Annotated in this window: 50 protein-coding genes (1 of these 50 only partly in view); 23 read left to right on the top strand and 27 right to left on the bottom strand. The window is 68.1% G+C overall.

From position 1 onward, the window contains the following. Nucleotides 1-632: 632 nt before the first annotated feature. A complete protein-coding gene (locus tag D577_RS0108295; protein ID WP_018869131.1) occupies nt 633-929 on the bottom strand; it encodes a hypothetical protein in 297 nt (98 codons plus the stop codon). Nucleotides 930-1,003: 74 nt separating this feature from the next. Beyond that, nucleotides 1,004-2,959, bottom strand: coding sequence for an ABC-F family ATP-binding cassette domain-containing protein (locus D577_RS0108300; protein ID WP_018947039.1), 1,956 nt, complete (start codon nt 2,957-2,959; stop codon nt 1,004-1,006). A 280-nt stretch (nt 2,960-3,239) separates the two neighbouring features. Between D577_RS0108300 and D577_RS0108305 the strand changes: the two genes are divergently transcribed. After that, a complete protein-coding gene (locus tag D577_RS0108305; RefSeq protein ID WP_018947040.1) occupies nt 3,240-4,157 on the top strand; it encodes a GGDEF domain-containing protein in 918 nt (305 codons plus the stop codon). A gap of 15 nt (nt 4,158-4,172) precedes the next feature. On the opposite strand, the gene D577_RS0108310 is transcribed toward D577_RS0108305, so the two are convergent. Next, a complete protein-coding gene (locus tag D577_RS0108310; RefSeq protein ID WP_018947041.1) occupies nt 4,173-5,117 on the bottom strand; it encodes a hydrogen peroxide-inducible genes activator in 945 nt (314 codons plus the stop codon). Further along, nucleotides 5,104-5,451 carry a DUF3301 domain-containing protein gene (locus D577_RS0108315; protein ID WP_018947042.1) on the bottom strand — a complete coding sequence of 116 codons (348 nt, stop codon included), beginning with the start codon at nt 5,449-5,451 and terminating at the stop codon, nt 5,104-5,106. The genes D577_RS0108310 and D577_RS0108315 overlap by 14 nt, the downstream gene beginning before the upstream one ends. A 115-nt stretch (nt 5,452-5,566) precedes the next feature. Between D577_RS0108315 and D577_RS0108320 the strand changes: the two genes are divergently transcribed. The 4 genes from D577_RS0108320 (at nt 5,567) to D577_RS0108335 (ending at nt 10,164) form a co-directional block, all read left to right on the top strand. Then, the gene (locus D577_RS0108320; protein WP_018947043.1) at nt 5,567-6,400 is read left to right on the top strand and encodes an inositol monophosphatase family protein; all 834 of its coding nucleotides are present in this window, start codon (nt 5,567-5,569) and stop codon (nt 6,398-6,400) included. Next, nucleotides 6,397-7,812 carry an adenylate/guanylate cyclase domain-containing protein gene (locus D577_RS0108325; protein WP_018947044.1) on the top strand — a complete coding sequence of 472 codons (1,416 nt, stop codon included), beginning with the start codon at nt 6,397-6,399 and terminating at the stop codon, nt 7,810-7,812. Before D577_RS0108320 ends, D577_RS0108325 begins: the two co-directional genes overlap by 4 nt. Then, nucleotides 7,809-8,885 carry a tetratricopeptide repeat protein gene (locus tag D577_RS0108330; protein WP_018947045.1) on the top strand — a complete coding sequence of 359 codons (1,077 nt, stop codon included), beginning with the start codon at nt 7,809-7,811 and terminating at the stop codon, nt 8,883-8,885. Before D577_RS0108325 ends, D577_RS0108330 begins: the two co-directional genes overlap by 4 nt. Nucleotides 8,886-8,949: 64 nt before the next feature. Continuing rightward, entirely contained in the window at nt 8,950-10,164 is a 1,215-nt protein-coding gene (locus D577_RS0108335) for a TraB/GumN family protein (protein ID WP_018947046.1), read from the top strand. A 42-nt stretch (nt 10,165-10,206) separates the two neighbouring features. Here the strand turns inward: D577_RS0108335 and D577_RS0108340 are convergent, their stop codons facing one another. From D577_RS0108340 to D577_RS0108355, 4 genes are all read right to left on the bottom strand, one after another. Next, on the bottom strand, nt 10,207-11,205 hold the full coding sequence (locus tag D577_RS0108340) for a zinc-binding dehydrogenase (RefSeq protein ID WP_018947047.1): 999 nt from the start codon (nt 11,203-11,205) through the stop codon (nt 10,207-10,209). Between the two features lie 30 nt (nt 11,206-11,235). Further along, the gene (locus tag D577_RS0108345) at nt 11,236-11,721 is read right to left on the bottom strand and encodes a Slp family lipoprotein (RefSeq protein WP_018947048.1); all 486 of its coding nucleotides are present in this window, start codon (nt 11,719-11,721) and stop codon (nt 11,236-11,238) included. A gap of 47 nt (nt 11,722-11,768) precedes the next feature. Next, a complete protein-coding gene (locus D577_RS0108350; protein ID WP_018947049.1) occupies nt 11,769-12,341 on the bottom strand; it encodes a Slp family lipoprotein in 573 nt (190 codons plus the stop codon). Between the two features lie 117 nt (nt 12,342-12,458). Further along, entirely contained in the window at nt 12,459-13,352 is an 894-nt protein-coding gene (locus tag D577_RS0108355; RefSeq protein ID WP_018947050.1) for an HDOD domain-containing protein, read from the bottom strand. A 156-nt stretch (nt 13,353-13,508) separates the two neighbouring features. Here D577_RS0108355 and D577_RS0108360 point away from each other — a divergent pair, with 156 nt between their 5' ends. Next, complete coding sequence (locus D577_RS0108360; protein ID WP_018947051.1) at nt 13,509-14,306, top strand: dienelactone hydrolase family protein; 798 nt, start codon at nt 13,509-13,511, stop codon at nt 14,304-14,306. Nucleotides 14,307-14,341: 35 nt separating this feature from the next. Here D577_RS0108360 and D577_RS0108365 read toward each other — a convergent pair whose 3' ends face one another. The 3 genes from D577_RS0108365 to metH all read right to left on the bottom strand — a co-directional run bounded on the left by D577_RS0108365 (nt 14,342) and on the right by metH (nt 21,308). Continuing rightward, nucleotides 14,342-15,634: a response regulator gene (locus D577_RS0108365; protein WP_018947052.1), complete on the bottom strand. Its 1,293-nt coding sequence runs from the start codon at nt 15,632-15,634 to the stop codon at nt 14,342-14,344. A 157-nt stretch (nt 15,635-15,791) separates the two neighbouring features. Continuing rightward, complete coding sequence (locus D577_RS0108370) at nt 15,792-17,342, bottom strand: bifunctional GNAT family N-acetyltransferase/carbon-nitrogen hydrolase family protein (RefSeq protein WP_018947053.1); 1,551 nt, start codon at nt 17,340-17,342, stop codon at nt 15,792-15,794. Nucleotides 17,343-17,516: 174 nt separating this feature from the next. Then, a complete protein-coding gene (gene metH, locus D577_RS0108375; RefSeq protein ID WP_026288984.1) occupies nt 17,517-21,308 on the bottom strand; it encodes a methionine synthase in 3,792 nt (1,263 codons plus the stop codon). Nucleotides 21,309-21,442: 134 nt separating this feature from the next. Between metH and D577_RS0108380 the strand changes: the two genes are divergently transcribed. Then, complete coding sequence (locus D577_RS0108380) at nt 21,443-22,201, top strand: arginyltransferase (RefSeq protein WP_018947055.1); 759 nt, start codon at nt 21,443-21,445, stop codon at nt 22,199-22,201. 9 nt (nt 22,202-22,210) lie between these two features. Here D577_RS0108380 and D577_RS0108385 read toward each other — a convergent pair whose 3' ends face one another. Continuing rightward, nucleotides 22,211-23,056, bottom strand: a complete 846-nt coding sequence (locus D577_RS0108385; protein WP_018947056.1) for a methyltransferase domain-containing protein — start codon at nt 23,054-23,056, stop codon at nt 22,211-22,213. Beyond that, entirely contained in the window at nt 23,053-23,871 is an 819-nt protein-coding gene (locus tag D577_RS0108390; RefSeq protein ID WP_018947057.1) for a class I SAM-dependent methyltransferase, read from the bottom strand. The genes D577_RS0108385 and D577_RS0108390 overlap by 4 nt, the downstream gene beginning before the upstream one ends. A 489-nt stretch (nt 23,872-24,360) precedes the next feature. Between D577_RS0108390 and purH the strand changes: the two genes are divergently transcribed. Genes purH through D577_RS0108405 form a run of 3 tightly spaced genes read left to right on the top strand, consistent with a single transcriptional unit; the run spans nt 24,361 to nt 29,798 of the window. Next, nucleotides 24,361-25,926: a bifunctional phosphoribosylaminoimidazolecarboxamide formyltransferase/IMP cyclohydrolase gene (purH, locus tag D577_RS0108395; protein WP_026288985.1), complete on the top strand. Its 1,566-nt coding sequence runs from the start codon at nt 24,361-24,363 to the stop codon at nt 25,924-25,926. A 37-nt stretch (nt 25,927-25,963) separates the two neighbouring features. Next, a complete protein-coding gene (gene purD / locus D577_RS0108400; RefSeq protein WP_026279423.1) occupies nt 25,964-27,253 on the top strand; it encodes a phosphoribosylamine--glycine ligase in 1,290 nt (429 codons plus the stop codon). 55 nt (nt 27,254-27,308) lie between these two features. After that, on the top strand, nt 27,309-29,798 hold the full coding sequence (locus tag D577_RS0108405) for a glycogen/starch/alpha-glucan phosphorylase (RefSeq protein WP_018947060.1): 2,490 nt from the start codon (nt 27,309-27,311) through the stop codon (nt 29,796-29,798). Between the two features lie 28 nt (nt 29,799-29,826). Here the strand turns inward: D577_RS0108405 and rimO are convergent, their stop codons facing one another. Then, entirely contained in the window at nt 29,827-31,182 is a 1,356-nt protein-coding gene (gene rimO, locus D577_RS0108410; protein WP_038036194.1) for a 30S ribosomal protein S12 methylthiotransferase RimO, read from the bottom strand. A 359-nt stretch (nt 31,183-31,541) separates the two neighbouring features. On the opposite strand from rimO, the gene rpmE reads away from it, so the two are divergent. The 8 genes from rpmE to D577_RS0108450 all read left to right on the top strand — a co-directional run bounded on the left by rpmE (nt 31,542) and on the right by D577_RS0108450 (nt 39,355). After that, nucleotides 31,542-31,745 carry a 50S ribosomal protein L31 gene (rpmE, locus tag D577_RS0108415; RefSeq protein ID WP_018869107.1) on the top strand — a complete coding sequence of 68 codons (204 nt, stop codon included), beginning with the start codon at nt 31,542-31,544 and terminating at the stop codon, nt 31,743-31,745. A gap of 211 nt (nt 31,746-31,956) precedes the next feature. Next, nucleotides 31,957-32,814, top strand: a complete 858-nt coding sequence (locus D577_RS0108420; protein WP_018947062.1) for a M48 family metallopeptidase — start codon at nt 31,957-31,959, stop codon at nt 32,812-32,814. Between the two features lie 32 nt (nt 32,815-32,846). Further along, on the top strand, nt 32,847-34,067 hold the full coding sequence (locus D577_RS0108425; RefSeq protein ID WP_018947063.1) for a malic enzyme-like NAD(P)-binding protein: 1,221 nt from the start codon (nt 32,847-32,849) through the stop codon (nt 34,065-34,067). A 25-nt stretch (nt 34,068-34,092) separates the two neighbouring features. After that, complete coding sequence (gene mdh, locus D577_RS0108430; RefSeq protein ID WP_018869104.1) at nt 34,093-35,016, top strand: malate dehydrogenase; 924 nt, start codon at nt 34,093-34,095, stop codon at nt 35,014-35,016. Further along, nucleotides 35,000-35,944, top strand: a complete 945-nt coding sequence (locus D577_RS0108435) for a 5'-3' exonuclease H3TH domain-containing protein (protein ID WP_018947064.1) — start codon at nt 35,000-35,002, stop codon at nt 35,942-35,944. The genes mdh and D577_RS0108435 overlap by 17 nt, the downstream gene beginning before the upstream one ends. After that, entirely contained in the window at nt 35,941-36,606 is a 666-nt protein-coding gene (locus tag D577_RS0108440; RefSeq protein ID WP_018947065.1) for a DUF1007 family protein, read from the top strand. Before D577_RS0108435 ends, D577_RS0108440 begins: the two co-directional genes overlap by 4 nt. 4 nt (nt 36,607-36,610) lie before the next feature. Next, complete coding sequence (locus D577_RS0108445) at nt 36,611-37,153, top strand: pseudouridine synthase (RefSeq protein WP_018947066.1); 543 nt, start codon at nt 36,611-36,613, stop codon at nt 37,151-37,153. 108 nt (nt 37,154-37,261) lie between these two features. Next, nucleotides 37,262-39,355 carry a transglycosylase SLT domain-containing protein gene (locus D577_RS0108450; protein WP_018947067.1) on the top strand — a complete coding sequence of 698 codons (2,094 nt, stop codon included), beginning with the start codon at nt 37,262-37,264 and terminating at the stop codon, nt 39,353-39,355. Between the two features lie 7 nt (nt 39,356-39,362). On the opposite strand, the gene D577_RS0108455 is transcribed toward D577_RS0108450, so the two are convergent. Beyond that, nucleotides 39,363-39,746: a group III truncated hemoglobin gene (locus D577_RS0108455; RefSeq protein ID WP_018869099.1), complete on the bottom strand. Its 384-nt coding sequence runs from the start codon at nt 39,744-39,746 to the stop codon at nt 39,363-39,365. 71 nt (nt 39,747-39,817) lie between these two features. Between D577_RS0108455 and D577_RS0108460 the strand changes: the two genes are divergently transcribed. After that, nucleotides 39,818-40,723: a fructosamine kinase family protein gene (locus D577_RS0108460; protein WP_018947068.1), complete on the top strand. Its 906-nt coding sequence runs from the start codon at nt 39,818-39,820 to the stop codon at nt 40,721-40,723. 6 nt (nt 40,724-40,729) lie between these two features. On the opposite strand, the gene D577_RS0108465 is transcribed toward D577_RS0108460, so the two are convergent. The 5 genes from D577_RS0108465 to D577_RS0108485 form a co-directional block, all read right to left on the bottom strand. After that, nucleotides 40,730-41,608 carry an NAD(P)-dependent oxidoreductase gene (locus D577_RS0108465; RefSeq protein WP_018947069.1) on the bottom strand — a complete coding sequence of 293 codons (879 nt, stop codon included), beginning with the start codon at nt 41,606-41,608 and terminating at the stop codon, nt 40,730-40,732. Nucleotides 41,609-41,617: 9 nt separating this feature from the next. Next, nucleotides 41,618-43,240, bottom strand: coding sequence for a BCCT family transporter (locus D577_RS0108470; protein ID WP_018947070.1), 1,623 nt, complete (start codon nt 43,238-43,240; stop codon nt 41,618-41,620). Nucleotides 43,241-43,336: 96 nt separating this feature from the next. Further along, nucleotides 43,337-43,987, bottom strand: a complete 651-nt coding sequence (gene rsmD, locus D577_RS0108475; protein ID WP_018947071.1) for a 16S rRNA (guanine(966)-N(2))-methyltransferase RsmD — start codon at nt 43,985-43,987, stop codon at nt 43,337-43,339. After that, a complete protein-coding gene (locus D577_RS0108480; RefSeq protein ID WP_051073634.1) occupies nt 43,971-45,266 on the bottom strand; it encodes a pitrilysin family protein in 1,296 nt (431 codons plus the stop codon). The genes rsmD and D577_RS0108480 overlap by 17 nt, the downstream gene beginning before the upstream one ends. Beyond that, complete coding sequence (locus D577_RS0108485; protein ID WP_051073632.1) at nt 45,266-46,663, bottom strand: pitrilysin family protein; 1,398 nt, start codon at nt 46,661-46,663, stop codon at nt 45,266-45,268. Before D577_RS0108485 ends, D577_RS0108480 begins: the two co-directional genes overlap by 1 nt. 325 nt (nt 46,664-46,988) lie before the next feature. Here D577_RS0108485 and ftsY point away from each other — a divergent pair, with 325 nt between their 5' ends. The 4 genes from ftsY (at nt 46,989) to rpoH (ending at nt 50,617) form a co-directional block, all read left to right on the top strand. After that, the gene (gene ftsY / locus D577_RS0108490; RefSeq protein WP_018947074.1) at nt 46,989-47,993 is read left to right on the top strand and encodes a signal recognition particle-docking protein FtsY; all 1,005 of its coding nucleotides are present in this window, start codon (nt 46,989-46,991) and stop codon (nt 47,991-47,993) included. A 7-nt stretch (nt 47,994-48,000) separates the two neighbouring features. Then, nucleotides 48,001-48,678 carry a cell division ATP-binding protein FtsE gene (gene ftsE, locus D577_RS0108495; protein WP_018947075.1) on the top strand — a complete coding sequence of 226 codons (678 nt, stop codon included), beginning with the start codon at nt 48,001-48,003 and terminating at the stop codon, nt 48,676-48,678. Further along, the gene (locus D577_RS0108500; RefSeq protein ID WP_018947076.1) at nt 48,675-49,604 is read left to right on the top strand and encodes an ABC transporter permease; all 930 of its coding nucleotides are present in this window, start codon (nt 48,675-48,677) and stop codon (nt 49,602-49,604) included. Before ftsE ends, D577_RS0108500 begins: the two co-directional genes overlap by 4 nt. 143 nt (nt 49,605-49,747) lie before the next feature. After that, complete coding sequence (gene rpoH / locus D577_RS0108505; RefSeq protein ID WP_018947077.1) at nt 49,748-50,617, top strand: RNA polymerase sigma factor RpoH; 870 nt, start codon at nt 49,748-49,750, stop codon at nt 50,615-50,617. 271 nt (nt 50,618-50,888) lie between these two features. On the opposite strand, the gene ccoS is transcribed toward rpoH, so the two are convergent. From ccoS to ccoO, 7 genes are all read right to left on the bottom strand, one after another. After that, on the bottom strand, nt 50,889-51,164 hold the full coding sequence (ccoS, locus tag D577_RS0108515) for a cbb3-type cytochrome oxidase assembly protein CcoS (RefSeq protein WP_018947078.1): 276 nt from the start codon (nt 51,162-51,164) through the stop codon (nt 50,889-50,891). Between the two features lie 53 nt (nt 51,165-51,217). Then, the gene (locus D577_RS0108520; RefSeq protein WP_018947079.1) at nt 51,218-53,707 is read right to left on the bottom strand and encodes a heavy metal translocating P-type ATPase; all 2,490 of its coding nucleotides are present in this window, start codon (nt 53,705-53,707) and stop codon (nt 51,218-51,220) included. A 39-nt stretch (nt 53,708-53,746) separates the two neighbouring features. Further along, a complete protein-coding gene (locus D577_RS0108525) occupies nt 53,747-54,574 on the bottom strand; it encodes a FixH family protein (protein ID WP_024329219.1) in 828 nt (275 codons plus the stop codon). Between the two features lie 90 nt (nt 54,575-54,664). Then, nucleotides 54,665-56,071 (bottom strand): cytochrome c oxidase accessory protein CcoG, encoded by a 1,407-nt coding sequence (gene ccoG / locus D577_RS0108530; RefSeq protein ID WP_018947081.1) that lies wholly within the window; start codon nt 56,069-56,071, stop codon nt 54,665-54,667. A 146-nt stretch (nt 56,072-56,217) separates the two neighbouring features. After that, the gene (ccoP, locus tag D577_RS0108535; protein WP_018947082.1) at nt 56,218-57,150 is read right to left on the bottom strand and encodes a cytochrome-c oxidase, cbb3-type subunit III; all 933 of its coding nucleotides are present in this window, start codon (nt 57,148-57,150) and stop codon (nt 56,218-56,220) included. Further along, entirely contained in the window at nt 57,147-57,368 is a 222-nt protein-coding gene (locus tag D577_RS0108540; RefSeq protein WP_018947083.1) for a cbb3-type cytochrome c oxidase subunit 3, read from the bottom strand. The genes ccoP and D577_RS0108540 overlap by 4 nt, the downstream gene beginning before the upstream one ends. A gap of 24 nt (nt 57,369-57,392) precedes the next feature. Next, nucleotides 57,393-57,423, bottom strand: the end of a protein-coding gene (ccoO, locus tag D577_RS0108545; protein WP_018947084.1) for a cytochrome-c oxidase, cbb3-type subunit II. The gene runs 704 nt beyond the window's last position; the window shows 31 of its 735 coding nt (coding positions 705-735); the start codon falls outside the window, past its right edge; the stop codon is at nt 57,393-57,395.

Raw genomic sequence — 57,423 nt, forward strand, 5'->3', positions numbered from 1 at the left:
GGAAACACCTTGGGCTTGACCTTGCCCGCCTCCAGATCCCGAACCCACATGCAGTCGAGCTTGTTCTTGCTGACATCAATGCCGATATGAGCCATCTCGTCCTCTCGCCTTGTCCGTACAGCCTCACCCGTCCTTCACGGGGGGCTTGGATACCGTTCAAACTTCGAGATGAGAAGGGCGCGGGGACCGATCTACGGAGCAGGTTCAAGACCTCAGGAGGCCAACGGGTTACCCCGAGCCCGGTGCCACAGATGGTAGCGCTCCCTCTGCGACGACACACAAGGAGGCCAGCCTCTGGCCGATCACGGCGCCAGCTCCCATCGGCCGGAGGGCCGGCCTCCTACGGCCATGATCCGGCCCACCGCGCAGGAGGCCAGCCCCCTGGCCGATCCGGCGCCAGCCCCCAAGACCCATCGGCCGGAGGGCCGGCCTCCTACCGAACGGGCACCCATCCACACCCCCCCGCAGGAGGCCAGCCCCCTGGCCGATCCGGCCCAACCGCTGCACCAACGGCCGGGGACCGGCCCACCGCCGCCATCGGCCGGAGGGCCGGCCTCCTGCGGCCATGACCCACCCCACCATGCAGGAGGCCAGCCCCTGGCCGATCCGGCACCGGACAACCCCGGCGTTGTTCAATGCGGGCGATGCAGAAACGGCATGTCGCCGCGATCGGTCATGTGCCGGATCAGCGACACGCGACCCGGCTCTTCCTTTTCCAGCTCGTCCGCGCATTCCGAGGGCTGGTGCGTGACCTCGGACAGCAGGACCTCGAGTTCGCGCAGATCCACCTTCGGCCGCTGCAGGTCCTCGGGCTTCGGGTTCTCGACCTGATTCGTCTCCCAGAACATCCGCGGATGCCACATGTGGTTCTGCGCGTCCGGGTGATGGAAGAGTTCGACACAACGACGATTCAGCTCCTGTGCGTTCATCGCATGACTCCTCGTTTCGTTGCACTCACCCGTTTATATAGACCCGAAAATTTCCGAGTTCAAGGGTCGGCCTTTCACTTCCCCGCCGGGGAGCCTCCGGCATCGGGGCGTGCCGCTTCCAGGGCCTCCATGGCCTCCATCCATTCCCCTTCGTGGTCCTCCAGCCGGCGACGCAGCTCGCCCTGCTCGCGCGTCAGCGCCGCCAGGCGGTCCGCGGCCTCGGCATCACCGGTGTACAGCTCGCCGTCAGCCAGTTCGGCCTCGATCGCGTCCAGCCGCTCCTGCAGGCGCGCGCACTCCGCCTCGGCGCGGTCGGCCCGCTGCTGCAGGGGCTTGAGGGCCTCGCGGGCCCGCGCCGCCTCGCGCCGGCGATCCTTCTGCGACAACGCCGGGCCACCCCCGGCATCATCCCCGGAAGCCGCCGCCGCACCACCCGGCCCGGCCGGTTCCGGTCCCGCTTCGTCCCGGCTCCGACGCTCCTGGAGTTCACGGGCATAGTCATCGAGATCACCGTCGAATTCGCTCAGATGACCGTCCTCCACCCGCCAGAAGCGGTCGCAGACCCGCGCCAGGAGCTCGCGGTCGTGGGCCACCACCACCAGTCCCCCGGCGTAGGCCTCCAGCGCCTCGCCCAGCGCCTCGCGCATGTCCAGGTCCAGGTGGTTGGTGGGTTCGTCGAGCAGCAGCAGCGATGGCGCCTGCCACATCAGCTGTGCCAGCACCAGGCGCACGCGCTCGCCCCCGGAGCACTCGCCCACCGGACGGTCGGCCCGCTCGCCGCCGAACCCCAGCCCACCGAGGAAATTGCGCAGGTCCTGTTCCGCAGCGCGCGGATCCTGTCGCTGCAGATGCGCCAGCGGCGAGACCGCCAGGTCCAGCTGCTCGCGCTGATGCTGGGCGAAATAACCGATGCGCAGGTCCGGGGCCGGCTGCCGTTCGCCGGTATCCGGCTCCAGCTCGCCGGCCAGCAGGGCCAGCAGCGTCGATTTTCCGGCACCGTTGGGACCAAGGATCCCGACCCGGTCCTCCGGGCGCAGCCGCAGGCTGGCCGGATGCAGACGCCGCGACTCGCCATGGCCCACGGTCGCGTGGTCCAGGGCCAGCAGGGGGTCGGGCAGCCGCTGGGGCGACGGGATGTGCAGGTGCACCGGGCGCGCCGCCCGGATCACCGCGACGTCCTCCAGCGCCTCCAGCCGCTTGAGCCGGCTCTGGGCCTGGCGCGCCTTGCTGGCCTTGGCACGGAAACGCCGCACGAACTGCTCCAGATGGGCGCGTTCCGCGGCCACCTTCGCCGCGGCCGCCTCGCTCTGCGCCATGGCCTCGGCGCGCCGGGCCTCGGCCTGGGTGTAGCCGCCGCTGTACAGGGTCAGGGCGCCGCGTTCGATATGGGCGATATGCGTGACCACGGCGTCGAGGAAACGCCGGTCGTGGGCGATCACGATCACGGTGCCGGGATAGCGGGCCAGCCAGCCTTCCAGCCAGACGATGGTCTCCACGTCCAGGTGGTTGGTGGGTTCGTCCAGCAGCAGCAGGTCGGAGCGAGTCATCAGGGTGCGCGCCAGCCCCAGGCGCATGCGCCAGCCGCCGGAGAAATCCGACATCGGCCGGTCGCCGTCCGCGTCGGAAAACCCGAGCCCGGCCAGCAGGCGCCGGGCTCGGGCCTCGGCGGTCCAGCCGTCGATCGCATCCAGGCGCGCGTACAGCCGCGCCTGCTCCGCCCCGTCGTGTTCTTCCTCGAGGCGCCGCTGCAGCCCGCGCAGTTCGGCGTCCCCGTCCAGCACGTACTCCACCGCCGGGCGCGCGCTGCCCGGAACCTCCTGCGGCAGATGCGCGACCACCCAGTCGTCCGGCTGCTCGATGGACCCGGCATCCAGTGACAGCTCCCCCTGCAGCGCGGCCAGCAGACTGGACTTGCCGGAACCGTTCGCGCCGGTCAGTCCGACCCGCCAGCCGGGGTGCACGGTGAGTTCCGCCCCCTGCAGCAGGATCTGGCGTCCGCGTCGCAGTTCGACGTTGTGCATGCGGATCATGGCGGCGCTTCTCCCACAGTGGCCTGTACGGTGCGGCAGCATAGGGAAACGCCGTTCGATGTGCACGTGGCGTGCCGCCACCCTGAATGGCGTCGAAATCCTGCCGCTTTTTGCCGGTCGACCCGGCGGATTTTTTCCGGCCCGCCCGAAAAAAGTGCCGGCAACCCGACACCCCGCCCGCCTCGACTGGCAAAAAGCCACTCGGAAACAGCATTTTGTGAACCTGGCACGGTTCTCGCTTCTGCTTCGGACAGGAATCATCGATCACCGTGAGGCAGCCATGAACAGCGACAACAACGCCACCAATCTGCGCCTGGTCTCCAGCAACGGCGGGGGACCGCAGCGCAACGCGCCGCTGGACGCCCTGGGATTCGTCCAGACGGTAACCGCCACGCTGGAGCTGGGCGCGGTGATCGACCGTATCAATGAGCATCTGGTCGGCCACCTGGAGCACAGCGGCTGGATCTATTCCACCGACGACGGCGAGATCCGTGAAGGCGGAGAAGCGGACCGCCATCGGATCGAATACGCCCTCAGCTACAACGGCACCGATCTCGGCTCCCTGGTGCTGATGCGCGGCCGGCGCTTCGACGACCAGGAACAGGCCCTGGTGGAATCCATCCTCGGCCTGGCGGCCCCGGCCCTGCACAACGCCTGGCGCTTTCGCCGCCTCCGGGCCAACCTGGAACGCGACGAGCTGACCGGTCTGGGCAACCGTCGGGCCTTCGAGATCCAGGGCGAGCAGTGGCTGGCCGACTGTCTGCGCCAGGAGCGCCCGATGTCGCTGCTGGCGGTGGATCTGGACCACTTCAAGCAGCTCAACGATCGCTTCGGCCATACCGTGGGCGACGAGATCCTGCGCGAGGTGGCGCGCACGCTGCGCGAATCCACCCGTCAGTCGGACCTGTGCGTGCGCATGGGTGGCGAGGAGTTCCTCGTGGTCCTGCCCGGAGCGGACCTGCGCGCCGGCATGGACTGCGCCGAACGGATCCGGCAGGCGATCGGCGGCGTGCGGGTTTGCGCGCGTGGCGAGGAGGGCGCCGCCGTCGAGAGCGACGGGGTGGCCGCCGTCACCGCCTCCATCGGCGTGGCCGCACTGGGCCGCCACACGACCCTGCAGAGCCTGTATCAGACCGCCGACGAGGCCCTGTATGCGGCCAAGACCTCGGGACGCGACCGGGTGCTGGCCCGACACTGACGGACCGGCAGCGGGTCAGCCGTCGCCGTCTCCCGGCCGGATGAAGTCCACGCAGGTCAGCGGGGTCTGCAGGATCGCCTGACGCAGGGCCTCCACCGCCTCCGGTCGCGGGAACCGGCTGCGCCAGGCCAGCGCCACACGGCGCGACGGCACGGGCTCTTCGAAACGCCGGACCGCCAGCAGCCGCTGGGCGTAGCGGTCGGCCCCGGCGGCGGTGCACGGCAGGATGGTCACGCCCATCCCGGAGGCGACCATGTGGCGGATGGTCTCCAGCGAGGAACCCTCCAGGTTGCTCGGGGTGCTGCCGTCCGCGGTGACGGTTTTTTGACACTCCGGGCAGCGTTCCAGCACCTGATCGCGGAAACAGTGCCCCGCACCCAGCAGCAGCAGGGTCTCCTGCGCCATCTCCTGCAGTTCGACCGTATCCCGCTCCGCCAGCGGATGACTCCCCGGCAGAACGCCGACGAACGGCTCGTCATACAGCGGCAGGGTCACGATCCCCGGTTCCTCGAACGGCAGCGACACGATGATGACGTCCAGATCGCCCTGCTTGAGGCGTTCACGCAGCCGGCTGGTGTAGTTTTCCTCGATCACCAGCGGCATCTGCGGCGCGCGTTCGTGCAGCACCGGGATCAGCTCCGGCAGCAGGTACGGCGCGATAGTGTAGATCGCCCCGAGCCGCAGCGGCCCCACCATCGGGTCCTGGCTCTGCGCCGCCACGTTGCGCAGCTGCTCCGCCTCGGAAAGCACCTGCCGTGCCTGGGCGATCACGCGCTCCCCGGCCGGCGTCACGCTGATCTCGCCGTGGCCGCGTTCGAACAGCATAACGCCCAGCTCGTCCTCCAGCTTGCGCACCGCCACCGACAGCGACGGCTGCGACACGTGACAGGCCTCCGCCGCCCGGCCGAAATGCCGCGCATCGGCCACGGCCACCGCGTAGCGCAACTCACTCAGAGTCATGACTGCCGCCTCCGACTTCATCCACCGTTCGCCCGCCTTCGGGCCAGTCCAGGGTGATGCGCTCCAGCGCCGCCCCGCGCAGGATCAGCCAGCCCCGCCGTCGTTCCACGCCGTCGCCGGCAAACTCGAACACGTATTCGCGCCGCAGCACCGGGTTGCCCCGATGACGCACCGGCCGCAGCCGTCGCCGCACCACGCTGCTGTCGAGAAACTGTACGCCGGCGCGGTCGCATGCCTGCCGCGCGATATGCCGCGCGCGCTCGTGCGCCCGCCAGTTGGCGTTCAGGTAGGCCACCAGCGCGGCCAGGGCTAACAGGATCAACACACCGGTCATGGATCGGTATGATACGCATACTGACACCGCAAACGCCCGCCGATCCGCCGGATGTGCCGCCATCCCCGGGTCCCGGCGCCGCACAGACGAGGCCCGGCCCCGTCCAGGAAACCGCATGAACGGCAACAGCATCCCATTCTCCGCCCTTCTGGAAGGCCTGCGGACCATCGGTCGGGAAGAGCTCCTGCCGCGTTTCGCCAGCGGCACACGGGTGGACTACAAGGCGGACGGATCGGTGATCACCCCGGCCGACCATGCCGCGGATGCCGCGGTGCGCCACCTGTTGCGGGACTGCGGCATCGACGAACCGGTCCTCAGCGAGGAACAGGACGAACCGGAACAGCAGCGCGTCCTCGACGAGGCCCCGGCATTCTGGCTGCTGGACCCCCTGGACGGCACCAGCAATTTCGCCACCGGGCTGCCGTTTTTCGCCATCTCCCTGGCACGCATCGAGGGCCAGCGGGTAACCCACGGGGCCACCCTGGACCCGGTGCGCGGCGAACTGTTTTCCGTCACGGAGGACGGCCCGCTGCTGCTGGACGGCAGCGAGCCGGACACCGCCGCCACCGCTCCACCCGAAATCCGGCGCTGCATCGCCCTGGTCGACTACAAGCGCGTTCCCCGCACCCTGGGACGGGCGCTGCTGGACGCGGCCCCGTTCGCTTCGCAGCGCAACCTGGGCGCCTGCGCCCTGGAATGGGCATGGCTGGCGGCCGGGCGTGCGGATCTGTACCTGCACGGCGGCCAGGCGCTGTGGGACAGCACCGCCGGCACCCTGATGCTGGAACGTGCGGGCGGCGCGATGGCGGACCTGTCCGGCGCACCGGTATTCCGCCGCGATCTGGCCCGCCGCCCGGCGATCGCGGCCCGCACCCCGCAGCTGCAGGCCGTCTGGCATGCCTGGATCACCGAACATCTCGACCCGCCGGGATCCGGAGCGTCGGCATGATGCGGCTGTTCCGTCGCGGGGGCCGACCGGAACAGTGGCGCGCCGCGGATTTCACGCCCCGCTATCTGCCGATCGCCTGGAAGATCGTCGCGGTCATCGCCGGGCTCACCCTGACCGGGATCGGCGTGCTGGCATGGGTAATCCTCAGCCAGGTCAGCACGGTGCTGAACAACCAGATCCAGGCCCAGGCGGAACTGACCGTGGCTCCGGTGGCCCGCACCTCGGGTGAACTGATCCTCGCCGAAGACCACCTCACGCTGGAAACCCTCCTCAACTCGCTGGTCGAGGACGGTCGGGTCGAGTACATTGCCGCCTATGCCATCGACCGCGGCCGGGTCGCCGCGGCCGGGTCGCCGCCAGCCGACGACGCCGCCGACGGGGTGTGGCCGCTGACTGCCGGGGCCGAACCCTACCGGCGAGAAGTGAGGTTCCAGGACGTCCAGGTGGGTTACATCGAGGCCCGGATCGACTCGGCACCGATGCAGGAACTGATGCGCAACACCGTCAATGCGGGCGTCATCACCGCCGCGATCGTGTTCCTGCTGAGCTTGATCCTCGCCATCGACATCTCCAAGCGCCTGGTGCGCCCGCTGGAACGCCTGGCGGAATCCATGCGCGAACGCATGCAGCCCGGCCCGGACGACCAGGACGACCCGCGGGTGGTGCTGCGGCGCGACGAGATCACCCAGCTGACCGAGGCGTTCAACACCATGGCCCACGATCTGCTGCGCAAGGATCAGGTCGAGGCCGCTCTGCGACGCTATGTCTCCACCGGCGTGGCCGAGGACATCCTCGACAACCTGGACCGCGTGGAGCTGGGCGGCCGCGCGGTCGAGGGCTCGGTGCTGTTCGCCGACATCACCGGCTACACCGCCCTGTCCCAGCAGTGCACCCCGGAGGCACTCGGACGCATGCTCAACGAGTTCTTCGGCCCCATGACCGAGTGCATCGCGGAGCACGGCGGCACGGTGGACAAGTACATGGGAGACTGCACAATGGCGGTCTTCGGCGCGGCCCGGCCCGACCCCGACCACCGCATCACCGCCCTGCGTACCGGCCTGGCGCTGCTGGACACCATCGCCGGCATCAATGCGGAGCGCGAAGCACGCGGCGAACGGCGGGTGGAATTCCGCATCGGCCTGTATGCCGGCGAGATGCTGGCAGGCAACATGGGGGCCCGGGAACGCATGCAGTTCACGGTGGTGGGCGAGACGGTCAATCTGGCCGCCCGCCTGGTGACCATCGCGCCCCCCGGGGGCCTCGTCACCACTCGCGATTTCATGGAGCATCCTCACATGAGCCAGCACAACACCGGGAAGCTGGTGCAGGAAGACCTCGGCCAGCATGCCCTCCACGGCCTGAGCGAGCCGGTCGACGTGGTGCGGGTGCACCCCTCGCGGACCACGGCATGATTCGACGCCGGATCCGTTACACCCTGCTCGCGGTGCTGCTGGCGCTCGCCACGCTGCACGGCTGTGCCCTGCTGGAGCCGCTTCAGGACCCTGACACGCGCGTCGACCGGCTGGTGGCCGAAGGCGAATATCGGGCGGCACTGGAAACCCTCGACGCGCTGCCCGACGAGGAGCGGGCAGCGCGCAAAGACCGTCGCGAGACCATCGAGGCCCGCGCGGCCGAGGCCGCCGAGAACGCCCTGCGCGAGGCCGGGAACCAGGCGGCCGAAGGTGCCGTGGGGCGGGCCCTGGACATCCTTGAGGAGGCCGATGCCCGACTGCCGGCCAGCGAGGAACGCCAGCGCCGCATCGCCGAGCTGGAACGTGACCGCCGAACCGGTCTCAGCGCCCTGGAGCGCCGCCACCGAGTGATGGAGGCGCAGGCCCTGGCCGAACGCCTGCGACTGCTGGACATCATGCAGCCGCTGGCGCGTGACGACGACACCCTGCCCGAAAACATCGACGATCTGCGCCGCCGTGGCGCCCGCATCGCCGCCGAGCTCGACCGCGACGCCCGCGACGCCGCCCCCGAGACCGCACTGGAGCGTCTGCGACTGGCGCGCGAACTCGAACCCGACCCGGAACGCGACCGGCGCATCGCCGAGCTGGAAGCCGAGATCCGGCCGGACCCCGAACCAGTGAATCAGGAAGACAGCACGGCGCTGCTGGATGCACTGGAACGCGCGCTGCACGAGGAAGACCTGATCGCGGCCCGGCAGCATTGCCGCAATATCGCCACCGACCGCCTGGGTGACAGCGCTCGTGACCGCCACGATGCCCTGTGCGAGCGCTGGGAAGAACAACGCGACGCACACACGGCCGAGCTGCTGGAACAGGGTAGCGCGCATTACGCCGCCGGCCGCATTCACGACGCCCTGGACACCTGGGAACGCGCCCTGGAACTCGATCCCGAACACGCCGGGCTGCGCAGCGCCCGTGAACGCGGCCGGCGCGTGCTGGAGCGTCTGGAGTCCCTGCGCGGCCCGGCGGACGGGCCGGAGACCCCGGGTGAGCCGTTGCGGCCCGCCCCGTGAACCGGCAGGCGGCGAACGAGCCTGATAGGATTCGATCACCCGAAAACAGCCCACCGGCCCGAACATGACTCCGAACGTCGAGGACCTGATCGCCAGCGAACCCCATCGCGTACTGCAGCTGGGGGACACCGAGGTCGTGCTGCTGGGCACCGCCCATGTCTCGCGGGCCAGCGCGGACCGGGTACGCAGCCTGATCGACACCGAAAGCTTCGACGCGGTCGCCATCGAGCTGTGCGAGAGCCGCCAGCGGGCCATGCTGGACCCGGATGCGCTGGGCCGGATGGACCTGTTCAGCGTGATCCGTCAGGGCCAGGCGCCGATGATCGCCGCCAGTCTCGCCCTGGGGGCCTATCAGCAGCGTCTGGCCGAGCAGTACGGGATTGAGCCGGGGGCGGAAATGCGCGCGGCCATGGACGGCGCCCTGGATCAGGGCGTGCCGCTGGCGCTGATCGACCGCGACCTGGGACTGACCCTCCGACGCACCTACCGGGCCGTGCCGTGGTGGCAGCGCATGGGCCTGGTCGGCGGCCTGCTGGGCAGCGTGCTCAGCCGCGAAAAGATCGACGAGAGCGAGATCGAGCGTCTGAAGGAAGGCGACATGCTGGAAAACACCTTCAGCGAGTTCGCCGAACAGTCGGAGGCCCTGTACGGCACGCTGATCCACGAACGCGACCTGTACATGGCCGCGCATCTGCGCCGCATGGCCGCCAGCGGCGAGCACCGGCGCATCCTCGCAGTGGTCGGCGCCGGGCATCTGGCCGGCATCGCCGAACAGATCGGTCAGCAGCAACGGCCGCCCGACGAGATCCTGGACGAACTCGACCAGGCCCCGCCGAAGGCCCGCTGGCCGAAGGTCATCCCGTGGGTCGTGGTCGGGGTGATCCTCACCGGCTTCGTGATCGGATTCCTGCGCAACCCCGACATCGGCATCCGGATGATCATCGACTGGGTGGTCATCAATGGCGGCCTGGCCGCGGTGGGAGCGGCGATCGCCCTGGCCCATCCGCTGACCCTCCTGACCGCCGCGCTGGCCGCCCCGCTGACCTCCCTGAACCCCACCATCGGTGTCGGTTTTGTCGCCGCCGCCGCGGAGATCTTCCTGCGCAAGCCCCGCGTGTCCGATTTTGCCCGCCTGCGCCAGGACACCACCCACGCCCGCGGGTGGTGGCAAAACCGCGTCTCCCGCGTGCTGCTCGTGTTTCTGCTGACCACCCTGGGCTCCGCCGCCGGCACCTACATCGGCGGTGCGCGGGTATTCAGCCACCTTTTCGGCGGCTGAACAACCGGCTTCTCAGTCAGGCCCGCCTCAATCGGGCCCGCCTCAATCGGGGATACGCAGCACCAGCTTGCCCCGGCGCCCGCCGGCCTCGATCCGCCGGTGCGCCTCCGCGGTCTGCGCCAGCGGCAGGACATCCTCGACATTGACCTCCAGAGTACCGGCGGCCAGTCGCGCGAGGCCATCGGCCACGACCTTCGCCTGGCGCGCCAGCCCCGTCCGGCTGCGCTGCAGCATCGGGGTGAGCATCAGCTCCAGATGGATGGCCGCGTTCTGCAGCCGCGCCGGGTTCCAGTCCATGCCGTCGGGGGGTGCCAGCAGGGTCACCAGGCGGCCGCCGAAGCGGATCTGCCCCAGTCCCTCGACGAAGGTGTCACCGCCGACGGTATCCAGCACCAGGTCGAAATAACGCCCGTCAGTGAAGGCGGCGATATCCGTCGCGGCTCGGTCACTGCGGATGTCCACGTGATCCGCCCCCAGGGCATGCATCACCTCCACACCGGCATCGCTGCGCACCAGCCCGAGCACTCGGGCACCGGCGGCCCGCGCCAGCTGGACCGCCATCTGTCCGACTCCTCCACTGGCCGCATGGACCAGGACATAGTCGCCCTTCTGCAGCCCGCCACGGTCGAACAGCGCTTCCCGGGCGGTAATCCAGGCCAGCGGCAGGGCCGCCGCTTCGGCGTCGGAGACTCCGTCGGGGACGGGCACCAGGGCAGCCTCGGGCACCAGCGCCTGTTCGGCACAGGTCCCCGGATCGGCGCCGGTGCCACCGAAACAGAACGCCACGCGCTGCCCCGGGCGAACGTGCTTCACCGCGTCGCCGCAGGCCTCGACAACACCCACCCCGTCGCAGCCGGGGGTGTTGTGCGGCGCGCCCTCGACCAGCATGCCACCGGCACGGACCTTGGTGTCGACCGGGTTCACGCCGGCCGCCAGCAGGCGCACGCGCACCTCGTCGGGTTCGCGGATCACCGGATCGGGGCATTCGCCCAGGTATAAAACGTCGGCGGAGCCGGGCTCGTTGAACAGAATGGCTTGCATGTCACTCCCTGAATAGAACGATTGGAAACGTCACAGTCCGATCCCGATACCGATGCCGAAGTTCACGCGGCCGGGTGCGGACGGCGCGCCCACCGGCCACAGGTGCAGCTGCCGGGCTTCCAGCACCGGGAAGCGATATTCCGCCTCGCCGATCCGGCCAGTCTCCACCGCGGTGACCGGCCCGGTGGCCGTCACGCGGCGCCCGGGGCGATAATCCACCGGATCGAGGAAGCCGTCCACCACGACCCGGAAACGCCCCTGACTGGCCGCCCCGGTGCGTGGCTCCTGCCCCCGTAACGGATAGGCCAGAACCTCGAGCACGGTGGTTTCGGGGCCGTGGTCGACCTCGGCGATGACGCCGCCCCACATCTGGTCGGTCTGCGGCAGCCGCTCGGCGGTAACCGCGCGCGGCTCCACCGGTTCGGCGGGGCGCGGCGCCTCCAGCGGCGTGGCCGCGCAACCCGCGAGCACCAGCGCCAGCAGGACCGCCAGGAGAGCCCGCGCAACGCCCGACACGCGACGGGACAAACAACGGTTACCGGATCTGTATTCGTACATCGGATTCACCGGAAGTGCCCGTCGTGATACGGATGGTGATGCAGCGGACGGGGGTGACGCCAGCCGGGCCCGTAATAACCGCGGGGCATGCCCGAGTGGTACCACGGGTCGTACCAGGGATCGTACCGCCGGTCCTGCGGAAACGGACGTCGGTCCCAGAGATGCACGACCTCGGCCTCCAGCCGCACGAACTCGTAGGCATGCTCGCCAATGCGGCCTTCTTCGCTGCCCGCAATCCGTCCGCGCACGGTCACCTCGCGCCCCGGGGCATGGTCTCGCGGTTCGAGGAAGTCGTCCGCGCACACGCGAAACCGCCCGGGGGAGACATCGGTTTCCCGCGGCCGCGCATCGCGTCCCAGAGGGCGCGCGACGATCTCCAGGCGGGTCCCGTCGTCAGTATTCTCGACCTCTGCGACCACCCCGCCCCAGACCACGAGCGCACCTTCGGCGGCAGCCACATCGGCACGCACCGCGGCCAGATCCAGGCGCTGGTCGGGAAGCGGCCCCAGCCGTTCGGGCACCGAGGCGCAGCCGGCCACGCCGAGGCCGACGATCAGCAGCAGTGCCAACCGGACCATGCGGCTGGAACACGGTATTCCGGGAACAGAGCGAGCGCGGGAGCAACGGGGCATGGCAAGTTCCTCACAGTCATTCCGGTAGACCGCCGACGCCCCGCCCGGGTTCTCGCATGGCCATCAGCCGGCCGGCGTACCCACCTCCGGATCGGACAGGGCCTGCACCGCCAGGACCTCGTGCTGGGCGTCTTCCACCGCCTGCAGCAGCATCTCCGGCGAGACCCCGGCGATCGCCCAGGCCTGTTCTTCCAGCGGCGGCGCATCGGCCCAGTCGCGCGAATCGATCTCGGCGAGGTGAGCGCCGGTGTTGGCCAGATGCACCAGCGCCACCGAGGGTCGATGGCGATCGCTGGCGGACAGCGGATCATGGTGCCAGGCAATACCCTCCACCAGGGCCTCGGGCAGCCCCCAGCGCTCGGCCAGCGCCCCGCCCAGACGGGCATGGTCGAAGCCCATCTGTTCGCGCTCGGCGGCCTGCGGCGACGGGCCCTGCGCGGTATCCAGGCTCGCCAGGAAGGCGCGGTGTGCCGCTTCGGGCGACTGCGAGAACAGCAGCAGCTTGCCCAGGTCGTGCAGCAATCCCGCCAGAAAGACCACGCCGGCCGCACGCGGGGCCACCTCCTGCGCCAGCTGCCGGGCGATGACGGCGCAGTAGGCCGAATGACGCCAGAAGGTCTCCAGCGGCAGACGCTCCTGCTCGGGGAGGGTGTTCATGGAGCGCGTCACGGCACTCGCCACCACCAGACGCTGCAGGACGTCGCGCCCCAGCATCGCCACCGCCCGCTCGATCGAATCCACACCACGGGCCGGCGCATAGGCGGGGCTGTTGGCCAGCCGCAGCACATGGGCCACCAGACCGGGATCCCGCCCGAGCGCCGCAGCGATCTGCGGCTGGGTGCTTTCGTCGTCGTCCAGCAGCCGCGAGACCTCGAAAACCACCTGCGGCATGGCCAGCAGCCGGTCCGCCGCCTCCACCCGGGCCTCAAGGCTTGCAAAGCCCGTCTCGTCGCTCATCGGATCTCCTCCCGTGCGGCATTGCCCTTCCGCGCCGCTTCTCAAGCTTAGCCCCTGCGCTGCCTCGACGCATCCCGGAACGGGCGCTCTTGTTCGCATTCCGGAGCGGGACCATACTCGAAAAGCCGATTCGGCGATTCGACAAGGAGACACCCCATGCAACCACTGCGAACCCTGAGTGCCGCCGTGGCGCTGGCCGCACTGTTCCCCGGCCTGGCGCTGGCCGACCTGCACACCGAATCCGTGACCTACGAGCACGACGGCCAGACCTTCGAGGGCTTTATCGCCTGGGATCCGTCGGTCGACGGTCCGCGCCCGGGCGTGCTGGTGGTCCACGAATGGTGGGGACACAACGACTACGCCCGCAGCCGCGCCGAGCAGCTGGCCGCGGAAGGCTACACCGCCTTCTCGCTGGACATGTACGGCGACGGCCGCACCGCGGACCATCCGTCCGAGGCCGGCGAATTCGCCGGGCAGGTGCGCGAAAACCGGGACATGATGCTGGAGCGCTTCGGCGCAGCGCATGACTACCTGCGCGGCCACGATCAGACCGCGGACCAGCCGGTGGCGGCCGTGGGCTACTGCTTTGGCGGCACGGTGGCGCTGGAAGCAGCACGCGCCGGAGCCGATCTGGCCGTGGTGGCAAGCTTCCATGGCGCACTGGCCACCGAGCACCCGGCGTCGGCCGACACCCTGAAGCCCGAAGTCCTGGTCTTCAATGGCGCGGCCGACCCGATGGTGCCGAAGGAACAGGTGGATGCCTTCCGCGAGGAGATGGACAACGCCGACGCGGACTGGACCCTGGTGGATTTCGGTGGCGTGCTGCACAGCTTTACCAACCCCGACGCCGACAGCATCGCCGAGCGCTTCGACATGCCGGTGGGCTATGACGAACGCGCCGACCGGGATTCCTGGCAGCACCTGCTGGGGGCCCTGGAGCGTCGCCTGAAGTAGACCCGACGCGGGCGCTGCACGAACCTCCGGGGGGCTCAGAACCCCCGGAGGTAGATCAGTACGCCCAGGAAGATCACGGCCAGCACCGCGGCCACCAGCACCCCGCGGAACCATGGCCGCGACCACAGGCGATCACTGGGCGGATCGAAGCTGGCTTTCCCGGAGCCGGTCGGGGTCGGGGGCTCCCCCCCCTGGTCAGTGGAAGACTCCTCGGCCACCGGCGCGGCCTTCGGCCCCCCGTTGAGCTCCAGCTCCAGATCACGGATGCGCGCGCGCAGGGACTTGTTCTTGTGCACCGCCTCGGACAGCTCGCGTTCCCGCTGTTCAAGGCTGGCGCGGAGCTGACCCAGCGTACTCCCCTGATCGGAGCACTGCGTCTTCAGCTCGTGCTGTGCAGTCTCGGCAGCCGATGCGCGCTCGGTCTGCTGATTGCGCTCCCTGCGCAGGCGCTCGGCGGTCTTGTTTGCCGCATCCCGCTCTTCCCGGGCCTTGTCCCGTTCGCGCTCCAGCTCGACCAGCTCGTGCTCCAGCCGGATCACCTCGCCTTCCAGCTCGGTCACCCGCTGCTGGCGGTCGTCGTCGGACGCGGCCCCGGCCTCCTCCGCCGATTGTTCCTGTGCCTGCTCCAGGGTCTCGCTGGCCTCGCTCAGGCGCTGGCGCGCCTCTTCCAGCTCCTGCTCGAGCGAACGGCTCTTTTCCTCATATTCGTCGGCGCGCTGATAGGCCGCGGTGGCATCATCGCGGGATTCCGCCAGGGCCTGGCGCAGCCGCTCCAGTTCGTTGTGCAGCTCGCGGTCGCCGGAGGAGCTCTGACGCAGCATGAGTTCCCGGCGCAGCCGCTCGACCTCGTCACGCAGGTGGCGCAGCTCGGCCTCGGTCTCTTCATCGGGTGCGGCGTGTTCGGGCAGGAGCTCGGCCACGACCTCGCGGACCCGTCCGGGGACAAACGGCTTCTTGAGCACGGCGTTCGCACCCATGGAACGCCAGTCTTCCTCGGACTGTTCGTCATTCTCCTGCCCCGTAACGATCCCCACGGGCAGATCCGCCGGCACGCCGTCGGCGCCGTCCCGGATGCGCATCAGGAGGTCCTGCCCGTCGAGCTTCGGCATGGAGAGGTCAGTCAGCACCAGACCGATGTCGTTCTGCTCCTGCATCCGGGCCCAGGCCTCTTCCCCGTCCGCGGCCTCGTACACGGTATGGGTATCCCGGAGGATGCGCTGCAGGGCCACGCGGATGACCTTGGAGTCATCCACGACCAGAACGGCCGTACGTGGCCCGCCTTTGCCGGCGCCGGCCCCGGGCGTTTCGCTCGTCACTGCTTCCGCCATGGTTACCCCCTGAATGCCTCGATGCCTTTCCGTGGCCTCCCGCGCGCACGCACCGATCGACCTGTCCATGCTTCAGATTACGGACGATCGCCGAACAAAGCCACCCCGTCGGGGCGGACACCCCCGGACGCCCTTCACGTTTTGGATCCAGGCCGTACTATACGGGGCTGGATTTCCAGTCGATTGCGTAGAGGTCCCGCCGGCGGTCGCGCAGGTTGCGCACCGAACCGTGGTTGCGCAGTTCCTTGAGATTGTCCAGGTCGAGATCCACGATCAGGGTCATCTCCGTGTTGGGAGTCGCCTCGGCCGCCACCGCGTCATGCGGGAAGGCAAAGTCCGACGGAGTGAACACCGCAGCCTGCGAATACTGCATGTCCATGTTCTCCACCCGCGGCAGGTTGCCCACCGAACCGGACATGACCACGTAGCACTCGTTCTCGATGGCCCGGGCCTGGGCGCAGCGACGCACGCGCAGGTAGGCGTTCTTGGTATCGGTCCAGTAGGGGACGAACAGGATCTGCAGGCCATGATCGGCCATCACGCGGGGAAGTTCGGGAAACTCCACGTCGTAGCAGATGAGGATGCCGATCTTGCCGAAGTCGGTGTCGAAGACATGCACCTCCTCACCGCCCTGCAGGCCCCAGTAGCCGATCTCGTCGGGGGTCACGTGCAGCTTGTACTGGCGGTCCCAGGTCCCGTCGCGGCGGCACAGGTAGGACACGTTGCGCAGCACGTCGTCGTGGTACTCGGGCATCGACCCGGCGACGATGTTGATGTTGTAGGACAGCGCCAGGCGCACCATCTCCTCGCGGATGTCCTCGGTGTACTCCGCCAGCCGGCGCACGGCCTCGGCCGGATAGTCCTGGTTGAACGCCCCCATCAGCGGTCCGTTGAAGAACTCCGGGAACAGCACGCAGTCGGCGCGGTAACCCGACACCGCGTCCACGAAGTACTCCACCTGCTGGAACAGGGCATCGAGGTCGGCGGTAGGCCGCATCTGCCACTGGACCACGCCGATGCGCACGTCCGAGCGGCTTCCGCCGATCAGCTTTTCCTTTTCCTCGTAGTAGATGTTGAGCCATTCGATCAGCGTGGCATACGCCCCGGACTTTTCGTCGTCCGGGAGGTAGTCCGTGATGATCTTGCGCACGTGGAAGTCGTTCGCCAGCTGGAAGGTCAGGATCGGATCGGTGACCTCGTGGTTCTTGACCTTCTCCACGTACTGCTGCGGCGTCATCTCTTCACGATGGGCCTCGTATCCGGGGATGCGTCCGCCGGCCACGATCGCGCGCAGGTTCAGCTTTTCGCACAGCTCCTTGCGCGCGTCGTACAGGCGCCGCCCCAGCCGCAGGCCGCGGTAATCGGGGTGCACGAAGATGTCCACGCCGTAGAGCGTGTCCCCGTCCGGGTCGTGAGTGGTGAGAAAGCCGTTGCCGGTGATCTGCCAGTAGTTGTGGTGATCGCCGAAGCGCTTGTACTCGACGATCAGGCTGATCGCCGCCGCCACCACCTTCCCGTTGTCCTCGATGCAGATCTGCCCTTCGGGAAAGCGCGTCACCTGGGAGCGGAACTGCGCCTCGCTCCAGGCCCCGTCCAGGTCCTGGTATACCCGCTCCATGATTTCGCGGATGTCGTCGTAGTCCTCCAGTCGGGTCTGGCGCAGAGTGAGGACGTGCTGGGTGGAATCGCTTTCCTGACCTGAGGTCATGCGGGGCTCCGTTGGTATGGGGCGACGGGCGCGGGCGCCCGCCGGGTCATGCCTGCAGGATACAAACATCCGGCGACGCGCGGAAACCGGGACAGGTCTTCCACGGTATTCCACCCACGAAAAAGGCCCCGCACGGGGCGGGGCCTGATTCGGGTCGCAGGGCGGACCCTGCGGTTACGCGCTGCGCGCCTCGCGCTCGGCCGCGGCTTCCGCCTTGGCCTCGTCGCTGTCGTCGTAGCCGATATTCGGCGCGAGCCAGCGCTCGGCCTCCTCGAACGACATGCCCTTGCGCTTCGCATAGTCCTCGACCTGGTCGCGGTTGACCTTGCCGAGGCCGAAGTAACGCGACTCCGGGTGCGCGAAGTACCAGCCGGAGACGGCCGACACCGGCAGCATGGCATAGCTCTCGGTGAGCGTCATGTCGGCGTTTTCCTCCGCCTGCAGCAGCTCCCAGAGCGTGGCCTTCTCGGTGTGCTCGGGGCAGGCCGGGTAACCGGGTGCCGGACGGATGCCCTGATACTTCTCTTCGATCAGGTCCTCGTTCTCGAGCTGCTCGTCCGCGACGTAACCCCAGTAGTACTTGCGCACGTATTCGTGCATGCACTCGGCAAAGGCCTCGGCCAGGCGGTCCGCCAGGCTCTTCACAAGGATGGCGTGGTAGTCGTCGTTGGCCTTTTCATATTCTTCGGCCTTCGCATCCACGTCACCGCCGGCACTGACGGCAAACGCACCGATGTAGTCCGGGCCACCGGCCTCCTTCGGCATGACGAAGTCCGCCAGCGAGTGGCTGGGCTGACCGCGACGCTTCTCGGTCTGCTGGCGCAGGTGGTGCAGTTTCTTCAGCACCTGGCTGCGGTTCTCGTCGGTGTAGACCTCGATGTCGTCGTGATCGACGCTGTTCGCCGGGAAGAAGCCGACCACGCCGCGGCAGGTGACCCACTTCTCGTCGATCATCCGCTGCAGCATCTCCTGGCCGTCCTTGAACAGCTTGCGTGCCTCCTCGCCGACCTTTTCGTCTTCGAGGATGCGCGGATAGGCCGCATGCAGCTGCCAGGAATGGAAGAACGGCGTCCAGTCGATATACTCCTTGACCTTGTTCAGGTCGAAGTCATCGAAGCGCAGCAGCACCGAGCCATCGCCGTGCGGATGCAGCACGGTCGGCTCGCCCGGCAGGTCCTCGGTCTCCAGCGCCTTCGGCTTCGCCGGGGCGTAGGCGGACCAGTCGATCTCCGGCTTGTTGGCGCGCGCCTTCTCTAGCGACAGCCACTGGACCTTCTTCTTGCGCCCGGCGTTCTGCACGCGCAGCTTCTCGTATTCCTCGCGGATCTCGGCGGCGTAGTTCTCGCGCAGTTCGGGGCTGATCAGGCTCTGGGCCACACCCACGGCACGCGAGGCGTCCTTCACCCAAACCACCGGGCCGGAGTAGTTCGGCTCGATCTTGACCGCGGTGTGGGCGCGCGAGGTGGTCGCGCCGCCAATCATCAGCGGCGTGGTCATGCCCTCGCGCTCGAGATCGGCGGCGAAGTTGGCCATCTCCTCCAGCGAGGGCGTGATCAGGCCGGACAGGCCGATGACGTCGACATCATGCTCCTTGGCGGCCTTCAGGATCTCGGCACCCGGCTGCATCACGCCGATGTCGATGACCTCGAAGTTGTTGCACTGCAGGACCACGCCGACGATGTTCTTGCCGATGTCGTGGACGTCGCCCTTCACGGTGGCCATCAGGATCTTGCCGTTGTTCTCGGTACCGGTCTTCTCGGCCTCGATGTACGGGATCAGGTGGGCCACGGCCTTCTTCATCACGCGCGCGGACTTGACCACCTGCGGCAGGAACATCTTGCCCTCGCCGAACAGGTCGCCGACCACGTTCATGCCGTCCATCAGCGGGCCTTCGATCACCTGGATCGGGCGGTCGTAGGCCTGACGGGCCTCTTCAGTGTCGTCCACCACGTAGGTGTCGATACCCTTGACCAGGGAGTGCTCGAGGCGCTTGCTGACTTCCCACTCGCGCCACTCGAGGTTCTCTTCCTTCTTGCCGCCGCCCTGGCCCTTGTATTCCTCGGACAGCTCGAGCAGCCGGTCGGTCGCGTCGTCGCGACGGTTCAGGACCACGTCCTCGACCGCTTCCTTCAGCTTCTCGTCGATGTCGTCGTACACCGCCAGCTGACCGGCGTTAACGATCCCCATGTCCATACCCGCCTTGATGGCGTGGTACAGGAACACGGCGTGGATCGCCTCGCGGACCGGCTCGTTGCCGCGGAAGGAGAACGACACGTTCGACACGCCGCCGGAGATCAGCGCGTGCGGCAGATCATTCTTGATGCGACGGGTGGCCTCGATGAAGTCCACGCCATAGTTGTTGTGCTCCTCGATACCGGTCGCGACCGCGAAGATGTTCGGGTCGAAGATGATGTCTTCGGCCGGGAAACCGACCTTCTCGGTCAGCAGCTTGTAGGCCCGGGTGCAGATCTCGACGCGGCGCTGCTCGTTGTCGGCCTGGCCGTCCTCGTCAAAGGCCATGACCACGATCGCGGCCCCGTAGCGGCGGCACAGCTCGGCCTGCTTGATGAAGTTCTCCTCGCCCTCCTTCATGGAGATCGAGTTGACCACCGGCTTGCCCTGCACGCACTTCAGGCCCGCCTCGATGATCTCGAACTTGGAGGAGTCGATCATCACCGGCACACGAGCGATGTCGGGCTCGCCGGCCAGCAGGTTGAGGAAGCGGACCATCGCATCCTGCGACTCCAGCATGCCCTCGTCCATGTTGACGTCGATGATCTGGGCACCGCCCTCGACCTGGTTCAGCGCGACTTCCAGCGCGACGTCGTATTCCTCGTTCTGGATCAGGCGCAGGAACTTGCGCGAGCCGGTCACGTTGGTGCGCTCGCCGACGTTCACGAACAGCGAGTCGTCGGTGATGTTGCACGGCTCCAGACCGGACAGACGGCAGGCCGGAGAAACCTCCGGCACCTTGCGCGGCGGGAATTTCTCGACCGCCTCGCGCATGGCGCGGATGTGCTCGGGCAGGGTGCCACAGCAGCCGCCGATGATGTTCAGCATGCCCTGTTCGGCCCACGGGCCGACATCCGCAGCCATCTGCTCCGGGCTCTCGTCGTAGTCGCCGAATTCGTTCGGCAGACCGGCGTTCGGGTGCGCGGAGACGTGGGTATCGGCGATGCGCGACAGCTCTTCCACGTACTGGCGCATTTCCTTCGCACCCAGGGCGCAGTTCAGGCCGATGGACACGGGGTTCGCGTGGCGTACCGAATTCCAGAAGGCCTCGGTGGTCTGGCCCGACAGGGTGCGCCCGGAGGCATCGGTGATGGTCCCGGAGATCATGATCGGGAGGTCCTTCCCGAGCTCGTCTTCCAGGGTCTTGACCGCGAAGATCGCGGCCTTGGCGTTCAGGGTGTCGAACACCGTCTCGATCAGCAGCAAGTCGACGCCGCCCTCGATCAGGGCCTCGGCGGCCTCCTTGTACGCAGCGACCAGGGTGTCGAAATCGACGTTGCGCGCACCCGGGTCGTTCACGTCCGGGGAGATCGAGGCCGTACGGTTGGTCGGGCCAAGGATGCCAGCAACGAAACGCGGCTTGTCCGGGGTCTTCTCGGTCCAGGCGTCGGCGGCCTTGCGCGCGAGCTTGGCGGATTCGCGGTTCAGCTCGGGGACCAGGTCCTCCATGTGGTAGTCCGCCATCGCGATGCGGGTACCGTTGAAGGTATTCGCCTCGATGATGTCGGCGCCGGCCTCGAGGTAATCATTGTGGATCTGCTCGATGATGTCCGGGCGGGTCAGGGAGAGCAGGTCGTTGTTGCCCTTCAGGTCGGATTCCCAGTCCTTGAAGCGCTCGCCGCGATAATCGGCTTCCCCCAGCTCGTACAGCTGGATGGTCGTGCCCATACCGCCATCCAGGATCAGGATGCGTTCTTTCAGGGCGTTCTCGATATCTTGTCGCGTTGCCGTCATGTGCGGTACACCATTGGTTTCAAATGTCATTACTTTAGCATGCCGGGCATCGAACTCCGGTCATGTCCCGCCGGTGGCGGGGTCACGGCCCGGGACGCATTGGCGCCCCGGGCCGGAGCTGTCACGATAGCGGAATGCAGGAATCCCCGATCCGCTGGTATCTGACCGCCCCGCAGCCCTGTCCGTACATCACGGACGGGCGCGAGATGCAGTCCCTGCTGGTCGACCCCGAGGCCCGGCTGGATGCCGCCGGCTTCGGGGCCCTGCTGGCCGAGGGCTTTCGCCGCAGCGGCCGTTTTGTCTATCGCCACCACTGCCCGGCCTGCGATGCCTGCGTGCCGGTGCGCATCCCGGTGCCCACCTTCCGGCCGAACCGCAGCCAGCGCCGCTGCCTGCGCGCCAACGCCGACCTCGATATCGAACATCGCGCCCCGCCGGGGGCGGGGGACGGTCGCACCGAGGCCGACCTGGACGAACACATGCCGCTGTTCCTGCGCTATCTGCGCAACCGCCACGCGGGTGGCGGCATGGAGCAGATGAATCGCGAGGAATACGCCGGCATGCTGACGGAACGCAGCGCCCCGGTGGAGCTGCTGGAGTTCCGCCGCGCCGGACAACTGCTCGGCGTCGCCATCACCGATCGTACGCCGCAGGGGCTGTCGGCCATGTATACCTTCTACGAGCCGGATCTTCCGGCCCGTGCGCTGGGCACGTTCGGCATCCTGTGCCAGATCGAGCATGCGCGGAACCTGAGCCTGCCGCATGTCTATCTCGGGTACTGGATCCCGAACGCACCCCGCATGGACTACAAGATACACTTCCGCCCCGCCGAGGGTCGACGGGGCGGAATCTGGCGGGCCCCGGACGACGCACGCCCGCGGGACCCGCGATAACGGGCCTTCTTAGTCCGGCTTGCGGAAGCGGAAGATGCCCCAGGTCAGGTACCCGGAGTTGCCCCCGTCGACCCAGTGCTGCAGGCCCTGCTTCATGCGGTCCATGTAGTCCTGCGAGATGAAGCGCTTGAGCTCGTCCTCGCGGGATTCCAGCTCCTGCTTCACGCGACCGTAGTGCGTCGAGATCTGCCCGGAATGCTCCTCGAAACCGATCTCGCGCAGCCCGGCCTTCTGCGCCGCATCGCGGTACAGGGACGGGGAAGCCAGCGAATCGAGGTGGATCCGCGCAAGGATCGGGTCCAGCACGCCCCCGGGGCAGTCATCGGTCTGCATCGGATCGGTGAAGATCAGCCAGCCACCCGGCTTGAGCAGCCGCGCCGCCTCCTGGATGACCTTGTACTTGTCCTCGTTCGGGCTGTGCAGGAACGAATCCTCGGACCACACCACGTCGTAGGTCGCGTCCGGCTCGTCCACCTTCTCGAAGGAACCGTCGACCACGGTGATCTTGTGGTCCAGCTTGCGCGCCTTGTTGATCTCGCGATCGCGCTCGTTCTCCTTCTCGGAGAGGTTCAGCGCGGTCACGTCACAACCGTAGTTCTCGACCAGGTAGCGGGCCACGCCACCATAGCCCGCGCCCATGTCGATCACGCGCCATTCCGGCTGCGGCTCGCCCAGCAGGTCGGCCATGTGGGCGACGGTACGGCGGCTGGCATCACCGATCGGCTCGTCCTGGTACTCGTACAGGCCGATATGCAGGTCTTCACCGCCCCACACCATCTTGTAGAAGGTGTCGGCGTCCGCACTGTTGTAATAGTCGCGCGCCGTTTCAACGACGTCAGAATACTCCTGGCTCATCGATCCTCGCCCTCGATATAGGTCTTGTCGGCGACGTGAATGAAGAAGTCCGGGTCGGCCTCGCGATAGGTCTCCTGGAAGTCCCCGTAGGTGTCGATCTTCTGGAAACCGACCTCGCGCATCAGGCGGCGGACGTAGGCCTTGCGCAGCGGGAACATGTTCAGGAAGTACTCGGAACCGTCAGGGAAGCGGTACTGGAAACGGGCCAGGCCTTCGTCGACGTGGGCCGGTTCCACCTGCACGTTGTCACCGCAGTAGTAGTACGTGTGCTTGGACGAGTAGCCGTGATCCAGGATGGTGTCGTAGTTGCGCTGGTCGAGGATCAGCACGCCGTCGTGGCGCAGCGCGGCATAGAACTCGGCCAGGGCCTTGCGGCGGTCGTGCTCGTTGAACAGGTGGGTGAACGAGTTGCCGAGGCAGACCACGGCGTCGTAGTGGCCGTGGATGTCGCGGTTGAGCATGCGCCAGTCAGCCTGCACCGTGCGCAGGATGTGGCCGCGCGAACGGCCGTTCTCGAAGGCCTTGACGAGCATCTCGGGGCTGCCGTCGGCGGTGACCACGTCAAAGCCCGCCTCGATCAGCTGGACCGAGTGGAAGCCGGTACCGGCCGCGACGTCCAGCACGCGCTTGGCGCCGCGCTTCTTCAGTTCCTCGATGAAGAACGTGCCTTCGCTCTTGGCGCGGCTGTCCCAGTCGATCAGATCGTCCCACTTGTCGACAAAACCCGTGGTGTATTCCTCAAGGTAATGGTCGGTATCGCGGGTTTCCGTCGGCTTCTCGCCGAAGTCCTGATCGTTCTTCACGTTCGCTGACATGGTGATTCCTCTTGGCTTTGCTGCAATGAAGTGCACCCGCAGCCCTCGTGGCCGCGGACGCACCGGGTTACAACACCTGCATGACCGAAAACGACCTCGCATCCCGGGTCGCTGGCATGAAACTTCTCCTGCGAGGACCGGGTACGGGCGGCCCGTCATCGCGGGCTCCCGAGACGGATGCGTTGTTTCCAGCATCCGGCGCCGGCCTGGCCGGCGGTTCCTGACACCCGGAAGGATTCGGTGGTTGCCCGGGTGCCGAGCCGTGGTCTGGCGGCTTTCGCTCGCCTGGCTCGGGGATCGCAAACGGTGCCATGCGTTGCGTCGGAACGCAGGCGTTGTGTCCGAAAGTGTTTTTATACGCTAAAGGTTTTGCGCCCAAATTACAAACCCGCCACCGGCCGCACCGTCCGGCACCCCACCCGCCCGAACGGCCGCGACAAGGCCGGCACCTTCGCTATAATGGCCGTTTTGACGCGATTTCGAGGTCCCATGACTACTCAGGCTCCCGTGCGCCGCGCGCTGCTGTCCGTTTCCGAAAAAACCGGCGTGGTGGAACTCGCCCGCCACCTCCATGAACGCAGCGTCGAACTGCTCTCCACCGGTGGTACCGCGCGGCTGCTGAGCGAACACGGGATCCCGGTCACCGAGGTCTCGGAACACACCGGCTTCCCCGAGATCATGGACGGACGAGTCAAGACCCTGCATCCGCGGGTGCACGGCGGCCTGCTGGGCCGGCGGGACACGGACGCCGGGGCGATGGAGACCCATGACATCCCTCCGATCGATCTTCTGGTGGTGAATCTGTACCCCTTCGAGAACACCGTGGCCCGGCCCGACACCACCCTGGACGATGCGATCGAGAACATCGACATCGGCGGCCCGGCCATGCTGCGCGCGGCCGCCAAGAACTACCGTGACGTGACCGTGGCGACCGACCCGGGCCAGTACCGCACGATCATTGACGCCCTGGACGAACACGGCGGCATCCCGGCCCCGCTGCGCTTTCGCTTCGCGGTGGCGGCGTTCGATCACGTCGCCCGCTACGATGCGGCGATCAGCAATTATCTGTCGGCACTGGATGACGACAGTCACCAGGAAGACTTCCCGGGCCAGCTCAACGCGACTTTCGAGCGCGTCGAATCCCTGCGCTACGGCGAAAACCCGCATCAGCGGGCGGCGTTCTATCGCGACCCGCAGCCGGCTCCGGGGGCCCTCGCCAGCTACCGCCAGCACCAGGGCAAGTCGCTGTCCTACAACAACCTGGCGGATGCCGATGCCGCCTGGGAGTGCGTGCGCCAATTCGACGAAGCGGCCTGCGTGATCGTCAAGCATGCCAATCCCTGCGGGGTCGCGGTCGCCCCGTCCCAGCTGATGAGCTACGAGCGCGCGTTCCAGACCGACCCGACCTCGGCCTTCGGCGGCATCATCGCGTTCAACCGCCCGCTGGAGGGTGACGCCGCGCAGGCCATCATCAGTCGCCAGTTCGTCGAGGTGGTGATGGCGCCGGAAATCACTCCCGGCGCCCTGCGCGCGCTGAGCGCGAAGAAGAACGTGCGCGTGCTGGAGATCCCGGACGCCCCCGCCGCCCCGGGGCTGGACTACAAGCGCATCGGGGGCGGACTGCTGGTGCAGGACACCGACCGCGGCTCGCTGGCCGACGCAGACCTGAAGATCGTCACCGCGCGCGCACCCACCGAGCAGGAGAACCGCGACCTGGCCTTCGCCTGGCAGGTGGGCAAGTACGTAAAATCCAACGCCATCGTATATGCCCGCGACCAGCAGACCGTCGGCGTGGGCGCCGGCCAGATGAGCCGGGTGTATTCCGCACGCATCGCCGGGATCAAGGCCGCCGACGAGGGTCTGCAGGTGGCCGGTTCGGTGATGGCCTCGGACGCCTTCTTCCCGTTCCGCGACGGCATCGATGCCGCCGCCAGCGCCGGCATCACCGCGGTGATCCAGCCGGGCGGCTCGATGCGCGACGAAGAAGTCATCGCCGCGGCCGACGAGCACGGCATCGCGATGGTCTTCACCGGCATGCGCCACTTCCGCCACTGATCGCGGCCGCAGGAGAACGCTCATGAACGGAACGGCCATCAACGTCCTGGTGATCGGCGGCGGCGGGCGCGAACACGCCCTCGCCTGGAAACTGGCGCAGTCCGCGCGGGTCGCGCGGGTGCTGGTCGCGCCGGGCAATGCCGGCACCGCCGGCGAACCCGGCTGCGAGAACGTCGACTGCGCCGCCACCGACATCGACGGCCTGCTCGCCGTGGCCCGGAACGAGGATGTCGCCTTCACCGTGGTCGGGCCCGAGGCACCGCTGGTTGCGGGCGTGGTGGATGCCTTCCGCGCCGCCGGCCAGCCGATCTTCGGTCCCACCGCCGACGCCGCGCGCCTGGAGGGATCGAAATCCTTCGCCAAGGATTTCATGCAGCGCCACGGCATCCCCACGGCGGCGTACGGCAGCTTCGAGGACGAGGACGCCGCGCTGGCGTTCATCGACACCCACGGCGCGCCCATCGTGGTGAAGGCCGACGGCCTGGCCGCCGGCAAGGGCGTGATCCTCGCGCAGACCACGGACGAGGCGCGCGCCGCGGTACGCGACATGCTGGCCGGCAATGCCTTCGGCGAGGCAGGGCACCGGGTGGTCGTCGAGGAATTCCTGCAGGGCGAGGAGGCCAGCTTCATCTGCATGGTGGACGGCGAGCACGTGCTGCCGCTGGCCTCCTCGCAGGACCACAAGGCGCGCGATGACGGCGACCGTGGCCCCAACACCGGGGGCATGGGTGCCTATTCGCCGGCCCCGGTGGTCACCGACACCCTGCACGACCGCATCCTGCACGAGGTCATCGAACCCGTGGTGCGCGGCATGGCCGCCGACGGCGAGGCCTATACCGGGTTCCTGTATGCCGGGATCATGGTCGATGCCGACGGCAACCCGAAGGTGCTGGAATTCAACTGCCGTTTTGGCGACCCGGAGACCCAGCCGATCCTGATGCGCCTGGAAAGCGACCTGGCGGGTCTGGTCGAGGCCGCGCTGGACGGCCGGCTCGACCAGGTGGAAGCCCGCTGGGACCCGCGCGTGGCGCTGGGCGTGGTCGCCGCCGCCGAGGGCTACCCGGACGCATACCGCAAGGGCGATGTGATCGAGGGCCTGGAGGCGGTGGAGCCGCTTCCCGACGCCCGCGTATTCCATGCCGGCACCACCATCGACGACCATGGGCAGGTCATCACCGCCGGAGGCCGCGTGCTGTGCGTGGTTGGTCTGGGGACCGATTATGCCGACGCGCAGAAAAAGACCTACACCGCCCTCGGGGAAATCCGCTTCGAGGGTATATACTTCCGTACCGATATTGGACACCGCGCCATCGACCGCCCCGCCTGAACGGCGCCGGGGTCGATGGCGGGCGTGTCCGGCCGCAACCCCCCGGAGAAAAAAGATGTCCACCAGCGCCGACACGACGGCCCCCCCGCTCAGCCCGCTCCCGCACGATACCGAGGGCCTGAAACAGTCCATCCGCGATGCCATGGTGCGGTTCGTCGGAAAGGATCCGAAACAGGCCACCCAGCGCGACTGGCTCGATGCCACCTCGTTCGCGGTGCGCGAACGCATGATCGAACGCCGGCTGCTGACCCGCCGCCAGTTCGACGCGGAAGACGTCAAGCGGGTCTATTACCTGTCGATGGAGTACCTGATCGGGCGCATGCTGGAGGCCAACCTGCGCAACACCGGCATCCTCGACGAGACCCGCGAGGCCCTCGCTCAGCTGGGACAGGACTACGACGAGATCGTTGCCTGGGAGGATGACGCCGCGCTGGGCAACGGCGGCCTGGGGCGTCTGGCCGCCTGCATCCTCGAATCGCTGGCAACCCAGGGCTATCCCGGCTTCGGCTACGGCATCCGCTATGAATACGGCATGTTCCGCCAGCAGTTCGAGCCCTACCGTCAGGTCGAGCACCCGGACAACTGGCTGCGCTACGGCAACCCCTGGGAGTTCCCGCGCGCGGAACGCAAGTACCCGATCCGCTTCTACGGCGAGGTGGTGGAGCATCACCGCAGCGACGGCTCGGTGCACTACTCCTGGGAAGACGGCGAACAGGTCCTGGCCATGGCCTACGACTACCCCACCGCGGGCTACGGCCGGCGCAACGTGAACAACCTGCGCCTTTGGGGCGCCAAGGCGACCCGCGACTTCGACCTGCGCTATTTCAACGAGGGCGACTACATCCGCGCGGTGGCCGACAAGAGCCAGTCGGAGAGCATCTCCATGGTGCTCTATCCCAACGACGCCACCGCCATCGGCAAAGAACTGCGGCTGAAGCAGGAGTACTTCTTCGTCGCCGCCTCGCTGCACGACATCCTCGATCGCCACCTGGAGCTGGGCTATACCCTGGACGATCTGCCCCACCAGGTCGCGATCCAGCTGAACGACACCCACCCGGCGATCGCAGTGGCGGAGATGATGCGCCTGCTGATGGACCGCCATGAGCTGCACTGGGCCCGTGCCTGGGAGCTGTGCCGCAAGGTATTCGCCTACACCAACCACACCCTGATGCCCGAGGCCCTGGAAACCTGGTCGGTGGACCTCATGACCCGCGTGCTGCCGCGGCACATGCAGATCATCTACCGCATCAACCACGAATTCCTCGAGATGGTGCGCCGGCGCTTCCCCGGCGACGAGGAACGCCTCAAGCGGCTGTCGCTGATCGACGAGGAAGGCGGGCGCAACGTCCGCATGGCCCATCTGGCGGTGGTCGGTTCACACCAGATCAACGGCGTCGCCGTCCTGCATACCGAGCTGCTGAAACAGACCCTGTTCGCCGATTTCTACCAGCTGTGGCCGGAACGCTTCGTCAATGTCACCAACGGCGTCACCCCCCGGCTGTGGATGATCCAGGCCAATCCGGAGCTGACCGAGTTCCTCGGCGAAAAGATCGGCCACGACTGGCAGTACGACCTTGAACGCCTGCGCGCGCTGGAGCCCTGGGTCGCGGATCCGGAGCTTCAACAGAAGTTTCAGCAGGTCAAGCGCAAGAACAAGGAGCGCCTGGCCGCGCTGGTGCGCGAACGCACCGGCATCCGCATCCGCACCGACGTCCTGTTCGACGTACAGATCAAGCGCATCCACGAATACAAGCGCCAGCTGCTCAAGCTGCTGCACGTGATCGAGCTGTACAACCGCATCCGCGACGGCGAGGACGTGCCCCCGCGGGTGGTGATCTTCGGCGGCAAGGCGGCCCCCGGCTACCAGCGCGCCAAGGACATCATCCAGGTCATCAACGAGGTCGCGGACGTCATCAACCACGACCCGCAGGTGGGCGACCGCCTGAAGTGCGTGTTCATCCCCAACTACGAAGTCAGCGCCGCGACCGTAATCATCCCCGCGGCGGACCTCTCGGAGCAGATCTCCACCGCGGGCTTCGAGGCCTCGGGCACCGGCAACATGAAGCTGGCCCTGAACGGCGCGCTGACCGTCGGCACGCTGGACGGTGCCAACATCGAGATCCGCGACGCGGTGGGCGAGGACAACATCTTCATCTTCGGCATGACCGAGTCCGAGGTGGTCGCCCACCGCGCCCGCGGTGAGGTCCCCGAAGCCATGCTCGCCGGCCGGCCCGCGCTGAGCCGCACGGTGGAGATGATCGAGCAGGGCTATTTCACCTGCGACGACAACGCCACCCATGCGGAACTGGGGCACTATCTGCGCCACCAGGACCCGTTCTTCGTGCTCGCCGACTACCCCGCCTACCGCGAGGCCTGCGAGCGGGCCGACGCGCTGTATGCGCAGCCGGAATGCTGGAACACCGCGGCGCTCACCAACATCGCGCGCATGGGGTACTTCTCCATTGACCGCACGGTGCGCGACTACGCGGAGAAGATCTGGGACGCCACGCCGGAACCGGTGGCCCCGAAGCGCAACGGCGGCTGAACACGACCGCCGCGCGAGGCCGCCCCGGTCATTCGTCCGGGTCGGCGACCTCGGCGATCAGGTCGTGCTCGCGGGTGTCCGTGATCCGCACCTCGATGAAGTCCCCCGCCTCCACCGAGTCGGGATCGGCATCCGGCACGCGGATCACCCCGTCGATCTCCGGCGCCTCCGCGGCCGAGCGCGCGACCACGATGCCGTGTTCGTCGGTGCCGTCCACCAGCACCACCGGCTGCGTGCCCACCCGCCGGCGCAGCCGTTCGGCACTGATCTCCGCCTGCACCTCCATGAAACGCGCCAGACGCTCCTGCCGCACGGCCTCCGGGACCGGGTCCGGCAGGGCATTGGCCTCGGCCCCGTCCACCGGCGAATAGGCAAAGGCCCCGACGCGGTCCAGCTGCGCCTCGCGCAGGAAGTCCAGCAGGGTCTCGAACTCGGCCTCCGTCTCCCCGGGGAAGCCCACGATGAACGTCGAACGCAGCGTCAGATCGGGGCGCCGCGCGCGCCAGTCGGCGATCCGCTCCAGCACCCTCTCCGCCGCGGCCGGACGGCGCATGGCCTTCAGTACCCGCGGGTGGCCGTGCTGCAGCGGCATGTCGAGATAGGGCAGCAGTCCGCCCTGCTCGCCGGAGCCCATCAGCGGGATCAGGCGATCCACATGCGGATAGGGATAGACGTAGTGCAACCGCACCCAGATGCCCAGCTGCCCCAGGGCCTCGGCGAGGTGCGCGATATCCGAGCGGATCGGGCGCCCGCCGTGGAAGCCGGTACGATATTTCACGTCCACGCCGTAGGCGGAAGTGTCCTGCGAGATCACCAGGATCTCGCGCACACCGGCCTCGGCCAGGCGCTCCGCCTCCGCCAGCACCTCGCCGATCGAGCGACTGACCAGGTCGCCGCGCAGCCCGGGGATGATGCAGAAGCTGCAGCGGTGATTGCAGCCCTCGGAGATCTTCAGATAGGCGTAGTGGCGCGGCGTCAGGCGAATGCCCTCCGGCGGCACCAGGGTCTCGAAGGTGCCCGCCGGCGGCGGCAGGTGCTCGTGCACCGCCGTGACCACGTCCTCGTAGGCATGCGGCCCGGTGACTGCCAGCACGTCCGGATGGCGCTCGTGGATGGTCTCGGCATCCTTGCCCAGGCAGCCGGTCACGATCACCTGCCCGTTCTCCGCCAGGGCCTCGCCGATCGCCCCCAGCGATTCTTCCACCGCCTCGTCGATGAACCCGCAGGTATTGACCACCACCAGGTCCGCCCCGGTGTAGTCCCCGACGATCCCGTAGCCCTCGGCACGCAGCCGGGTCAGGATGCGCTCGGAATCCACCAGCGCCTTGGGACAGCCCAGGCTGACAAAGCCGACCTGCGGCACTGCGCTTGACAATGCGGACATGTTATTCACAACGCGACTCCCGTCCTTTCACCCCGGCCCCGACCCCGGGCAGCACCGGGCCCGGGCCCATTGACATAAAAAGAACTCTTTGTTTTCAAACACATACAAAATCTGAACAAAAACTGACCAATCCAGAGTCCTGCGCCGCAGCAAGCCGCTGGCGCCATCCAGTGACAGTTCGTCCACAAAGTTTTCCACAGGTTTCGGGGAAAACTCGCGCGCCCCGGCACAACGCCCCGCAGGACAACGACCTGGCCGGACCGGCGGCCGCCTGCCGCGAAGACCGCCGTCGACTTGCGCCCGGCCACAGGAGGCGGCTATGCTAGCGCACTTTTCGCCCGAACACGCGTGAGTCGACCATGAAAGCCGAGATCCATCCCCAATACCGCGAAGTCAACGTGATCTGCACCTGTGGCACGAAGTTCACGACCCGTTCCACCCTGGGTCAGGACGAGATGCACCTGGACGTCTGCTCGCAGTGCCATCCGTTCTACACCGGCAAGCAGAAGATCGTCGACACCGCCGGCCAGGTGGACAAGTTCAAGCGCCGCTTCGCGTTCTGAAGTCCCGCGCGAGGTCGCATCACGCGGCCCCGCAGGCAGGCGGCGGCCCATCGGCCCCGCCGGCGTGGCCGATCCGGCGAGGGCATCCTTCGGGGTGCCCTCGTTTGCGTGCGGGCTCCGCAGGGCGGTCCGCAGGGTGTATGCTGAAGGGGTGTCATTATCCCGCGACCCCGCGGGTCCTGCAGGCAGAAACCGCATGAACTGGTCACGCATGAACTCGCTGTTCCGTCCGCTGCGCCGGCGTCTGCCGGTACTGGCCCTGATCGCCGTGCTGGGCATGGCCCTGGGCCTGCCCGCCTGCACCACCAACCCGGTGACCGGGCGCTCCCAGCTAATGCTGGTCTCCGAAAACCAGGCGATCGACGCCTCGCGCGAGGCCTACGTCGAAATGCTGTCCGGCGCGCGCGAGGAGGGGCGGATCAACGCCGACCCCGAGATGACCGAACGGGTCCACGGCATCACCGGCCGGGTCGTGGCACAGGCCATCGAGTACCGCCCCGAAACCGCGGACTGGGACTGGGAGATCGCGGTCATCGAGGCGCCGGACACCCTGAACGCGTTCGCCATGGCCGGCGGCAAGATGGCGATCTACTCCGGCATCATCGAACAGCTGGAACTGACCGACGACGAACTGGCGCAGATCATCGGCCACGAGATCGGCCATGCCCTGTCCGCCCACAGCGCCGAGAAGATGTCGGTGGCGATGGCCTCCAATCTGGCGGTCACCGGCTTCGCCATCACCGGCGACCGCTCCGAGCTGGCGCTGACCGGCGCCGCGCTGGGCGCGGTGCTGGCGGTGCAGCTGCCGCACAGCCGGCGCATGGAAACCGAAGCCGACGAGATCGGCATCGAACTGGCGGCCCGCGCCGGCTACGCCCCCGACGCCGCCCCGGCGCTGTGGCGCAAGATGGCCGAGCAGTCCGGCGACAGCCGCCACCCGGTGTTCCTCAGCACCCACCCGGCGCCGGAAGGGCGCCAGCGCGAGCTCGCCCGGCTGGCCGACGAGGTACGACCGCTGTACGAGGCAGCCCGCGACCGCAATGATCTGCCGACCCACCCGGTCAACTGAACCCACCGCCCGCACAAGGCCCGTTCGCAATCATGTCCGACGATTTCAACCAGCGCGCCCTCGACTACCACGCCCGCGAACCGGCCGGGAAACTGGCCATCCACGTCACCAAGCCCACCGCCACGCAGGACGACCTGTCGCTGGCGTATTCGCCCGGCGTGGCGGCCCCGGTGCGCGCCATCGCCGACAACCCCGACGAGGTCTACCGCTATACCGGCAAGGGCAACCTGGTGGCCGTGATCACCGACGGCACCGCGGTTCTCGGCCTGGGCAACACCGGCGCGCTGGCTTCCAAACCAGTGATGGAGGGCAAGGGCGTGCTGTTCAAGACCTTCGCCGGGGTCGACGTGTTCGACATCGAGGTCGACGCCGCCCAGCCCGAGGACTTCATCAATACCGTGGCGCGCATCGCCGGCGGCTTCGGCGGCATCAACCTCGAGGACATCGCGGCGCCGCACTGTTTCGAGATCGAACGCCGCCTGAGCGAACGCCTGGACATCCCGGTGTTCCACGATGACCAGCACGGCACGGCCATCATCACCGCCGCCGGCCTGCTCAACGCCCTGTCCATCCAGGGCAAGAACCTGGCCGACGCCCGGATCGTCTGCGTGGGCGCGGGAGCTGCCGGCATCGCATCCATGCAGCTGCTGGTGCGCCTGGGTGCGAGCAAGCACCTCATCCACATGGTCGACCGCAATGGCGTAATCCACAGCCACCGTGAAGACCTCAATGAACACAAGCAGATCTTCGCGGTGGACACCGAGGACCGCACGCTGGAGGACGCCTGCCGCGACGCGGACGTGTTCATCGGGCTGTCCGGCCCGGACATCCTGACCCCGGACATGCTGCGGAGCATGGCGCCGAACCCGGTGATCTTCGCCCTGTCCAATCCGGACCCGGAGATCCAGCCGGACCTGGCCCGCGAGACCCGGGACGACCTGATCATGGCGACCGGCCGCTCCGACTACCCCAACCAGGTCAACAACGTGCTCGGATTCCCGTTCATCTTCCGCGGGGCGCTGGACGTGCGCGCCCGGCGCATCAACGACGCCATGCTGGTCGCGGCCACCCACGCGATCGCCGACCTGGCGCGCGAACCGGTGCCGCAGAGCGTGCTGGACGCCTACGGCCGCGACCACCTGGAGTTCGGACCGGACTACATCCTGCCCACGCCGTTCGATCCGCGCCTGATCGAGACCATCCCGGAGGCGGTGGCCCGGGCGGCCCGCGACAGCGGCGTGGCGCGAACCTGAACACACAGTCCGAGGAGCGCAGGCCATGCAGAAGATCGCCATCGTCGGAGCCGGGCGGGTGGGGGAATCCACCGCGCAGTTCCTTGCCCGCCGTGACCTCGCCCGCGAGATCGCGCTGCTGGATGTCCATGAAGGGACCGCCGCCGGGGCCGCACTGGATATCCAGGAGACCGCGCCCCTGCTGGGCTTCGACACCCGCCTGACCGGTTCCCACGAGGCGGACGTCATCGCCGGTGCGGAACTGGTGATCATCACCGCCGGGCTGCCACGCAAGCCGGGCATGTCGCGCTCCGATGTCCTCGACAAGAACGTCGCGATCCTCGACGAAATCCTCGACCAGGTCCGGCGCCACGCCCCCGACAGCCGCCTGCTGGTGGTCTCCAATCCGGTGGACGTGCTCACCTGGCGCGCGGCGCAGCAGACCGGCTGGAGCCGCGACCGGATCATGGGCCAGGCGGGCGTGCTGGACACCTCGCGCATGGCCGCCTTCATCGCGCTGGAGACCGGCCTGTCGGTGCACGACATCCAGGCCCTGGTGCTGGGCGGGCATGGCGACGCCATGGTCCCGCTGCTGCGCTACTCGCATGTCAACGGCATCCCGCTGGACCGGTTCCTCGACCGCGAAACCCTCGACTCCATCGTCGAGCGCACCCGCCACGGCGGCGCCGAGATCCTCGCCCTCAAGCAGACCTCCAGCGCCTATGCGGCCCCGGCCGCGGCGATCGCCGAGATGGTCGAGGCGATCGCCCTCGACCGGCGCCGGGTCCTGCCCACGGTCGCGCTGCTGGACGGCGAATACGGCCAGCGCGATGTCGCCACCGGCGTCCCCTGCATCCTCGGCCAGGGGGGCATGGAACGCATCGTGGAACTGGATCTCCAGGCCGACGAACAGGCGGATCTCGAGCGTTCCATCGCCGGCATCCGGAAGGATCTTGAACGCCTGCAGTGAACCCGTGGCCACCCCGACCTGCACGGTCGTGGACACCAGCATCTTCGTGTTCCGCGCCTGGTTCGCGCGCGGCCTCGATCCCGACCCGCAGGGCCGGCCCGGCGGTGCGCTGCACGGCTTCGTCCACTCCCTGTGCCAGTGGCTGCCACGGCGTGCCCCGGGGCCGCTGGGCTTCTGTTTCGACACCTCGCTGCGGCGCGGTTTCCGCCACCGCCTCGACCCCGGGTACAAGGCCCATCGTCCGCCGGCACCCCCCGAACTGCGGGCTCAGTTCGAGCGGATCGGCGAGCTGCTGGACGCCCTCGGGCTGGCCCGCTTCTCACACCCCGAATACGAGGCCGACGATCTGATCGCCACCCTGGCCCGCAACGCGCGCACGGCGGGGCTGCCGGTCGCGGTGATGAGCGCCGACAAGGATCTGGCACAGACCATCCTCGGCGACCGGGACCACCTGCACGACCCGGAACGCGGCCGGCCCATGGATCGCCGAGCCCTCGAGAAGCGCCTGCGCGTGCGCCCCGACCAGGTGGCCGACCTGCTGGCGCTGGCCGGCGACCGCAGCGACAACATCCCGGGGATCCACGGCCTGGGCCCCCGCGGAGCGGCCCGCATCCTGCGCCGCCTGGGCGACCTGGAAAGCGTGCTTGCCGATCCCGACGCGGTTCGCCGCTGCAACCTGCGCCGCGCCACCGCCCTCGCGCAGGCGATCGCCGCCGATCCCGAACGCCTGCGTCTGTCGCGCCGGCTGACCGGTCTGGTGAACGACGTCCCGGGACTCCCCCGGGGTTCCGATCTGCCCGCCGAACTGCAGCCGCGCGGACCGGTCAGTGACATACACGCCCGGCTGCATGACCTCGGCGTGCACCCCGACTACCACGAGCGGCTGCTGCATGTGGCCGCCCCGACCCCGGAGGCCATCCCGGCATGAACCCGGTCCGCATTCAAACGCGCCTGGCGACGCGCCTTGCCGCATTCCTGCTGCTGACCGCGACGGCCGGCCTGCCCGGCACCGCAGCCGCCCATCCGCACGCCTGGATCGATCTCGAGGTCGACTTCGAGCGCGACGCCACCGGCCAGCTGGTACGCATGCATCACCTGTGGCAATTCGACCCGATGTACTCCGAATACCTCCACGAAGACGCCCTGGCCCACCAGGAGGGCGACAGCGATGCCGAGCGCCTGAACGCGCTGGCGCGCGAGATCCTCGACAACCTGGAGGAATACGACTGGTACACGCACTTCGAGGCCGAAGGCCACGCGATCGAGGTGCGGCCGGAGGGCGAGGCGCGGATGGAGAAGGACGGAGACACCCTGGAATACCGCTTCACCCTGGCGCTCGAGGGTGCACCCGACCCGGCGCGGACGCCGGTGGATTACCGCGTCTTTGATCCCACCTATTTCATCGAGATCCTGCACCCTGACGAACGCCCTCCGCAGGTGCGCGGGGCACCGGAATGCGAGGTCGGGGTCGACCGGCCACGGCCCGACCCGGCGATGGTCGCCCGCGCCATGGCCCTGGACTATGGCGCGGAGCCCGAGGAGAACCTCGGACGCCATTTCGCCGACCGTGTGACCCTGCGCTGCGACTGAGGGCATGAGCCGGATCCTGCTGTTCCACAAGCCCTGGGGCGTGCTCAGCCAGTTCACCGACCGCGAGGGCCGTCCCACCCTGGCCGATTACATCGACCTGCCCGGCGTGCACCCGGCCGGACGTCTGGACCGCGATTCCGAGGGCCTTCTGGTGCTCACCGACGATGGCGCCCTGAACGCCCGCATCACCCGCCCCGGCCCCGACTCCGCGGGCAAGACCTACTGGGTGCAGGTGGAAGGCGAACCCGACAAGGCCGCACTGGACGCCCTGCGCACCGGGGTAGAACTGCGCGACGGCCGCTCCCTGCCGGCGAAGGTCGACCGTATGGACCCGCCGGACCTGCCGGAACGCGACCCGCCGGTGCGCTTTCGCCGCCACATCCCCACCCGCTGGCTCGCGATCACCCTGTACGAAGGGCGCAACCGCCAGGTCCGGCGCATGACCGCCGCGGTCGGCCATCCGACCCTGCGCCTGGTGCGCTACCGGGTCGCCTCCTGGACCCTCGACGGGCTGGCCCGCGGCGAGAGCCTGCTGCTTTCCGGCTGATCGGGCGGCATTGCGCGTCATGCCGCGCAAAACACGGGCACGGGGATTGCCAGCCCGCCGGACCTGACGGATGATGGTGGAATACGCGGAGGCTCAGGAGACACAGGCATGCGCATTCGTCAGCGGCTGATCGCCGGCACCCCCGGCATGGTCCTCGCCATGACCCTGACCCTGCTGGTCGGCGGCCCTTCTGCCGCGGACTCCGGTTCCGGCGCGGAAGAAACTCGCTACGCCTTCGAGCGCGGCCTGTTCGTCACCGCCGAACGGGCGCTCAACCGGGGCCACACCGAGGCGTTCGAGCGCGCGCGCGAGACCCTGGCCGATTACCCCCTCGCACCGTATCTCGACTACCGCCGCCTCGCCCGTGACCTTGGGCGGGCAGAACCCGACGCGGTGCGGGAATTCCTCGAGCATCACGGCGATACCCCGCTGGCCGACCGCCTGTACGCCAACTACCTGCGCCATCTCGGCGAGGAATCCGAATGGGATACCCTGCTGGAGATGGTCGACGACCAGCGTTCCATGGGGGTGACCCAGGACTGCCATCGCCGCCAGGCCCTGCTGGACCGAGGCGAGGACGACGCCGCGCTGGAGGACATCGAGTCGATCTGGCTGCACGGCCATTCGCGGCCCTCGGCCTGTGACCCGGCTCTGGACACCTGGCGGGATGCCGACGGCCTGACCAGTGAACTGGCGATGCAGCGCTTCGCCCTCGCCATGGACGCCGGCCAGACCGGGCTGGCCCGCTACCTGCGCCGCTACCTCGACCGTGACGACGAAGCCTGGGCCGAGCGCTGGCTCAACCTCCGGGAACGGCCGGCCCGGGTCGCGGAGGCCGACTTCGACGCCGACGACCACCCGCAGGCCGGCCCCATGGCCGAAGACGCCTGGAAACGCTGGGTCCGTTCCGACCTGGACGCCGCCCTGGACGCCTGGCAGGAGCGGGCCGCGAACGGCCCGGCGACCCTGGATAGCGACGGCCGCAACGCGGTGGCCCACGCCCTGGGCCTGCGCCTGGCGGTGCGCTACCGCGACGAGGCCCCCGAGTTCCTCGCCGGACTGGACGAAGAGGTCTTCGACGCCCAGCTGCGCCAGTGGCAGGTACGCGTGGCCCTGCGGGCGGGGGACTGGGAAACCGTGCGCGACGCGGTGCGCGCCATGCCGCGCGAGACCCGCGAAGAGGCCCAGTGGCGCTACTGGTTCGCGCGCGCCGAAGAGGCCCTGGGCAATGCGGACAGCGCCCGCGATCATTACGAGCGGGCCGCCACCGAACGCAATTTCCACGGGTTTCTCGCCGCCGACCGGATCGGGCAGCCCTACCGTATCGGACATCGGCGCGCGGATCTGGACAACGGCCTGCGGGTGCGCGTGCGCAACCAGCCCGCGATGCTGCGGATGCGCGAACTGCTGCGGCTGGATCGCCACACCGAGGCGCGGCGCGAATGGCAGCACGCGGTCGCGCGCATGGACAACGACGAGCGGGTGGCCGCGGCACACGAGTTCGCCGAATGGGGCTGGCACGACCGGGCGATCTTCACCGTGGCCCGCGCGCGCCAGTGGGACGACGTCGAACTGCGTTTCCCGCTGGCCTTCGACGATCTGATCGTTGCCGGCGCCCGCGATCAGGGCATTGATCCGGCCTGGGCCATGGCGGTCGCACGCCAGGAGAGCGCCTTCCTGCATGACGTGCGTTCACACGCGGGCGCGCTGGGCATCATGCAGATCATGCCGGCCACCGGGCGCAACATCGCCTCGGCCGCGGGCGTGCAGGTGAATTCCGACTGGGACATCCTCGAGCCCGCGAACAATGCCCGCCTGGGCACCTACTATCTCGGGCGCAATCAGGAGCGCTTCGGCGGCCACGGGCTGCTGTCCACCGCCGCCTACAACGCCGGGGCCCACCGGGTCCGGCAATGGCTGCCGGAAGACGGCGAGACCCTGGATGCGGACATCTGGGCGGAACTGATCCCGTTCTCCGAGACCCGCAAGTACATCCGCCGGGTGTACGCCTACCGCATCCTGTACGCCGTGCGTCTCGGCCAGGAACCGCCGTCGATGGCCAGCCTGCTGTATCCGGTCACCGCGGAATCGCACCTGGCCGAGGCCCGTCAGGCCCATCTGCGCGAGGTGCACGGCGGGGACGACATCGCCCTGAATCGCGGCTACTGCGGCTTCCCCGGCGGCGGCGCGGACCCCTGCTGACGCCGCCTCAGCCGGTCAGGATGTCCTGACGCATGCGGCTGGCGATACCCTCGGCCAGCTGCTGCCATTCCTTCGCGTGCGCCGGATCCAGCATCTCGTCGGTGGTCGCGCGGAAGTGCTCCATCCAGGCCTGAAGATCGTCTTCGGTCAGCTTCAGCGGCGCGTGCTTGCCCACCATGTCGATGGTCGGAGGCTGTTCCAGACGCCCGCCCAGGTTCTGGTACCAGAAATCGCTGATCCGGCGCACGTGATCCTCGAAATCCTCGATGCGCTCGAAGTGATGTCCGATCCGGGGATCGGCCGACACCCGGCGGTAAAACTCGTCGATCACGGCGCGGATCTGCTCCGCCCCGATCTTGTCGCATAGTGGTTCCAGTTTGCGGAAGGCCATCTCGGGACTCCTGACGTTCGGGGTGTGTAGTGGTTAACCTGTCAGCCACATCCGCCACGGGAGACAGACACATGACGCGAAGCAGCGCACGGGACGACGACCTGACCGCCGCCCTGGCCCGGTGCATCACGGACCATACCGGAGTGCCGTTCGAGGCGACAGGCCGCAGCGCGCGCTCCGGCGGCTCCATCAACCAGGCCCTGCGTCTGGAGGGCACCGACGGCCGCCGCTTCTTCGTCAAGCTCAACCGCGGCGACCACGCCGGCATGTTCGCCGCCGAGGCCCGTGGCCTGACCGAACTGCAGCGCTGCGAGGTGCTCAAGATCCCGGAGGTCATCGGCACCGGCGAGGCTGCCGGCGCCCGTTTCCTGATCATCGAGGACCTGGACCTGGGCGGCCCGCGCGACGCGGTGGCGCTGGCGCGTGGCATCGCGGACATGCACGGGCATACCGCCAGCCGCTTCGGCCTCGACGAGGACAATTTCATCGGATCCACGCCGCAGTCCAATCAGCCGCATGCGGACTGGGTGGATTTCTATCGCGAGGAACGCCTGGGGTTCCAGCGCCGCCTGGCCCGCGACCGCGGGGCCCCGCGCGGGCGTCTGGACACCCTGGCCGAGCTGGAAGAGCGCCTGGACGGCTTCTTTACGGACTACCGCCCGCAGCCGTCCCTGCTGCACGGCGATCTGTGGAGCGGCAACTGGGACTTCCTCGGCGACGGCCGGCCGACGCTGTTCGACCCGGCCACCTATTATGGCGACCCCGAGGCGGATCTGGCGATGATGGAACTGTTCGGCCACCCCGGGCGGGACTTCTTCGCGGCCTACGCCGAACAGCGGCCGCTGGATCCGGGCTATGCCACCCGCCGGACGCTGTACAACCTGTACCACATCCTCAACCACAACCACCTGTTCGGCGGCGGCTACGGCTCGCAGGCCGAACGCATGGCCCAGCAGCTGCTCGCCGAAGTGCGCTGACGCGGGTCAGCCGCGGTTGCCGGCCTCCGGCACGATGGACGAATAGATGGCCGAGTAGTCGGCATCGCCCAGCCCCCGATCGGCGGCCTGTTCGAGCAGATCCGCCAGCAATGGCAACCAGGGATCGGACAGCCCCGCGTCGGCGGCTGCCTGATGGGTCAGGCGCACGTCCTTCAGCAGGTGCTTGACCGGGAAGTTGGCGGTGCCGAAGTCCCCCGAGCACATCTTGTCCAGCTTCTTGTCGAAGGTGGGTGCGTAGAGGGCGCTTTCGCGCAGGATCTCCATGAAGGTGTCGACCTCCACGCCCTCGCGCCGCACCAGCCCCAGACTCAGGGAGAATGCCGCCGTGAGGCTGGCGATCAGCTGATTGAAGGCCAGCTTCAGCGCCGCCCCCTGGCCGGTCGCACCCACGTGCCGGACGGTACTGCCCAGCGCTTCCAGCACCGGGGCGGCCCGCTCCACGTCCACGTCATGCTCGGCGCCGGCCATGATCAGCAGCCGGCCCTCCCGCGCCTCGGGGATGGACCCCAGCACCGGGGCCTCCACGTAGCAACCGCCCGCCGCGCGCACGCGCTCGCCCAGGACCCGGCTCTCGGCCGGCAGAATGGTGCCCATCTGGATGAAACAGCGCCCGTCGACCGTTCCCGGGGAAAGATCGGCGAGCACGGCCTCGATGGCCCGTGCATCACTGAGCATCAGAACCACCCAGTCCGCCCCCTGCACCGCCCCGTCGGGGGTCGAATACACGGTCGCGCCGGCGCGGACCAGATCCTCGGCCCGCGCCGGCGTACGGTTGTACGCCTGCAACGGGAACCCCGCCTCCATCAGCCGCAGGCCCATGGGGGTTCCCATCAGCCCGCAGCCCAGCAGTGCCACCTGTGACATCGATGCCTCCTAGCGGATCTTGTGGTCGAGGTCTTCGGTGTAGCCGAACAACGTGTGCGGGGGAGGGGCTTCGCGCTGATAGCGGCTGGGGGTGATCGCCTCGGTCTGCTGCAGCGAACGGTACAGCCCCACCATCATGATCAGCATCACGATGGAGAACGGCAGACCGACACTGATCGCCGCCGCCTGCAGCGCGCCCAGCCCCCCGGCCACCAGCAGCACCGAGGCCACGATCCCTTCGGCCACGGCCCAGTACACGCGCTGGGTCACGGTGGGATTGCGCACGTCACCCGAGGCCAGGGTGTCGATCACCAGCGAACCGGAGTCCGAGGAGGTGACGAAGAAGGTGACGATGAGCAGCGTTGCCGCAGTCATCACCACGATCGCCATCCAGTCCAGCATCGGCAGGGCCTCGATGGTCAGAAACAGTGCGGTCTCCATCTGCTCCGAGACCTGCCCGGCCACGTCGGCCACGCCTTCGAGCTGGAAGCCCATGGCCGTGCCGCCGAACACCGACAGCCAGACGAACCCGGCCGCGGTCGGCGCCAGCAGCACGCCGGTCACGAATTCGCGGATGGTGCGCCCGCGCGAGACCCGCGCGATGAACATGCCGACGTACGGCGCCCAGGAGATCCACCAGCCCCAGTAGAAGATGGTCCAGGTCGTGGCCCAGCCGGAATCCTCGATGGTATCGGCCCACAGGCTCATCGCGGGCAGGTTCTGGACATAGACGCCGGTGGATTCGACCAGGGTCCGCAGGATGAACAGCGTGGGCCCGAGCACCAGCAGCAGCGCGATCAGCACCACGCTCAGGCCGATGTTGAAGTTTGACAGCCGCTTGATCCCGCGATCCACGCCCAGGGCCACGGAACCCACCGCGATCAGGGTGATGATCGCGACCAGCACGACCTGGTTCAGCGTGCTTTCCTCGATGCCGAAGACGAAGTTGAGGCCCGAGTTGATCTGCATGACGCCCAGGCCCAGCGAGGTCGCGACCCCGAACATCGTCCCGAACAGCGCAAGGATGTCGACCAGGTGTCCCCACGGGCCGTAGATGCGGTCGCCGATGAACGGGTACAGCGAGGAGCGGATCAGCAGCGGCAGATTGTGCCGGTAAGCGTAATACGCCAGCGACAGGCCCACGATGATGTAGATCGCCCAGGCGTGAAGCCCCCAGTGGAAGAAGGTGTAGCGCATCGCCTCCATCGCCGCCGCGCTGGATTCACCCTCGGCATGCGGCGGCGACATGTAGTGGTACATCGGCTCGGCGATGGAGAAGAACAGCAGCCCGATGCCCATGCCGGCGGAGAACAGCATCGCGAACCAGGACGCGTAACTGAACCGCGGCGCCTCGAACTGATCGCCCAGACGCACCCCGCCGTAGCGGCTGAACATCAGGTACAGGGCAAAGATCAGGAAGATCGTCACCACCAGCATGTAGTACCAGCCGAGGTAACGGGAGATGCCGTCGCGCGTCTGCACGAACAGGCCCTCGGCCGTCTCGGAAAACGCCGCCCCGAAAAGCACGAAGGCCACGATGATGATGCTGGCGATGATGAAGACCGGACTGCAGATGACCCCGAAGCCGCGCACGCGCGTCTGGGACAGACCGGGAGTGGATGATTCATCCATGGATGACTCCCCTTTTGCATGGGTAGCGTGGCGGCCGGGTCGTGGGACGCTGACGCCGGCCCCGCACGCGGATGGAAATGCCTTGAACGGATGATCCTACGGTAGCGAATGCCCCGGGGTACTGCAAAAAAGCGGCTCCGCCGGCTCCAGCAGCAGCCCGCGGGCCTGTCCGGCGGTGCGCTCGCGCAGGATGTGCCACTGCGCCCCCGTCACCTCCGCCGGGTCGCGATGGGCTTCCAGTTCGACATACACGCGCCCCCCGGGCGCCAGCCAGCCCCCGCCCGCCAGGGTGCGCAGTGCCGGGGCGAGCAGGTCGCGCTCGAACGGCGGGTCGAGGAACACCACGTGGAACGGGGCGGCGACGTCCGGGCCCGCCTCCAGCAGACGCGCCGCATCGGCACAGCGCACCTCCACGCCGCTGGCGCCCAGCTCTTCGACGGCCTGCTGCAGCAGCGCGACGGCACGCCGGTCGCGCTCCACCATCAACACCGACTGCGCCCCGCGCGAGGCCGCCTCGAACCCCAGGGCCCCGGTACCGGCGTACAGGTCCAGCACCCGCGCACCGGGCAGATGCGGCTGCAGCCAGTTGAACAGGGTCTCGCGCAGGGCGTCGGCGGTAGGACGCAGGCCCTGCACGTCGGCCACCGACAGCCAGCGCCGCCGCCACGCGCCGCCGATGATGCGGACCCGGGACTCGTGGCCGCGCCGCCCCGCGGAACCCGCCCCGCGCCTACGGTTCTTCGCCACCGACGATCACCGTGACCAGGGCCTGCGGGTCGACCCGTTCCCGTATGGCCCGCTGCACGTCGTCCGGCGTCACCGCTTCCATCCGTGCGGGGTAGTGCGTCAGATAATCCGCGCCGAGATCGTAGAAACCGATCAGGGCCAGATGCGAGACGATCCCCGAGCTGGAGGCCAGGCGCAGCGGGAAACCGTTGACCACGTTGGCGCGCGAGGCCTCCAGCTCGGCCGGCTCCACGCCCTCGGCATGCCAGCGCCGGATCTGCTCGTGCAGGGCTTCCACCGCCTCGCCGGTCTGCTCGGTGCCGGTCTGCATCGAGACGCTGAACGGTCCCTCCGCGGCGCGCGACCCAAACCCGCTGCTGACGGAATAGGCCAGTCCGCGCTCGCTGCGCAGCTCGCGGAACAGACGCGAGGTGAAGCCACCTCCGCCCAGCACGTGGTTGCCCAGGGTCAGCGGGTAATAGGCATCGTCACCACGCCGCAGGGCCGGTGCGCCGATGCGGATGTGCGCCTGCTCCGAGGGGAACGGGACATGCTCCGTCACCGCACCCTCCAGCGGCGGCACCGGCGGCAGCGGTTCGGCCGGTTCACCGGGGCGCAGGGCCTGCGAGACACGCGCCGCCAGAGCTTCGGCCTGCCGGCGATCCACGCCGCCGGTGATCGCCAGCACGCCGTTGCGCGCCGTGTAATACCGCTCGAAGAAGCCGCGCGCGTCCTCGGGGCTCAGCGCCTCCAGACTCTCGCGATCCCCCGCCGGCCAGTTGGCGTACGGATGATCGGCGTAAACCAGCTCGTGGAAACGCCGCGCGGCCACGCTGCCCGGCTCCTGACGCTCCCGCTGCAGTCCCAGCAGGGCCTGGCGCCGCGCCCGGTCGAAGTCGTCCTCGGGGAAGGCGGGTTCCGCGAGCACCGTGGTCAGGGTTTCCATCGCGGTGTCGAGCCAGTCCGTCTCGGTGAGACTGCGCAGCGAGACCACGGCCATGTCCCGCTGCGAGCTGGTACTGAAGCGGGCACCGACGGACTCGAAACGCTCGGCCAGCGCATCGGCATCCATCTCCGTCGTGCCGTGACGCAGGCTCCGGCTGGTCATGCGCGCCAGCCCCGGCAATTCGCCGTCCCTCGCCGCACCGGCATCAAAGGTCAGGCGCAGGTCCACCATGGGCAGTTCGGGTGCCTCGACGTACAGCACCTGCAGGCCCTCGTCGGTCTCCCAGCGGTCGACCTCCATCGCCGCCGCCGGCGCGGCGACCAACACCGCCAGCAACACTCCCGTCCAGCGAATCACAGGTCACCTCCATATTCGGCGGCCGGTTCCTCCGACTCGCGTTCATCCAGCGGCAGCGGATCCAGGATCCCCACCGTCAGGGTCTCCGGCACCAGGTATTCCTGCGCGACGCGGCGCACATCCTCCGCGGTGACCGCGCGCACCCGCTCGACGAAGGCGCCCAGCTCCTGCCAGCCGATGCCGACCGTCTCCAGCATCGCCAGCTGCGACGCCTGCGCATGCACCGAGTCGCGGCCGTAGACCTCGGACGCCACGACCCGCGCCTGCACGCGTTCCAGCTCATCTTCGCCCACCGGCTCCTCGCGCAGGCGCTCGATCTGTTCGCGCAGGGCTGCTTCCAGCGTCCCGGGATCGGTGTCCGCCGCCGGCACCCCGCCCAGCATGAACAGCCCGTCACGGCGGGTGAACGGGCTGTAGCTGGCCGCGGCGGAGCCGGCGATCTCGCGTCCGCGCTCAAGCTCGCGGGCCAGCCGCGAGGCCTCGCCGGAGGACAGCACTCCCTCCAGCACCAGCAGGGCATAGGCATCGTCCGGCTCTTCCAGCGAGTTCAGCGACGGCGCCTTCCAGCCCATCATCACGTAGGGCAGTTCGGCCGGCACCTGCACCGTGACGCGACGCTCGCCGGTCTGCGCCGGTTCGCTGCGCGCCGGGCGTTCCCCGCCCGGGCCGGCGGGGATGTCGCCGAAATGGCGTTCGGCGGCGGCCACCACCGCCTCCGCGTCGACGTCCCCGACCACCGCGGCCACCGCGTTATCCGGGGTGTACCAGGTGTCGTACCAGTCCTGCAGGGCCTCCACGCTGTACTCGTCGATGTCGCTCATCCAGCCGATCACCGGCTGGCCGTAGGGATCGGCATGAAAGGCCGCGGCCATGAACGCCTCGCGCAGACGCGCGTTGGGCCGGTCGTCCACGCGCTGGCGGCGTTCCTCGCGCACCACCTCGCGTTCGGGCAGGAATTCCTCCTCGGTCAGGCGCAGGTGCTGCATGCGCTCGGCCTCCATCTCCAGCAGGGTCTCCCAGTGGTCGCTGCCCAGCAGCTGGTGATAGCCGGTGTAGTCGCGCCCGACGAAGGCGTTCTCGCGACCACCCAGGCGCGACACGACGCGCGAGAATTCACCGGGCTCGAAGGCCTCGGAGCCGCGGAACATCATGTGTTCCAGCATGTGCGAGATGCCGGTGACCCCGCCGTATTCGTCGGCCGAGCCCACGCGGTACCAGATCTGGGTGGAAACCACCGGCGCCCGCCGATCCTCCAGCACCAGGACGGTCAGACCGTTGTCCAGACGGGTCTCGACAACATTGTCGGTGATGGAACCGGATGCCGCGGCGGGAGCCGCGAACAGGGCCGTCAGGCAAAACAGCAACGGGGCCAACCCCGGGACGCGAACACGCATGTTGTGAACCTGCCTCGTGCCAGGGAAACGCTGATCAATATGCACGTTCGCGTTGGCACCCCGGGTTTTCCGAGACAAGGCGCGTCGCGCAGCGGGTAGTGGTTCTACCCGCAAGCGGCGCAACGCAGGATCGGGGAACCCGGGGCGCCAACCCCGAAGGGGCTCGGCCGCTTTTGCGCGCGCACGGCGTTGCGGCTCCCTTGTGCAGAATGACTGCACGGCGGTCGCCGCGCCTTGTTCGCGCGCAAAAGCGACTCGAGCGCGAACGTGCATATTGATCAGCGTTTCCCTAAGATTATGCATCTCTCAACAGACCTCTCCCGGCATGTTCGGTTTCCGCAAAAAGAAAAAGTCCGAAGACTCCGCGAACGACGCCACGCCGGCCGCCGAGGAAAAACCGGCGCGCGGCGGGTGGTTCCAGCGCCTGCGCCAGGGCCTGTCCAAAACCGGCCAGGTGCTCAACGCCGATCTCGGCAGCCTGTTCCGCCGGCGCATCGACGACGAGCTCTTCGAGGAACTGGAAGAGCGCCTGCTGATGGCGGATGTCGGCCTGGAAGCCACGCAGAAGATCATGGACCGAATCACCGGCGAGGTGAAGCGGCGCGAGCTCGACAACGCCGAAGCGCTGATGGACGCGCTGGAAAACGCGATGATCGAGGTGCTGGAACCGGTCTCCGAACCGCTGACCCTGCCCGATGATCCGGGTCGGCCGTTCTCGATCCTGGTGGTGGGCATCAACGGGGCCGGCAAGACCACCACCATCGGCAAGCTGGCCCATCACTTCCGCGCCGACGACTTCTCCGTGATGCTGGCCGCCGGCGACACCTTCCGCGCCGCGGCGGTGGAACAGCTGCAGAAGTGGGGCGAACGCAACGAGGTGCCGGTGATCGCCCAGGGCACCGGCGCCGACTCCGCCTCGGTGGTCTACGACGGCCTGCAGGCCGCCACCTCGCGCGGGATCGACGTGATGATCGCCGACACCGCCGGGCGCCTGCACACCCAGACCAACCTCATGGACGAAGTGCGCAAGGTCAAGCGGGTGATGGGCCGGCTGGATGCGCAGGCCCCGGACGAGGTCCTGCTGGTGGTGGACGGCGGCACCGGGCAGAACGCCCTGAGCCAGGCGAAGCAGTTCCACGAGGCCCTCGGCCTGACCGGCATTGTGGTCACCAAACTGGACGGCACCGCCAAGGGCGGGATGATCTTCGCCCTGGCGGAACAGCTGGGCGTGCCGGTGCGCTTTATCGGCGTGGGCGAGAAGCCCGAAGACCTGCAGCCCTTCGACGCCCGCCGCTTCGTACGGGCCCTGCTCGGCCGGGACGACGACTGACCCGCCGATGATCCTCCTGCAGCGCGTCACCAAACGGTTCGGCTCGCAGTCCGAGGCCCTCAGCCAGGTCAGCCTGAAGATCGACCCGGGCGTGATGGCCTTCGTCACCGGCCCGTCCGGCGCGGGCAAGAGTACTCTACTGCGCCTGATCGCCGGGCTCGAACGTCCGACCCGTGGCCGCCTGCGGGTCAACGGCTTTGATCTCGATCAGCTCTCCGCGCGCGACATCCCGCAGTTTCGCCGCAGCATCGGACTCGTCTTCCAGGATCACCGCCTGCTGTACGACCGGCCGGTGTACGACAACATCGCCCTGCCGCTGGAGATCATGGGGTACCGGCGGCCCGAGATCCGCCGCCGGGTGCGCGCGGCGCTGGACAAGGTCGCCCTGCTGCATCGCGAGACCGCGCGGCCGCAAACCCTGTCGGCCGGGGAGCAACAGCGGGTCGGGATCGCCCGTGCGATTGTCCACCGCCCGGCCCTGCTGCTGGCGGACGAACCCACCGGGAACCTCGACCCGGCGCTGTCGCGCGAGATCCTCGCGCTGTTCGCCGATTTCAACCGCATCGGCATGACCGCGCTGGTCGCCTCGCACGACCAGGATCTGGTGGAACGCATGCCGCACCCGGTGCTGCATCTGGAAGACGGGCGCATCGAGGCCCGCGCGCGCCAGGAGGCCGGCGCATGAACCGCGCCCGGGCCCTGCGCGACCGCCTGGGCGCGTGGCGCGAGGCCCACGCGGACGCCGCGCGGCGCAGCCTCGCACGGCGGCTGCAGGCCCCGGTCATGTCCCTGATCAGCATCGCGGTGCTGGGTTTCATCCTGGCGCTTCCCGCGTTCCTGTGGGTCCTGCTGGACAATGCGCGGGCACTCTCCGCCCACGTCGACCATGAACCGCGCATCGCAGTCTATCTGGAAGCCGGCGAGTCCGACGCACTGCAGGAGCAGGCCCGGGAGCTGGAGCGGCTCGCGGATGTCGGCCGCGTGACGGCCATCCCGGCCGAACGCGCCCTCGAGGACTATCGCGCCGACCTGGCCGACCCGGCCCTGCTCGACTGGATGGACGGCAACCCCCTGCCGGACACCCTGGACGTGGTGCCGGAGCGCAGTGATCCGGAAACGGTCACGCGCCTCGAGACGACCCTGGCGGAGCGTTTCCCCGACGCCACGCTGGTCAGTGATGACGAGTGGGTGCGCCAGCTCAACGCACTGTACCAGCTCGGTACGCGGGTCCTCACGATCGTCGCCGGCCTGCTGGGGCTGGGTGCCCTGCTGGTGCTGGCGCTGGCCAGCGCGTCGGAACTGCGCGAGCGGCGCGAGGAGATCACCATCGCGCGGATCAGCGGCGCAACCCACCGTTTCCTCCGCCGACCATCGCTCTACGGCGGCATCTATGGCGGGCTGGGCGGCGGGCTGTTCGCCGTGCTCCTGCTCTACCTCGGCACCTGGCAGGCGCGCGAACCGCTGGAGTCGGCCGCCGGGGCATTCGACATCGACTACGCGCTGCGACTGCCGGGACCGGAAGTCGCGCTGGGCATCATCACGGCGGCGGTGCTGCTCGGCTGGGCCGGAGCGCGGCTGGGCAGCGGCCATGCCCTGCGCGATGCCCCCTGAATCTCCGCAGGTGAATCCCCGCGCAGCCGGCTGGCTTGAAATAAGGGCCGGACACCCCATATTCCGGAACTCCTGCGGGGCTTAGCACTCCAAGGAATCGAGTGCTAAGGTTGAAACGGTTACGAACGGAGGGATGCGAATCCATGAGTCAGGCACTGATGCCCCATCGCGCGGACATGCCCGTTCCGGTGGGCGATCTCAATCATTACATGCAGGCGGTATCGCAGATCGAGGTACTGAACGCCGAGCAGGAGCGCGAGCTCGCGCTGGAGCTGCACGAGCGCAACAACCTCGAGGCCGCCCGCAGCCTGATTCTGCACAACCTGCGGTTCGTGGTGCACGTGGCCCGCGGCTACAGGGGCTACGGCCTGCCGCTGGGCGATCTGATCCAGGAAGGCAACGTGGGCCTGATGAAGGCGGTACGCCGGTTCGATCCGCACAAGGGCGTGCGCCTGGTGTCCTTCGCCGTTCACTGGATTCGTGCCGAGATCCACGAATACATCCTGCGCAACTGGCGGATTGTGAAGGTCGCGACCACCAAGGCGCAGCGCAAGCTGTTCTTCAACCTGCGCAGCGCCAAGCAGCGCCTGGGCTGGATGAACCGCGAGGAAGTCTCCGCGGTGGCCGAGGACCTCGGCGTCAGCGAGGCGGAAGTCTGGGAGATGGAAAACCGTCTGGCCAACCAGGACACCAGCTTCGATCCGCTTCCCGAAAACGATGACGACGAACGGACAGCCCTCGCACCGGCACAGCGCCTGAGCCTGGAGGACATGAGCGACGACCCCGCCCGGGTGGCCGAGGAGGCCGACTGGGACGCGCATTACAGTTCGCGTCTGGGCGAGACCCTGGAAGAGCTGGACGAGCGTTCGCGCGACATCCTGATGCGCCGCTACATGGGCGAAAAGAAGGCGACCCTCCACGAGCTGGCGGCGGAATACGGGGTCTCGGCCGAACGCATCCGGCAGATCGAGAATGCCGCGATCCGCAAGATCCGTACGGCCTTCGCTGACTGAGTCTCGGATCCGCGCCCTTTCGCAGGGGTTGTGATCGAAAAAGCCCCCGGCGATTCGCGTCGCCGGGGGCTTTTGCGTTAGCGGTCTTTCGGTAGCCCCTCAGCCGAAGAGGATCACCGAGAAAAAGCTGAACCAGGAGAAAATGATCAGCGCAGCCGTGAAGGTCAGCGGGAAATTCTCGAAGGTAAACCAGTTACGCATGACGGCACCTCAACATCCATTACGTTTTCGGGGGCAAGATTAAGCCGGTTCGGCGACGGGCGCAAGGGGGTCAGCCGTCGCGCGCGCCCGAACCGGCCTCCTCCGGGCGCCGGGAGGTCGGGGCCTGCCCGTCGTCCTCACGCCGCTCCTTCGCCGCCCCGCGCCCGCCGGACCCGCTGGCCGGAGGCTGCGTGGGAATTCTGGGGTCATCGTCGTCCATCAGGATACGGTGGGCCGGCCCCTCGAGGTCATCGTACTGTCCGGAGCGGATCGCCCACAGCAACAGCAGTCCGACCACCAGGGCGAACAGCATGGCCAGCGGAATGAGCAGGTACAGGATGTTCATGCCTCCAGTGTACGGAGGCAGCCGCGGGCGTCAAAACCCCGCGCGGGGAGCGCTCAGGTCGAGTCACGCGGGCGCGGCGGCCGCAGGCGCAGGGCGTTGCCCACCACCAGCAGCGAACTGAGCGACATCCCCAGCGCGGCCAGCCACGGAGTCAGGATGCCCGCGGCGGCCACGGGCAGGGCCACGACGTTGTAGCCGATGGCCCAGATGATGTTCTGCCGAATCACGTGCCGCGTCGCCCCGGCCCGCTCGAACACGCCCGGCAGGCGGTCGAGGCGATCCGACAGCAGCACCAGGTCCGCGCGGGTGCGCGCCAGGCTGCTGCCGCCACCCATGGCCAGGGATACGTCGGCCCCGGCCAGCACGGGGGCATCGTTGACCCCCTCGCCCGCCATCAGCACGCACTCGCCACGTGCCTGACGTTCGCGCACATGGGCCAGCTTGTCGTCCGGCGACAGCCCGCCGTGGGCTTCCGTGATCCCGAGCCGCTCGGCGAACCTCGCCGCCGCCTCGGGCCGGTCGCCGGTCAGCAGAATGACCCGCAGGCCACGCTCCTGCAGGGCCCGCACCGTGGCCGCGGCCTCGGCGCGCGGGGTGTCGGCAAGCCAGAAGGTCGCCACCACTCGCCCATCCACCGCCAGCCACACCGGTGAGGCCAGGGGGTCGGGCGTGGTGTTCGGACCGGTCGGCGGCGCGGCGGGCATCAGTGACGCTCCGCCGACGGCGACGTGATGCCCGTCGATCGTTCCGGTCAGGCCTTCGCCGGGGTGATTTTCGACCCCGGCCGCGACCGGCTGCCCGCCCGCCTCGGCGACCAGCGCGCGCGCCAGGGGGTGTTCGGAATGCCGCTCCAGGGCCGCGGCCCACGCCAGCGCACGCTCGGGATCGAATGCCGGGTCATGGACCTCGGTCGCCACCCGCCGGGGCCGGCCGTCGGTGAGCGTGCCCGTCTTGTCCAGACACACGGTGGTGACGCGTGGCAGGACCTCCAGCGCAGAGCCCCGGGTCAGCAGAACGCCGTCGCGCGTCAGCGTCCCCGTGGTCGCGGTGAGCGCCACCGGCGTCGCCAGGGCGAGGGCGCACGGGCAGGTCGCGACCAGCATGGCGACCATCACCCACAGGGCCCGGGACGGGTCGATCAGGAAATACCAGACAAGCCCGGCCAGCAGCGTGAGGATCAGCACCGCGGCGACGAACCACCCGGTACCGGCCTCGGCCATGCGCGCGACCCGGGGCTTTTCGGTCTGCGCCCGATCCAGCAGCCGCTGGATCGCCGCCAGGGTGGTCTCCGCTCCGACCCGGCGCACCTCCACCACCAGCGGGCTCTCGACGTTCACCGTGCCTCCGACGACGTCGGTACCGGCACTCGCCGGGCGCGGCTCGGGTTCCCCGGTCAGCAGGGCCCGGTTCACCGTCGATCGCCCGTCCACCACCACGCCATCCGCAGGCACGGATTCACCCGGGCGTACCTGCACCCGATCGCCGGGCTCGAGCTCCGCCACGGGCACCGACTCGGTTTCGCCATTGTCGGTGACCCGGCGTGCGATCGCCGGGACCAGACGGTCCATGCGATCCACCGCTTCGCTCGCATGCTGGCGCGCCGTCAGCTCGAGGTAACGCGAGGTCAGCAGGAAAAAGACGAACATCACCACCGACTCGAAATAGACATGCTCGCCGGTGCCGGAGAACACCGCCCACAGGCTGGCCAGGTAGGTCGCGATGATGGCGATGCTGACCGGTACGTCCATACCCAGTTGTCGGTGCCGCAGGTCCCGCCACGCGCTCTGATAGAACGGAATCGCGGAGTACAGCACCACCGGTGTGGCGAAGATCGCGGCCACCAGGCGCATGAAATCGATGATCGACTCGTGCTGCGGATCTCCCTCCCCCAGCCACAGGGCCACGGCGAGCATCATGACCTGCATCATGCCGAGGGCAGCAACCCCCAGGCGACGCAGGGCGAGCCCGCGCTCGCGGGCCAGCGCCTGCTCGCGCGTGCCGGGGTCGTAGGGATGGGCTCGATAACCGATGTCCCGGATCGCACGCAGGATATCGGACAGCGCCAGACGCTCGGGGTCCCAGGTCACCCGGGCCCGATGCGTGGAGTAGTTGACGCGGAATTCCTCGACGCCGTCCAGTGCCTGGACGTGGCGCTCGTTCAGCCAGACGCAGGCCGCACAGGTGATGCCCTCGAGGATCAGCGACGCCTCGCGACGTTCACCGGAGGTGGCCTCGCGGGCCGTCACGAACTGGCGCTGAACCGCCGGGGCGTCAAACAGTTCGAGTTCGCGCAGCTCGTCGGGGACGATGCTGTCGCCCGATGCGGCCGGCGCCGCGGTGCGATGATGATAATACGACCCCAGGCCGCGCTCGATGATCGCGCCGGCAACGGCCTGGCAGCCGGGGCAGCAGGTGGGGCGACAGGCGCCCTCGAACTCCACCGGGTAGTCGGCACCAGGGGGTACCTCGAGACCGCAGTGAAAACAGTGCTCCTCCGGCGCCGCATCCGACAGCGCCGGTTCGTTCACCGCATGCTGGCTCACGACAGGGTCAGACGCATGGCCTCATCGGGACCCGCGTCCTCAGCCCGAGTGACCGTGAACGCGCGTGTTCGCCTGCTGTTCGACCTGCGCCCCGTCGCGTTCGACGAAGAAGCGCAGATCCCAGCGCCCGGCCTCGGGAAGTGCCACGTCGACCTCGTAGAATCCGTCACCCCGTTCGCGCATGGCGAAGGGCTGATCCTTGCGATGGTCGGCGAGCCAGAGGAAGGTACCCGAGACCTCGGCCCCTTCCAGAGGCTGGCCCTCGGCGTCGCGGACCTCGACCCGCAGCGTCTCGGTCTCCCCCTTGCGGGGCTCTCCCAGCCAGCCCTGCCGGATCTCCCAGCCGCGCGAAGCCTGTTGCTCCAGTTCGCTCATGCGATGCACCGCCAGCGCCTGGTCGCGATCCTCGAAGCCGTCGACCAGCCCCGGAAACGCCGAGGTCACGCGCTCCACGGGGGCGTCCGGCTCGGGCAGCAGGGTACCGATGAAACGGTCCGGCATGCCGTTGTGCGCGAGGGTAATCAGCACCGCCTGAACCGTTGCAATGATGGTGAAGAACCCGACGATCACCATCGGCGCCCAGTGCAGACGCCCCACGTGGGCCTTGCCGGCGGCCGCCTCGGCCTCCTTCTGGCTGAACACGATCCCGAGCCCGTAGGGCACGATCACGTACAGCGCCAGATGGATGGCGAAGACATCCGCCCCCTGCCAGGTAAGGATGGAAGCCGGGATGAACACGAACAGCATGACCGCCACCACGACCGCAGCCGCGTGATAGGCGCGCAGGCGCGTGAAGCGGTAGATCAGGAAGAACAGCAGCGCCAGGGCGGCACTGCCCAGGCCAAGGGTAATAACCAGGTTGCTCATGATGCCTTCAACGTCCACGGGGACGGGGTTGCGTCCGGTGTTTGCGAACCCCGGCACATCCGTTTGCCGGGGTAGAGGTCCGCCCTCCGGTCAGCGCGCGTAGCTGAACTGGGAGCCGATGGTGTAGGGGTCGATCCGACCCTGACGATCCGTAATCACGAAGTCGAACGGGATCCGGGATCCGGAAGCATCCGCCGGAACATCGTAGCGCACTCGCGCCAGCACCGTCAGGCGTTCGCCCGGCTCCAGGCGGATGTCCGACACCTGCCCCAGATCCAGCGTGGCACCGTCCAGGCCATCGATCCCCAGTTCAAAGTCGAGCACTTCCTGACTCGTATTGTTCAGGCGGATTTCGTAGGAGTTCTGGATCTGGCCGTCCGACATCTGTACGTAGAGGGGCTGGCGCACCTGATTCACGTTGGCATCCATCGGCGGACGATCCAGGATGCTCGCCACCAGGGCCCCCAGGATGACCAGCATCACCGCCCCGTAACCCACGGTCTTCAGCCGGATCGGGTGCGTCTTGCCACCTTCCAGCTCGCGTTCGGAGGTGTAGCGGATCAGGCCGCGGGGCCAGCCCTGCTTGTCCATGATCGTGTCGCAGGCATCCACGCACAGCGCGCAGTGGATGCACTGATACTGGAGTCCGTCCCGGATGTCGATCCCGGTGGGACACACCTGCACGCAATAGCCGCAATCAATGCAGTCGCCGACACCCGCCGCCTGGCGCTCCTCGCGCGTCTGGAACCCCTTGACCGGCTTCGCCCGCCCTGCCGAACCTTCGCCGCGGTTCTCGTCGTAGGACACAATCATGGTGTCCTTGTCGAACATCACGCTCTGGAACCGCGCGTACGGGCAGATAAAGGTGCAGACCTGTTCGCGTGCCAGCCCCGCTGCCGTGTAGGTGGTGGCCGTGAGGATGCCCGCCGTCACATAGGCTGCAAACACGGCCTCGCCGACGAAGAACTGCTGCACGATGGTGGGCGCGTCACCCCAGTAGAGGACGAACCCCAGTCCGGTGGCAAACGCAACCAGCAGCCACGAGGCGTGCGTCGCGGTGTATTTGAGGATCTTTTCGCCATTCCATGGCTGCTTCGACAGCCGGATCCGCGCGGGCCGCTCACCCTGGATCTTCCGCTCCAGGAACATGTACACGTCGGTCCACAGCGTCTGGAAACAGAAATAGCCGCAGAACACGCGACCGGCCAGACCGGTCACGAAGAAGAGCGTGACGGCAGCGAGCATCAGGAAGCCGGCGAGCCAGAAGATATCCTGGGGATACACCACGAGATCGAACAGGAAGAACTGGCGACCCGGGATATCGAAGAGGATGGCCTGATTCGGGCCGTACTCACGCTCCCAGCGGATCCACGGAAGCAGGAAATAAACGCTGTAGGCGACGAGCAGGATACCGGTCTTGAGGTTGCGGAACCGCCCTTTAACCGAACGCGGATGGATCGGGATACGGGCTTCGTACATCGGCTGCTGTTCCGCCATCAATGCCTCCCGGGGAACGGCCCCGGATCAGGGACGCCGCAGGTCCGGTGTCCCATGGGATTTGAATCATTAACAGCTAATACGGGTGCGAGGTCAAGAACCTCGCACCCTTGCGGTCGAATAGCGACGCGGAAGAAGCAGCGGGCTTACGGCTGCCCGCCACCGAGGGAGTGCACGTAGGCCGTCAGGATCTTGATCTCTTCATCCGACAGCCGATCCGCGAAGGCCGGCATCTCGCGCTGGGCACCGTTGCCGATGAAACGCGCGACCTGACGCTGACGCTCCCCATCGTCGGCGGCACCGTGGACGTCCACCAGACCCCAGATGTCATTGGTCAGGTTGGGCGCACCCTGGGATTCGAGCCCCTCGCCGCCGGTACCGTGGCACTGGAAGCAGCCGCCGTCAGTGCCGGTGAAGATCCGCTCGCCCGCCTCGACCGCGGCCGGATCCATGTCGTAGCCGTTCATCGACAGGACGAAAGCGGAGACGTTCTCCAGCTGCTGGTCCGAAAGGATGCCCCGATAACCGGGCATGTAGCCCAGGCGTCCCTGAACCAGGGTTTCTTCGATCTGCTCCACCGTGCCGCCCCACTTCCAGTGGTCGTTCCGCAGGTTGGGATACTGGCCGATCACGCCGGCACCGCCCACCTGATGGCAGGCCGCGCACCACGTGCCGAAGGAACCCTGGGCGTAGGCGTTCACGAAGCTCATCGCGTCCGCGTCCTGCAGGATTTCGGCGTACTCCATGCCCGCAACCTGTTCCAGCATGTTGCGCTGGCGCACGGCGTATTCACCGGTCTGCATGTCCCGGTAGAACAGCGCACGGGTGTTCCAGTGCGTGGTGACCTCCTCGCCGTCCTGCTCGTAGGTCACCGAAGCCAGCCCCTTGGTGAAGGTGTCGCCGATGGGCCAGGCCGGGTAGAGGACCCAGTAGACCAGGGCGAACACGACCGTGGCGTAAAAGCCCCACAGCCACCAGCGCGGCAGCGGATTGTTGTATTCGGCGAGGTCCTGGTCCCAGACGTGACCGGTGGTTTCCACCTCACCCTTACCCGGTTTGCGATTGTCCTGTGTGCTCATTGCTCGTCACTCTCGGTTTTGTCACGCCGGGACGTCGTCGGCTCCCGATGTGAATCATCATCATCCAGAGGAATGTAGCGATACGTCTCGAATTTCCGTGCACGCCGGGGGTTGGCGAACAGATAGATCACCACCCCGACGAACGTGCTCATGAACAGGATCAGGGCCAGGGTCTTGCTGTTGCCCATGTCCTGGATCCATTCCCACAAATTCAGCATGACGGAATCGAGCTCCCTGACGGCTTACCGGAATTCGGCAAAGTGACCGTCATCG

The sequence above is a fragment of the Thioalkalivibrio sp. AKL17 genome, from assembly GCF_000377885.1.
In the GTDB taxonomy this organism is placed as follows: Bacteria; Pseudomonadota; Gammaproteobacteria; order Ectothiorhodospirales; family Ectothiorhodospiraceae; genus Thioalkalivibrio; species Thioalkalivibrio halophilus.

Coding starts and splice junctions, on each gene's coding strand:
- D577_RS0108325 (WP_018947044.1), top strand. CDS start 6,397: ATGATGCGGCTGTTCCGTCGCGGGGGCCGACCGGAACAGTGGCGCGCC.
- D577_RS0108295 (WP_018869131.1), bottom strand. CDS start 929: ATGAACGCACAGGAGCTGAATCGTCGTTGTGTCGAACTCTTCCATCAC.
- D577_RS0108300 (WP_018947039.1), bottom strand. CDS start 2,959: ATGATCCGCATGCACAACGTCGAACTGCGACGCGGACGCCAGATCCTG.
- D577_RS0108335 (WP_018947046.1), top strand. CDS start 8,950: ATGACTCCGAACGTCGAGGACCTGATCGCCAGCGAACCCCATCGCGTA.
- D577_RS0108460 (WP_018947068.1), top strand. CDS start 39,818: ATGACGCGAAGCAGCGCACGGGACGACGACCTGACCGCCGCCCTGGCC.
- D577_RS0108360 (WP_018947051.1), top strand. CDS start 13,509: ATGCAACCACTGCGAACCCTGAGTGCCGCCGTGGCGCTGGCCGCACTG.
- D577_RS0108370 (WP_018947053.1), bottom strand. CDS start 17,342: ATGACCTCAGGTCAGGAAAGCGATTCCACCCAGCACGTCCTCACTCTG.
- D577_RS0108425 (WP_018947063.1), top strand. CDS start 32,847: ATGTCCGACGATTTCAACCAGCGCGCCCTCGACTACCACGCCCGCGAA.
- D577_RS0108445 (WP_018947066.1), top strand. CDS start 36,611: ATGAGCCGGATCCTGCTGTTCCACAAGCCCTGGGGCGTGCTCAGCCAG.
- D577_RS0108500 (WP_018947076.1), top strand. CDS start 48,675: ATGAACCGCGCCCGGGCCCTGCGCGACCGCCTGGGCGCGTGGCGCGAG.
- D577_RS0108450 (WP_018947067.1), top strand. CDS start 37,262: ATGCGCATTCGTCAGCGGCTGATCGCCGGCACCCCCGGCATGGTCCTC.
- ftsE (WP_018947075.1), top strand. CDS start 48,001: ATGATCCTCCTGCAGCGCGTCACCAAACGGTTCGGCTCGCAGTCCGAG.
- D577_RS0108320 (WP_018947043.1), top strand. CDS start 5,567: ATGAACGGCAACAGCATCCCATTCTCCGCCCTTCTGGAAGGCCTGCGG.
- metH (WP_026288984.1), bottom strand. CDS start 21,308: ATGACGGCAACGCGACAAGATATCGAGAACGCCCTGAAAGAACGCATC.
- ccoS (WP_018947078.1), bottom strand. CDS start 51,164: ATGAACATCCTGTACCTGCTCATTCCGCTGGCCATGCTGTTCGCCCTG.
- D577_RS0108310 (WP_018947041.1), bottom strand. CDS start 5,117: ATGACTCTGAGTGAGTTGCGCTACGCGGTGGCCGTGGCCGATGCGCGG.
- ccoG (WP_018947081.1), bottom strand. CDS start 56,071: ATGGCGGAACAGCAGCCGATGTACGAAGCCCGTATCCCGATCCATCCG.
- D577_RS0108355 (WP_018947050.1), bottom strand. CDS start 13,352: ATGAGCGACGAGACGGGCTTTGCAAGCCTTGAGGCCCGGGTGGAGGCG.
- D577_RS0108420 (WP_018947062.1), top strand. CDS start 31,957: ATGAACTCGCTGTTCCGTCCGCTGCGCCGGCGTCTGCCGGTACTGGCC.
- rpmE (WP_018869107.1), top strand. CDS start 31,542: ATGAAAGCCGAGATCCATCCCCAATACCGCGAAGTCAACGTGATCTGC.
- mdh (WP_018869104.1), top strand. CDS start 34,093: ATGCAGAAGATCGCCATCGTCGGAGCCGGGCGGGTGGGGGAATCCACC.
- D577_RS0108485 (WP_051073632.1), bottom strand. CDS start 46,663: ATGCGTGTTCGCGTCCCGGGGTTGGCCCCGTTGCTGTTTTGCCTGACG.
- D577_RS0108340 (WP_018947047.1), bottom strand. CDS start 11,205: ATGCAAGCCATTCTGTTCAACGAGCCCGGCTCCGCCGACGTTTTATAC.
- D577_RS0108365 (WP_018947052.1), bottom strand. CDS start 15,634: ATGGCGGAAGCAGTGACGAGCGAAACGCCCGGGGCCGGCGCCGGCAAA.
- D577_RS0108525 (WP_024329219.1), bottom strand. CDS start 54,574: ATGAGCAACCTGGTTATTACCCTTGGCCTGGGCAGTGCCGCCCTGGCG.
- D577_RS0108540 (WP_018947083.1), bottom strand. CDS start 57,368: ATGCTGAATTTGTGGGAATGGATCCAGGACATGGGCAACAGCAAGACC.
- ftsY (WP_018947074.1), top strand. CDS start 46,989: ATGTTCGGTTTCCGCAAAAAGAAAAAGTCCGAAGACTCCGCGAACGAC.
- D577_RS0108305 (WP_018947040.1), top strand. CDS start 3,240: ATGAACAGCGACAACAACGCCACCAATCTGCGCCTGGTCTCCAGCAAC.
- D577_RS0108380 (WP_018947055.1), top strand. CDS start 21,443: ATGCAGGAATCCCCGATCCGCTGGTATCTGACCGCCCCGCAGCCCTGT.
- D577_RS0108385 (WP_018947056.1), bottom strand. CDS start 23,056: ATGAGCCAGGAGTATTCTGACGTCGTTGAAACGGCGCGCGACTATTAC.
- D577_RS0108350 (WP_018947049.1), bottom strand. CDS start 12,341: ATGGTCCGGTTGGCACTGCTGCTGATCGTCGGCCTCGGCGTGGCCGGC.
- D577_RS0108405 (WP_018947060.1), top strand. CDS start 27,309: ATGTCCACCAGCGCCGACACGACGGCCCCCCCGCTCAGCCCGCTCCCG.
- D577_RS0108465 (WP_018947069.1), bottom strand. CDS start 41,608: ATGTCACAGGTGGCACTGCTGGGCTGCGGGCTGATGGGAACCCCCATG.
- rpoH (WP_018947077.1), top strand. CDS start 49,748: ATGAGTCAGGCACTGATGCCCCATCGCGCGGACATGCCCGTTCCGGTG.
- ccoP (WP_018947082.1), bottom strand. CDS start 57,150: ATGAGCACACAGGACAATCGCAAACCGGGTAAGGGTGAGGTGGAAACC.
- rimO (WP_038036194.1), bottom strand. CDS start 31,182: ATGTCCGCATTGTCAAGCGCAGTGCCGCAGGTCGGCTTTGTCAGCCTG.
- D577_RS0108440 (WP_018947065.1), top strand. CDS start 35,941: ATGAACCCGGTCCGCATTCAAACGCGCCTGGCGACGCGCCTTGCCGCA.
- D577_RS0108330 (WP_018947045.1), top strand. CDS start 7,809: ATGATTCGACGCCGGATCCGTTACACCCTGCTCGCGGTGCTGCTGGCG.
- D577_RS0108470 (WP_018947070.1), bottom strand. CDS start 43,240: ATGGATGAATCATCCACTCCCGGTCTGTCCCAGACGCGCGTGCGCGGC.
- D577_RS0108390 (WP_018947057.1), bottom strand. CDS start 23,871: ATGTCAGCGAACGTGAAGAACGATCAGGACTTCGGCGAGAAGCCGACG.
- D577_RS0108315 (WP_018947042.1), bottom strand. CDS start 5,451: ATGACCGGTGTGTTGATCCTGTTAGCCCTGGCCGCGCTGGTGGCCTAC.
- purH (WP_026288985.1), top strand. CDS start 24,361: ATGACTACTCAGGCTCCCGTGCGCCGCGCGCTGCTGTCCGTTTCCGAA.
- D577_RS0108455 (WP_018869099.1), bottom strand. CDS start 39,746: ATGGCCTTCCGCAAACTGGAACCACTATGCGACAAGATCGGGGCGGAG.